The sequence below is a fragment of the Lysinibacillus sp. AR18-8 genome, assembly GCF_001705465.1.
In the GTDB taxonomy this organism is placed as follows: Bacteria; Bacillota; Bacilli; order Bacillales_A; family Planococcaceae; genus Lysinibacillus; species Lysinibacillus capsici.
Window position 1 is genome coordinate 115,344 of record NZ_MDGU01000014.1, and the last position, 51,906, is coordinate 167,249.

Consider the following 51,906-nt stretch of genomic DNA (forward strand, 5'->3'; position numbering starts at 1 on the left):
CCAAAAATAGCTGCATTATTTGATTCTGTACCACCTGAAGTAAATAGCACATTTTTTGCCTCTGTCTGCAAAATATCTGCTACTTGCTCACGCGCACGTATTAATAAATCATTTGCTTCAACACCCATAGCATGGATGGAAGCAGGGTTGGCATAATACTGCTCATTTACAACCATAAAAGCCTGCATAACCTCTTTTAAAGGCTTAGTTGTTGCACTATTATCCAAATAAATTGTATTAACCATAACTTTTCACACACTTTCAAAACGTTGATTTAACGGTATTTATCATAACGCAATCTTTGGCGATTGACCACTAACTTTAACAATTATTTAAATTTTAATTGATATCCTACATTTTTTTCACCATCGTGACAAACTCTGTTGGTGTTCTAAATTCAATTGCTTTAACAAAACCAAATTTTTCATAAAGATGGATTGCTCTCTTATTAAATAGTGCAACTGTTAAACGTAATGGCAGCTGATATTCTTCTTGAACTGTTTGAACAATAAACGAAAAAAATGCCGTTCCTAATCCTTGACCCGTTAGATTTGGCTTCAACCCAATTCCAATATCTATACAGTTTTCTTCATACGCCCCAAAACCTTGCCCTTTTGGCACTTGGGCTGCTTTACCTGTACAATAATAGCCAATTAGTTCACTATGATTATTAAAGATCGCAAAGTAAGGATTATCAAGCATTTCTTGTACATTTTCACCCGATAATTCATTATTGTAAAAATCGTAAGGTGCTACATATTGCCATTGTAAAATTTCACTTGCGAAATGTTCATTCATTTCTTTGATGGACAATTTCATACTGAATCACATCCTAATCTAAGCATAAATAGAAAGCTGTCTAAAAAGTAATCGCTATACTTTTTAGACAGCTCAAAATGTTATTTGAATTATTTTGCTATGAATTCTTCGGCAACCATTTCTTGAATACGCTTTAAGGCACCTGGCTCCATTTCTTCCACTGCTGTACCGGCTTCTTCTAAAGCCTTTGCATAACGGAATTGATGGAAAGCCTCTTCTGCTTCTCTTAAACGTCCGTTCAATTTTGGGTTCGATGCGCGATGGCGATTACCGTACTGAATAATACGCTCAATGAGCATCACATTTTCTATTAACTCATGTGCCTTTACTTTAACATCCTCTACACAGAGTGTTGCTGCATTTAGATTATTATGAACAGTACCCATATTAAGTGGTACTTCTTGCAAGCTTTGCATGACAACATAGATGTGCTCTGCTGCCTCATCAAGCCGTGCATCCATCTCCTCAGGAATTCCTGGAATATTTGCCTTGTTCAATAAACGATCAGTATCCTGTAATATTTTCTTTAAGTTTTCGACTTGAGCGCGTGCCTTATTTTCATCTATTCGAAGTTTCTTCATTGTATTCGATAGATGACCTTGTTCTTCGTGAATTCGTTCAAGCTCTTCACTAATTTCGATTAACTCTTCCTGTAAGCTAGAATAAGCTGATTTTTCTTCCCTAACTCGCATAGCTAATAGATCATAGCGACGTTGCAGTGCTTCCAATTGTTTTAAAGCGGCTTTTGGAATTTCGGCATCTTTTTCATTTAAATGATAACTTTGCTGTACATACGTTGCCTCGTCATTCACTAATTTTGTTGAAGAAATGACATTGGTAATAGAACTTAATAAACGATCACAATTTTGATCTACATAATTTTTAGCAATAACCTCTTTTTCAAGTAAATCATAAAAATGGTCGATTTCTTCATTTATTTCTGTCACACGCGGTTTAACAACTTTTAAATTCAGCTCTGCAAGTTCGAGTTTTAATGCCTCGAATTCTTTTTCATATTTATTAAGTGCATCTGTCAATTCTAAATGCTGTAAATAGTAAGATTGGTCTTCCATTTCACGCTGACCATTACGCAATTCCTGAACCGCACCTGGTAGCTTCACTTGAATTTCCGTTAAGATGGTTGGAACATCATTAATATATTCGAATGTCTGCTGCGATTCTTGATTTAAGCTAATGACAATTTCTCGCGCTTGCAAATAATTACCTTCATTCGTTAGGACATCGAACTCTTCAAATTTTTGAACAAATGTCTCTAGCTTCTTCTCTAATGCAGGTAATGCTACACCGAATGAATGCTGATGAGCCAGCAATGTCTTTCTTGCAGAGCGATAGTATTCTTTTAATTGTTCGATTTCAATTCGATTTTTTTCTTCGCTGCCAATTAATTCATTCAGTTCTTCTAAAATTTTATTTTTATCTTGGTCGCATTTCTCAATGTAATCTTCAATTTCACGTTCTATTAAAGTTGCCCTTTTAAAACGAAGTCGATTAATTTGATCCTCAGCATCAAATAGAAGAGAATCGATTTTAGTCATATGTACGTCGATGACTTCATCCCAAGTATTGCGCCATCGTTCAAACATTTCTTCCGTTTCACCGTTCATGTTTAAAGATTTTACTTTTGAAATTTCTTCATTTATAGGATTATGTTGTATTTGTAATTTTTCATTTTCTAGTTTTGCAATAATTGCAACATGTTTTCTTCGCATCATAAATCCTACTATGGCTAAAATTAATAGTAGGATAATCGGAATGATGATATACTCCATCGTAAGCCTCCTATTCTACAATAAACGAATTGGCTAGTTGTATTTATTATATACTATGTTTTCGCCTTTTGTACTAAAATTTAAGTGTTTTTCAGAAAACTGTATTTTCGCTATTGTGAAATATTTAAATAGCGTATCTATAGAGCTAAAGGAGTGTTAAATTATGAAACGTGATGGGCATATACATAGTCCTTTTTGTCCACATGGCACTACGGACTCATTCAAGCAATATATTGAAAAAGCAATTTCTCAACATTTCACAGATATAACATTTACAGAACACGCCCCATTGCCCAAAAGTTTTGTCGATCCAACCCCGCAACAAGATAGTGGCATGAATCCTGATGATCTCATGTCTTACATTGAAGAATTGCAACATCTACAACAACAGTATGCACAAGATATTCGTATCCGCATCGGACTAGAAGTTGACTACATCCAAGGCTACGAACAAGAAACTCGTCAATTCCTTGATACCTATGGACATCTTTTAGATGACGCTATTTTATCAGTCCATTTTTTAAAATGGCAAGATACCTTTGTATGTATCGACTTTTCTTCTGAATGCTTTATTGATTTTTCAAAAAAAGTTGGCTCTGTTGAACTGGTATATGATTTATATTATGATACTGTCCTACAATCGATTAGAGCAGATCTTGGACCATACAAACCAAAACGGATTGGACATCCATCACTTATTCATAAATTCCAACTAGCGCACAACGAAAAAATCAATGACACCCCACGTATCAAAGAAGTATTAGACAGCATGAAATTCGCGGGCTATGAATTAGATTTAAATAGTGCAGGTTTAAGTAAACAATATTGTCAGGAGCCTTATCCACCATTTGCCCTTATCAATTATAGTCAAACTATTAAACTACCATATGTATTTGGTTCAGATGCACATTGCGCAGAAGATTTACATCAACACTATAATGTTATATTACCAATTTAAATAACTTTTAAACGAGGTGCTTAGTATGTTTACACAAATTAATTACGAAGGATCAATTGCTGACCAGTATCTGACATTATCAAAACAATTAGATGCACTATTAGCTGGCGAAACCAATCAAATCGCCAATTTAAGTAATGCCTCTGCTCTGTTAAATCAATTTTTAACGAACATTAACTGGGTTGGTTTTTATCTCTTGCAGGATAATGAGCTTGTGTTAGGACCATTCCAGGGTCTTCCTGCCTGTGTTAGAATTCCTATTGGGCGTGGTGTTTGTGGTACAGCTGTGGCAACAAGAGAAACAGTTGTTGTAAAAGATGTACATGATTTTCCAGGGCATATTGCCTGTGATGCTGCATCGCAGTCTGAAATTGTTATACCGCTAATGAAGCAAGGTGAAATTATTGGTGTGTTAGATATCGATAGTCCTATCGTGAATCGCTTTTCAGAGGAAGATCGTAATGGCCTAGAGGAATTTGTTAAAACACTCCTTAACCATTTATAATACAATATTAAAAATTGCCCTGAAATGTTTTATATTGTCATTTCAGGGCGATTTATTTAAACAACCATTTACGTTTTGCTTTATAATCCTATGAATTCGTTTGGAACGATCCATTGTGAGTACAAAAGCGATTTTTCCCACTGTTTTTCGCCTCATACAAGGCTGTATCTGCATGTAAAAACACAGATTGGAATGCTGGTCGATCTCGCTCATCCCATGTTATAAGACCCGCAGAAATGGTTACTTGTGGATCTGTGGTACTTGGGATGACTTCCACAATGGTTGATGCTAATTCTAAAGCTTCTTTTTCATCGATGTTAGGGACATAGACAGACATTTCTTCTCCACCCCATCTTGCACAAATCCCACGACTTCCAATAGTCTCTTTTAATTGAACCGCAATCTGAACAAGAATCTTATCTCCAACTTGGTGACCATACGTATCATTAATGCGTTTAAAATTATCAATATCAATTAACAAAAACATACCAGATTGATCATATTCAAGTGATTTTTCTACAAACTGATCGAGGTAACTACGAGCATACAGTTTCGTTAAATGATCCAAATCGACCATTTCCTGAAGCTGTGTTCGTAAAATTGAGTTTGCAATGGCTAATGATGAATGGTGAATTAAAGATTGCATTAATTTGAAACTATCGAATGAAAAGAAATATGGCTCTTTATGTAAGACAATACTAAAACCATTAATCTTTTCCTCCATAAGTATAGGAATCGCCATAATAGAGCGATACTCAATTTGATTAGGAGTTAGACGGCTGAAATCGGCAACAAATAGTGGATCATTCGTTTGAGCAAAGTGCTGTTCAACATGTTTTATATAACTTTGACCGTTTTCTGAATGGAACAGGGAGGTACTTGCACCTGTTATTTCAAATGTATCGTGTTTTTTAAATGCGAAACATACTTCCATTGGCTGAAAGGATTTCAGTAACTGCTTTTGTAGGAAAAGTAACATTTCATGAATGTCAATTCGCATATTTAAACGATGCGAAGTTTCATTGATGAGTTGTAAATCACTTACGAGGCGATGCGATTGATGATATAACTTTGCATTTTCAAGAGCATTTCCTGAAGCTTGTGCCAGCATCCGTACAAAATCTTTTTCGGTTGTTGAAAAAAGATAAGTGGTGGGTGCACTTACTTGCAAGATGCCATAAATAGCTTGCCTACCCTTAATCGGTGCATTTAACAACCGACAATTTAAATCGCTCGCTAGCTCTGTCGTCAACTCTCCTGATACAAAGGCTTCAATTGTAGCAGGTCTTTCTGATAAATAATCAAAAAGCTTAATATCGATGGTCGTGTGTCGATCTTGATCATTCGATAAAATAAGCTCCACATTAAACTCAGGAAAATTATCCCGTATATTTTTTAATACATTTTCTAAAATTAAATCAATATCCATTGTTGAATGAAATAAGTCAGTCATGTTATATAGTTTTCTATATTGGTCTTCATTTATTTTGACATCTAAATTGTCTCTAATCATTTGAAGAACCTTTGAAAGTGTTTCTATACACTCTTCACCATACTCCGAGGTCATAAAGTCTGTCCAAGACTCTGTTGCCTCCACAAGTAATATACCAATGGGATTTTTGCCCTCTGCTTGGAAAAGCACCATATCTGTCATCATTGAATAGGCCTGTCTTGCTTTCAATATATAAGGAATTTTCACTACTTTTTGTTGATAAAAACTAGCTTCGATCATCAGCCATGACACAGCATTTAGCTTTGTTTCAATTGTTAATGAAGCCATCTCTTCGATTGGGATTAAGGAATTACCTTCAAAACTAAGAAAAGCAGCATTATCAATTTTCAAGCGCTTCTTTAGAAACTGTTTCAATGAACAAAAATACCCATTAAAACTAGTTTGTTCTTCATAAGAACTCACCCAAAAGCTCAAAACATCAGATTTTATATATTTTAGCGTTTGTAAATGGTCTGTCATGAAATCACCTTTTCTATATAACGTCCAAATCAATTACTATTAACTTATAATATATTATACATAATTTGTGTCATTTTGACTATGTAATTATCCCTTACTTTTACAATTTACATAACACAGCGTATCATTAACTATTCCCATATTATTTTAAATAGGTAGTGAGGAATTTCCTACTATGTTCTTTTATATTTTTTTACTAGCTAATAATTGACGTCCTTGTCCAAAGCAGTTACAATGGAGGTTGTGTAAAATAAACGCAGCAGTGGTATAAGCTTATGATTGTATTTTATTCCTCTATTTTCTGATGTACAACTACTTAGATGATCAGCAATGAAAATTAGATGGTGTATTGTGTAACCTAACGGCTGCATAGGCGAAAGTACATGAAAATAAAATGCGTGTAAGAATGGGTACTACTGGTTTTTGTTTTACAACAAAAAAACCAAATTTAAAGGAGGAGACAACAATATGTCTCGTTATACAGGTCCATCTTGGAAATTATCACGTCGTCTTGGTATCTCACTAAGCGGTACAGGTAAAGAAATCGAAAAACGTCCTTACGCACCAGGACAACACGGTCCAAACCAACGTAAAAAATTATCAGAATACGGTTTACAACTTCAAGAAAAACAAAAACTTCGTCATATGTATGGTATGAACGAACGTCAATTCCGTACTCTATTTAACCGCGCTGGTAAAATGAAAGGTGTTCACGGTGAAAACTTCATGATCCTTCTTGAAACTCGCCTTGACAACTTAGTTTACCGTTTAGGTTTAGCTCGTACTCGTCGTGGAGCTCGTCAATTAGTTAACCACGGTCACATCTTAGTAGATGGCAAACGCGTTGATATCCCATCATACAGCGTAAAACCAGGTCAAACGATTTCTCTTCGTGAAAAATCTCAAAACCTTGCTGTAGTAGTAGAAGCAATCGAAGTAAACAACTTCGTACCTGACTACTTAACATTCGATGCTGACAAAAAAGAAGGTACATTCACTCGCCTTCCAGAGCGTTCTGAATTATCAGCTGAAATCAACGAAGCATTCATCGTAGAGTTCTACTCTCGTTAATCAATTGATGCTAATAAAAGCCCTGAAATCCCTTGTATACCAAGGCTTCAGGGCTTTTTTTCTATGAACAATCAATTAGAACCTACGTTTTTTCCGCTTTTAATCATTAGCGCAAAAACTAATCCAGTACCGAGTATTGTAGCAAGTAGGAGGAAGGCTACAGTAAAGCTACCAAATTGTATGAAATAAGCAGATATGAACGGTGCAACACTTGTTCCAGCAAATAAAATTACTGTGTACATAGAAACTGCAATCCCTCCCATATTCCAACCTAACTGACTAACAAGCGTTACTAATGAAGGAACAGCAAGGGCAATCCCACCAACAAATAAAATACTACTGATGGTTAAACCAGCTATAGTTGAAATAAAGCTCATCGCGGTCAGTGCAATAATCGCGAGAGTTAAGGCCATTTTCAGTACAAACAGCACATTAAAACGCTTTGCTATTTTCCCCGCAAATGGTGACATAACCATCCCCACTACCCCAAAGATACGAATGTAGATAAGGTTCTGACTTTTCATACCAAAGAAATCACTCGTTAAATAAGCCCCTAAAATAATGTACATACTGACAAATGACATTAATAATGCAAACGCAATGATATAACTAAAGATCAAATTTCTATTGGTGAAAATAATACCAATTCTCTTCAGAGGAGCACATATATTTTTAGTTTCATTCTGAATTATTCCCTTCGGTAAGATCCACACGACTAACAAAGCAGTCATAACATACACTACAGCAAGTACATAAAAGATGACATGCCAATGACTATGGTCGCTTACATATCCACTAAACACCTGACCAACTATACCCGCTACAAGAAATCCCGTACTGATAAAACCTACTGCCCCAACTTTTCGATCATTTGGAAAAACCTCAAGAGTATAGGCAAGTGCTACTGGTGAAAATGTTGCTGCCGCAAGCCCCTGTAATCCTCTCAATAGAAGGATAAAAGAAAAGTCATTAACTAAACCTAGAAGTAACGTTATTACGCTTAATGAAAAAAGCCCAAATACAATGATATTTTTACGACCATATTTTTCTGATATCGCACCATAGAAAAAACACCCTAGTGCAAATCCAAGTGAAAAAACACTAGATGTAAAACCCGCTTTAGTCAATGAAATATGAAAATAATCACTGAATACACTAATCAGAGGTATTGTTAAATAGAGACTCGACATCACTACCATACCTGTCCAGGATAAAATAGTTGTCATTAAAGCATAATTTGCTCGATTTCCTGAAATTACAATGTTCATTTAAATACATCACCTTTTTAGTTCGATTAACTTATAGTTAGATAATCTAATTAAACGATTAAAAATTAAACTGTACCAACATAGCTACAGTTTAACGTTCCACCTTTAATTTTCTTTGTATAGATTTTAATAATTTACTCACTAGCTTTTCAAATACTTTTCGTTCATCAGGTTCCAAATCAATTAAATTAGAAGCACATGACGACCAATAAGTCGGTAACACTTTCGTTATAAAAGCACGACCTTCATCCGTTAAACTTACATAGACCTTCCTCCGATCTTCTTTACTATGATTCCGTACAACAAGATTTCTCTTTTCTAGCCAATCAAGCATTGACGTTGCTGATGCTCTCGTAATTCCTAATCGTTGAGCTAAAGCTGATGGAGTCGCTCGTCTATCTTCATGTAGAGTCAGCAATAGTAATAAGTCTAATTTACTTTCCGTAATGCCAAAAGGAGCTAACTCATTGTCTGCTACATCCAGCACATAATCACTTAACCATAACAACATTAATCCCAGCTTGGCATCTTCTCGATTTGTATCACTTGAAGAAGACGTTTGAATCAGTTCAAAATACGGCTCTACCCCTAATACAGGTAAATCATCTTCATGTGTGTACGATTTCTTACTTTTTGTCATTACAATCACCTTTTAATTAGATTATCTAACTATCAACTATTCTAACTATAAATTTAATCCAAAGCAAGAATTTTTATTTTCACTGATTTCTTCAAAATGATGCACTACTTTTTTAGAGCAGACGCATTGCCCAGATTATTATAACCAACAATAATTTTTTCTCTTATATTGTGGCAATTTTATGTACTTTAAAATAGCAATTACATAGTTTCAAAATAACATAATCACTACCTTTATAATAAAAACAAAATATCAGTTATTTACTATTCATTAGATCGTCAAAATAGAACTGTTTTCCAAAAAATATATTTTACTTTCATAGTAAAATATTTTTAAAACCTTTTTAAATTCAATATTCTACAACAAAACAACATTCCAATGCTCCTATCATCACCTTAACTTTTTTGTAAAATAATAACATGAAGAAATTTAACAATTTTAATAAAAATACGAGTTGAACTTTTACAAAAAATAGAATACGATGAATTGCGAAAGGTGGTTCACCATCATTCAAGCAATAATAATTTTTTAAAAGGGGTTGGAAATATGTCAGACGTTCTAAAGCAATTTGTTATGCCGAAAACAAACTTATTTGGACCTGGAGCAATTCAAGAAGTTGGTAAACGCTTAAATGATTTAGAAGTGAAAAAGACATTAATCGTAACAGATGAGGGTCTACACAAATTAGGTCTCTCAGAACAAATTGCAAACATCATTACAGCTGCTGGAATTGATGTAGCAATTTTCCCTAAAGCAGAACCAAATCCAACAGATCAAAACATAGAAGATGGCATTTCCGTGTATCATGCGGAAAACTGTGATTCTATTGTTTCTCTTGGAGGAGGCAGCGCACACGATGCAGCAAAAGGTATCGGACTTATTGCTTCGAATGGTGGACGCATTCATGATTATGAAGGCGTTGATAAATCACAAAATCCACTTGTGCCATTAATTGCAATTAATACAACTGCTGGTACTGCCAGTGAAATGACTCGTTTCACTATTATCACAGATACAGCACGCAAAGTAAAAATGGCCATTGTTGATAAGCATGTGACACCGTTACTTTCTATAAACGATCCTGAATTAATGATTGGTTTACCTCCTGCTCTTACGGCAGCTACTGGGGTTGATGCACTAACACATGCTATTGAATCATTCGTTTCTACGAATGCTACACCAATCACGGACGCATGTGCTGAAAAGGTCCTTCAGCTAATTCCTGAATATCTACCACGTGCCTATGCAAATGGAGCTGATATAGAAGCGCGTGAACAAATGGTATATGCACAATTTTTAGCGGGAATGGCCTTTAATAATGCATCACTTGGCTATGTTCATGCAATTGCTCATCAATTGGGCGGTTTCTATAACCTACCACATGGCGTGTGCAACGCTATTTTATTGCCACATGTTTGTCGATTTAATGTCACAGCACGTACAGAGCGCTTTGCTCGTATCGCTGAATTATTAGGAGAAAATGTAGAGGGTTTAAGTAAGCGAGATGCGGCTGAAAAGGCTATTACAGCTATTGAGAAGTTATCACAAGATTTAAATATTCCTAGCGGCTTCCGTGAATTAGGTGCAAAAGATGAGGATATTGAGATCTTAGCAAAAAATGCATTATTAGATGTGTGTGCTGAGACGAACCCTCGTAAAGCAACACTAGAGGATATCAAACAAATCATCACAAATGCAATGGGTCCTATTGTGAAAAAAGAAGAGTCACTCGAGGCAGTTGCCCTTTCTTAATCGACGGTTTCCTATAAGCCTATACAAAGGATGGAGAAAACAAATGTTTTCTCCACTTTTTTATGGACTCGATACACACACATTGTCTATCACGGGAACTCTCGCTATACTTCTCTTAAAAAGAATAGGAGAAAATAATATGCGTTTAATTTCAATTTGTCCTAGCAATACAGAATTAGTCGCCTATTTAGGGCTGACAGACCAGCTCGTTGGAGTTGATGATTATTCTGATTGGCCATCATCGGTTAAAGATCTACCACAGCTTGGGCCTGATTTATCAATTAACATGGATGCATTAGAGGCATTACAGCCTGATCTTGTTCTGGCTTCCTTGAGTGTACCTGGTATGGAAAAAAACATTGAGGCACTAAAAGAAAGAAATATCCCTCATATTATTTTTAATGCAAACTCATTAGAAGAAATTGCGCAAGATCTTCTGACACTCGGGAAAGCTTGTCAAGTGGAGGAACAAGCAAAGACAATTGCTGAAGAGTACATGCATTCCATCGAAAAAATGTATTCCATTGCACAAACAATTCCGAAGAAACCTACCCTGTATTGGGAATGGTGGCCGAACCCTATTTTCACTCCTGGGAAAATAAATTGGCTAACAGAAATTAGCGCTCTTGCTGGTGGCATTAATCTATTTCAAGATGTTGAGCTTGCTAGTGTTCAAACAGATTGGATAGATGTTGTTAAACGCCAGCCTGACTATATCATGATGGCTTGGGTTGGTGTCGCATTTGAGCGTATCCAACCTGCTAATTTATTAAAACGTCCATATGCCAAAGAGTTACATGCCATTCAATCGGAACAGCTCCATGTAATGGAAGAATGGCTGTATTGTCGCCCTTCTCCACGACTTATTGAAGGTGCTATAAAGCTTGGAAAAATACTGCATCCTAAAGAATATGAACAAATAAAACCTCCAAGTTTCTTATGATGAAAAAACCACATCCAGCGTTTTTTGGGATGTGGTTTTGCAAATAGAAATTAGATAAATTTCACCATATGATATTTTTTCTTACCTCGACGGACAATGCTAAATGCATCCTCTAAACGATCCTTCGCATCGACTACATATTCTAAATCTGTTACCTTTTCACCGTTTACACTAATAGCACCATTTGATACATCCTCACGTGCTTGACGTTTTGAAGAGGAAATGCCGGCCTCCACAAGTAGGTCCACAATGTTTTTATCCTCTTTAGCCATTTCAATAGAAGGAACGTCTTTAAAAGCGTCCTTCATTTCTTCGGCTGAAAGTGCTTTTAGATCTCCTGAGAATAAAGCAGCTGTAATACGGATGGCTTGCTCTAATGCCTCTTGACCATGTATTAAACGAGTCATTTCTTCAGCTAGCGCCTTTTGTGCCTTACGTAAATGTGGCTCCTCCTCTACAGATACGGCTAAAGCTTCAATTTCTTCACGAGATAGGAACGTGAAGATTTTTAAGTATTTTATGACATCTGCATCAGCTGCATTGATCCAGAATTGGTAGAATTCATATGGAGATGTTTTCTTACTATCTAGCCAAACAGCACCACCTGCGGTTTTACCAAACTTTGTACCATCTGCCTTTGTTACTAATGGAATCGTAATTCCAAAGGCTTTCGTTTCTTCCTCGTGTGCTTTACGAATAACCTCTAACCCTGTTGTAATATTACCCCATTGGTCAGAGCCACCTACTTGAATACGGCAATTGTAGTGATTGTATAAATGATTGTAATCAATACCTTGAATTAACGTATAGGCAAACTCTGTAAACGAGATTCCTGTGTCAAGACGAGAAGCAATCGTATCTTTTGCTAACATATAGTTTACGTTAATTAGTTTCCCGTAATCACGTAAAAATTCAATTGTGTTGATATTACCAATCCAGTCACGATTGTTCACAAGCTGAGCACCATTGCCATCTTCCGCAAATTCGAAAATACGTTCTAATTGACTACGGATTCCTTGAACGTTTTTATCGATTTGCTCTACTGTTTGTAATTGGCGCTCTTCTGAACGGCCAGATGGGTCACCGATCATCCCTGTCGCACCACCAACAAGTAAAATTGGACGGTGACCCGCTTTTTGGAATCGACGAAGCGTTAACAATGGAACAATATGTCCAATATGCATGGAGTCAGCTGTTGGATCTACCCCACAGTATAAAGATACAGATTGTTCATCTAATAATTTTGCCATGCCTTCCGCATCTGTTTGTTGGTATAGCAAACCACGCCATTCTAAATCTTGTAATAATTCGTTTGTCATGTTCATTCCTCCTAAAATGGTTAAATTCATTACGTGCATGGACATGTTTAAATAAAAAAAGTCCCTACACGCAAACAATTGCATGCAGGGACGTTAAGTTGCAAACTAACGCGGTACCACCCAGCTTGAAGATGTCATCCACCTTCCACTTCATTCAGCCGCCTTTATCGCAGGCGCGCACGTCTAAGCTCCAAGCACGTAATTCGTCTCTACAATATGACCAGTTTTCACCAACCACTGGCTCTCTAAACAGGGAATATAGACACTACTGCAAGCTCTTCATCACCAGAAAACTATAAACATAATTTTATACGATTCTTTTTCAAAGTCAATAACTATGTTCGTGCTAAAACAATATGTGCTATAATAGACAAGATTTTAGGAGGTCGATACATTGAAAGATTGGATTGAAAAAATCAATGCAAAGATCGATGAATTACTTGAACAAAAATGGATGAAGAAATTACGTATTTCAGGTAGTGTTACCTGGAACTTATTTTTACTATTTTTAGTCTTTGCATTGGTTGGCACTGTATTTGTCGGTTCAGTTGGAGCTGGTTATTTTGCTTCTCTTGTAAAAGAAGAACCGTTACGCTCAAAACAAGAGTTAAGGGATCAAATTTTTAGCTATGAAGAAACCAGTGAGATTTATTTTGCCAACGATATTTATATTGGGAAATTAAGGACAGATTTAGATCGACGTGAAACTTCGCTTAGCAATGTTGCACCAGAGGTCGTGAATGCTGTTCTGGCAACAGAAGATGAATATTTCCGAGAGCATAACGGAATTGTTCCTAAAGCAGTTATTCGTGGGTTATTACAAGATGTCACAAACTCTGCAACGCAGACAGGTGGTTCTACACTTACCCAGCAGCTTATTAAAAACCAAGTACTAACTAATGAAGTATCATACGAGCGTAAAGCTAAGGAAATTTTACTAGCGATGCGTTTAGAACATTTTATGACGAAGGAAGAAATATTAGAGGCTTATTTAAATATCATTCCCTATGGTCGTAACTCTTCAGGACGAAATATTGCAGGTGTTGAAACAGCTGCGGAAGGAATTTTTGGCGTAAAAGCAAAAGAATTGACTCTTCCTCAAGCTGCGTACATAGCTGGTATTCCACAGGCACCATTTGCTTATACACCATTTACAAATACAGGTGAACTGAAAAGTGAAGAAGCTTTGAAACCAGGTATTGATCGTATGAAAACAGTACTTTATCGTATGAAAGAAGCTGGTTATATTGATGATGCACAGTATAATGAAGCGTTAAACTATGATATTGCTGCCGATTTCCGTGGACCAGAAATGCGCGCGGAGGATCGTTATCCTTGGTTGACTTATGAGCTTGAAGCTCGTGCAAAAGATATTATTGCTGAAAAATTAGCAAAAGATGATGGGATTGACCCAGAGCGCTTAAAGTCAGAAAAAAAATTAAAGGATAAATATACGATTTTAGCAGATCGTGATGTTCGTTCAAAAGGCTATCGTATTTATTCAACCATTAATAAAGATATGTATGATGCGATGCAAAAAGCAGCAAAAGACTTCCAGTATTATGGTCATACGTATACTGGTAAAGGGAAAGATCCTGTTACTGGTGAAGAAATTGATATTGAGATGCCGGTACAAGTAGGTAGTATTTTAATAGAGAATACGACAGGTCGTATTTTAAGCTTTGTCGGTGGTCGAGACTTTAAAACCACTCAAGTAAACCATGCAACACAAGCTTATCGTTCTAACGGTTCTACAATGAAACCATTACTTGTTTATGGACCTGCCATTGAGTATGGAGTAATCGGTGCGGGTAGTCCATTAGTTGACGTGAAATTCTCAATCGGTTCTTGGAGTCCAAGTAACTATATTACGAGTGATGAGCGAGGTCTTATTCCAGCACGTGAAGCTTTAGCAGATTCTCAAAATATTTCAGCACTACGTTTATATAATGATATTATTAGTAGACGCCCTGCAGATTTGTTAGTAAAAATGGGATTCTCAAAATTACATCCAGATGATTTTACTAACCTAGCAACTGGGATCGGTGCTTTAAGCGAAGGAACTACTGTTGAAGAAAATACAAATGCATTCGCTACCTTTGCAAATGGTGGCCAATTCATTGACGCTTATATGATTGATCGAATTGAAGACCAAGAAGGAAATATTGTTTACCAACATGAAGTAGAACCTGTTCAAGTATTTAGCCCAGAAACATCTTATATCGTGACAGATATGCTACGTGATGTTCTCACTAAAGGAACAGGGACAATGGCACGAAATACATTAAAATTCTCTTCTGATTTCGCTGCAAAAACAGGGACTTCTCAAGAATATAAAGATGTTTGGTTAGTTGGTTATAACCCTAATGTATCTCTTGGTGTTTGGATGGGTTACGATCAACCTCGTACACTTTATGCATTTAACAACACCTATTTACAGCCAAGCGTTCGGGTGAATAAGCTATGGGGTACTTTAATGAATGCTGTTTACGATGCGGACCCTCAGCTAATTGACCCACCAACAAGTTTTAAGGCGCCTAAAAATGTTGTGACAGCGTCATTCTGTGGTATTTCCGGCATGGCCCCTTCTGCAGCTTGTGCTAGCGCAGGTCTTGTACGCTCAGATTTATTTAATGCGAAAGTATTTTTACCATCACAACCTGATGATAGCTTAGCCTCTTCAAGTGTTGTGACGATTAAAGGAAAAACTTATAATGCGTTGCCAAATACACCAGCAGAGTTTGTAAAAGCAGGTGGCGCAGGCATTAATCAAGACTTTATTAAACGAATGTTAGGTAGACTTGGCGGGAACCCTGCTAGTCTGTTACCAAAGAATTCTACATTGTCGAATTCATCTGTATCAGCAGTTGATTTCCCAGCGGATGGTAGCCCTCCAGGAGCTGTCTCAGCTTCAGTAAATGGCTCTACATTATCATGGTCAGAGTCATCGAATGATGTTGTTGGTTATCGTATCTACAACGTTACGAATGGCGGTAATACACTTGTAACGTCCGTACTAGAGTCAACACAAAACATTACGGTTGCTAGTGGACAAGCTTATGTAGTGGTCGCTGTAGATATTACAGGTTTAACATCACCACATTCCAATGTTGTGTCTACTGGCGGTAGTGAAAATGAACCTGACCCAGAGGAAAACGACCAAGAACCAATACCACCTACAACGCCACCTACTAATGGCAATGGTAATGGTAATGGTTCGGGTAGTAACGGCAATGGCTCCAATAATGGGAACGGGTCTGGTAATAACGGCAATGGCTCCAATAACGGGGATGGTTCTGGTAACAATGGCAATGGCTCCAATAACGGGGATGGCTCCGGAAGCAATGGCGATGGATCTGATAACCCCGGAGATGGCACAAACGGAGGAGACAATGGTAATACCACTACTCCAACTGAAACATCAAGGCGCTAATCCATTATGCCTTAGCAAAAGCATTTGTATTAGATAATCAATTAAACAGACTTACTGCATATTCCTTATGAATTGTAGTAAGTCTGTTTTTTTGTCATTATTAAGAGGACTACTATTTTGAAGGGGTGAAAATATATGAACATATTGATTTTAGGAGGCACACGTTTTTTTGGAAAAAAGCTAGTTGATCTTTGTATTCAAAATGGACATAATGTAACGATTTTAACACGTGGTCAAAGTGGCAATCCCTTTGGTACACATGTTAAGCAATTAGTAGTAAATCGTAATGATCGTGATGCTTTAGAACAGGCACTAGCCAATACAACATGGGACATTGTCTATGATAATATTTGCTATTCGCCCAACGAGGCACAAGCGATTTGCGAGATATTAAAAGGAAAAACGAAAAAGCTGGTCTTTACTTCTACTCTTTCAACATATGAGGTAGATGGTAAGATGAAAAAGGAAGAAGACTTTGATCCATACCAGTATCAAATTCGTATGGGACATCAAGAGGAATTTTCTTATGGAGAAGGAAAACGACAAGCGGAGGCAGTCTTATTCAAAGAAGCTTCATTCCCAGTCGTAGCTGTACGTTTTCCAATTGTGATGGGTGAAGATGATTATACTCGACGTTTACATTTCCACGTTGAACATATTTTACAGAATCAGCCGATTACTTTACCGAACATTGATGCAAAGATGAGTTATATTACAGATGAGGAAGCTGCTGAATTTTTATACTTTGCGGGCGTTACTCCTATTGAGGGACCATACAATGCTACCGCATCAGGGGCCATATCTCTCAAAGATCTAATTGCTCTAATTGAAGAAGCAAGTGGTCAGCGCGCAAAAATTTCCCTCATTGGTGGTGATGAGGAATCACAGTCTCCTTATGGGGTGCCTGCTGATTGGTATATGTCCAATGCAAAGGCTGAGAAGGCAGGATTTACGTTTAGTCAGCTTGAAGATTGGTTACCAAAATTAGTGACAACATTAGTAAAACAGCTACAATAGCATTTATAGCGCAAAGAATCTGCTCATATCTAGCAGATTCTTTGTTCATCCCTAATGTCTAGACATTTTTGCCGCTAATGCCTCACTTTCATTGCTGAACGAAAGTGTATTATCACGGTAATATGTTCTTTAAAATAGCTACTGCTTTGTCAATCTCTTCCTTCGTGACCGTTAATGGAGGCAAAAGACGAATAACTGTTGGCCCTGCCCCTACTAATAAAAGACCACTTTCTTCCGCTGCCGCGATATAAGGCGCAACTTCCGTGTCCCCACAGCCAATCCCTAACAAGAGACCCTGGCCTTGAACAGTATAGCTAGAAGATAAATGAGCCCTTAGTTGTGCCACAAAATAGGCAGATATTTCTCGTACCTGCTGTAAAAAATCTGGCTCAAACACATGATTTAAAACAGCTTGTGCCACATTCATCGCAAGAGGGTTTCCACCGAATGTTGTACCATGTGTTCCTGGACTAAATGTAGCATGAAGCTCAGCAGTTCCGAGCATTGCACCAACAGGGAAACCACCACCTAAGCCTTTTGCCAAAGTTACGATATGTGGCTTTAATACCGTTTGTTCAAATGCATAGCGTGTTCCTGTTCTTCCAATGCCCGTTTGCACTTCATCAACAATTAGTAGTACACCTTGCTCCTCACAGACTTTTGCAATAGCTGCGGCAAATTCTGCTGATACACTATTGACGCCACCCTCTCCCTGAATCATTTCTAGCATTATAGCTGCAACTGAATCATCAATGGTTGCTTCAAGTGTAGCAGCATCATTAAATGGCAAAATCGAAAATTTTTCTACGAGTGGTCCAAAGCCATTATGTACTTTGCCTTGACCTGTTGCAGACATTGCTCCAAAGGTACGACCGTGGAATGATTTTTCAAATGTAATAATATGATGTTTGCCTGTATGCTTACGAGCTAATTTAATGGCCGCTTCATTAGCCTCAGCCCCGCTATTACAAAAAAAGGCATGTGAAAAGTGTGTATTAGCAATTAATTTTTCTGCCACCTTTTCCTGACCTGGTATTTCAAAAAGATTTGAAATATGCCATAGCTTTTCGCTTTGCTCTTGAAGTGCCTGTACAACGGCTGGATGGGCATGACCAAGACTCACCACAGCAATGCCACTAGTAAAATCCAAGTATTGCTTCCCTGTTGAATCCTCAACAATTGTCCCCTGACCTTTGACAATTTGTGCACGACGCTTGCCGTAATTCTCAAATAAAACACTCATGTTATCATCTCCACTATCATTTAAAATAGTTTCTTTCAACAACTATACTTCTCAAGCTATCCTATTTAGAACACTAGGAAGAAAGAAGTTCACTTGTGGCTACAATTGTTGTACCAATTAAAGTTGCGCCTACGATTTGTACAGAAGGAATCCCTGCCCGTAAACAGTCAATCGCTCCTTGCACTTTTGGAATCATTCCACCGTAAATATGGCCCTGCTCTGTCCATTGATCTATAAGGCTAGGTGTAGCTATTGCTTGATATTCATCTTCAATACGGATACCACTCACATCTGTCACGAGTAGTAAGCTATCTGCTCCGATGGCTAAAGCAATTTCACTTGCTACCGTATCGCCATTAATATTAAGAGCCTGACCTGCTTCGGTCGTACCTACGCAGGCAATAACAGGTACAATCCCTACACCCATTAAAGCTTCCAATAAGGATGTATTGATATTTTTAATAGCTCCTACATACCCGTAAGTCTCTTGATCTAAAAAGTCTACGACTATCAACTGATTATCAAAGCCATTTAATCCGATGGCTGCTATACCAGCTGTTGTTAACTCATGAACTAATGCAGTGTTTACTTGCCCTATTAGGGTCGATTGGACAACTTTAATTGCAGCCTCGTTCGTGACACGTATTCCATTTAATGTATGTGATTGTAGGCCTTGAGCAGCTAGTTCTCGATTTATGGCTGGCCCACCCCCGTGGGTAATAATAAGCTCTACCCCACTCTCTTGTAATCTTTTAAAATTATCAAAGAAAGCCTCATTTAAACCTTCCAGTGTACTGCCCCCAAGCTTAATGACCACACGTTTATGAGCGGTATGATGCATTGATTTGGACATAGTCATATGTTAAGTCACATCCCCAAGCATGCCCCTTACCATCACCCACACCAAGGGACACATAGATTTTTACTTCATGCATTTTTAATATTTGAATTAACTCGTCCTCAGAAAAGGGAATTGGTTCACCGTTTTCTACCATAGTAGCACCACCGATTTGGATAGTAATTTTATCTGGATCAACTGTTGCGCCACTATACCCTACTGCTGCAATAATACGCCCCCAGTTGGCATCACAGCCGAAAACTGCAGTCTTTACAAGTGGTGAACCAACGACTGTTTTTGCAATTTTACGTGCCTCCTCGTCTGAAATTGCACCAACAACTTCCACTTCGATAAGCTTCGTTGCTCCTTCACCATCTTTGGCAATCATTTTTGCTAAATCTTCCGCTACTGTTTGCAAAGTGTTAAAGAAATTTTGCCAATCTGGATGCTCTGGAGTTAAAGAATTATTCCCTGCCAAGCCATTAGCCAATATTACCACTGTGTCATTAGTGGATGTATCCCCGTCAACTGTAATAGCGTTAAATGTTAAATTAGTAATAGTCGATAAAGCTGCTTGTAACACATCAGATTCAATGTTGGCATCTGTTGTAATAAAGCCTAGCATTGTTGCCATATTAGGTTCGATCATACCTGAACCTTTTGCTACACCAGCAATGATAACTTCCTTGCCATCCACAGTTGTACTATAGCTTGTGTTTTTCATGACGGTATCTGTTGTCAAAATAGCCTGCGCAAAGTCAATCGCACTTTCTAAATTGTCCTTTGGCTCTAACTGAAGAATACCATTTGCTACTGGCTCTAATTTCATCATTTCTCCAATAACACCTGTCGAGCAAACTCCCACCAAATTTGGTGCAATCCCTAATTTTTCAGCAGCTAGCGCTTGCATTGTTTGGGCATCTTTTACACCTTGTTTACCTGTACAAGCATTCGCATTGCCTGAATTGACGATCATCGCTTGCATTTTCTTAGTTGCATAAACAACTTCCTTCGTGACTTTTAATGGTGCTGCTTGCACAGCATTTGTAGTAAAAACACCCGCAACACTTGCTGGGACTTCACTTACTAAAAGGGCTAAATCCTTTTTCTTATGTTTTAAACCACAGTGTAATCCGGCTGCCTTAAAGCCTTTTGGTGAAACAATATTTTTACTTGATAATTTTTTCATTACATTCGTTGAAGTGGTAACTGTCATCCGAAATTCCTCCTTAGATTAATAAATAAGAGAAGCATACAGTTGCCTGCATGCTGTTAAATAAAGAACGGTACAACATCTAGCCCTGTCGTTTGTGGTAAGTCAAATTGCACATTCATATTTTGGATAGCTTGCCCTGCTGCTCCTTTGACAAGGTTATCAATTACACTAACAATTGTGGCGCGATTTGTACGGGAATCTACTTTCACTAGAATGTCACAATAATTTGATCCCTTGACACGATTTGTCCCTAAACTAGATGCATCCGTAACGATTCGAACAAATGGATGATTCTCATAGGTTGCCTGTAAGCAAGTGAACAATTTCGACTCTGTAATTCCCTGCATTACTGGTGCATAGGATGTCGCCAAAATTCCCCTGGTCATTGGAACCAGATGCGTATTAAAAGTAACCTTTGTATCTGCTTGAGCAAACATGGAAAGTGCCTGTTCAATTTCGGGAATATGTTGATGTGTATTTACTTTATAGATTGAAAAATTCTCATTTGTCTCACTAAAATGGGTAGTTTGTGAGGGCTTATTGCCTGCTCCTGAAATACCACTCTTTGCATCAATAACTAGAAAACTAGGATCAATTAAACGTTCTTTTACAAGTGGTAGTAAGGATAATAAAACTGCTGTTGGGTAGCAACCCGGATTAGCAACAAGTGTTGCTTGACGTATAAGCTCTTCATTCCATTCTGTTAAACCATATACACTTTGTTGAACACTATGGAACGGTGCAGCTTTTTTGCCATACCAGGTTTCATAGCTTGCTAGATCTTTTAACCGAAAATCACCAGATAAATCGATTAGCTTTGGTCCTTTCCCAACCAAAGGCGGTAATAGCTCACTTGTCACCCCAGATGGTGTACTCGTAAAAATAACATCGAATTTTTCTAAAGTGTCATACGCAATCTTTTGTAACGGTGTATCAGCTATCCTAACAAGATGGCCAAATTTAGAAGAAAATTGGACACCCTCTTCCGAAGAAGTAAATAAATCAATTCGTTCCACAGCTGGATGATTATGTAAAAATCGAATAAGTTCTAGACCGCCATATCCAGTTGCTCCAACAATACCTACTTTCACTGCACTCACCTCTGAAATAAGTTAAAAATAGTATACGTCTGCATATTTATTAAGTCAACTGAATTTTTATTTAATTCATTGTTTTTTTGAAATAGATAATATTTCACCTACTCTCACCTCTATACTATTGTAAATCCAGAAAAAAGAAGGCAAGAATCCTTTCGCCCATCGAATGAATCCTTACCTTCTTTTTATGCACATGTTGTATAAATATCAATTGATGTTTTAGATAATTAATTAATCTTCCATGGTTGATAAATCACCAGTCGGTAAATTTAATTCCCAAGCTTTCAAAACGCGACGCATAATTTTACCACTACGTGTTTTTGGCAATTTATCTTTAAATTCTATTTCACGTGGTGCTGCATGTGCAGATAAACCTTTTTTAACAAAATCACGTATATCTTCAATTAATGCATCAGAAGGTTCTACCCCTTCTCGTAAGGATACAAAGGCTTTAATGATCTCACCTCGCACCGGATCTGGTTTCCCGATAACACCCGCTTCAATTACATCTGGATGCTCAAGTAGCTTACTTTCTACTTCAAAAGGTCCTACACGTTCACCAGCCGTCATAATGACATCATCCACACGCCCCTGGAACCAGAAGTAACCTTCATCATCCATATAGGCTGAATCTCCAGACACGTACCATTCTCCCTTTAGGAAATAAGATTCATAGCGCTCTGGATTGCCCCAAATTTGGCGCATCATGGCAGGCCAACCACGACGAATAGCTAGATTCCCCATTGTAAATGGTGGAACCTCATTGCCTGCATCATCTACAATCGTCGCATGAATACCAGGAAGAGGTTTCCCCATTGAACCTGGCTTAATATCCATCGATGGATAATTACAAATCATATGCGCTCCCGTCTCTGTCATCCACCATGTATCATGTATACGATGACCTAGTTCCTCTACTCCCCAGCGAATAACTTCTGGATTCAAAGGCTCACCAACAGACAGCACATGGCGTAAAGATGTTAGATCATAGCTTTCAAGCAAGCCACTACCTGCACCCATCAGCATTCGGAACGCTGTTGGTGCACTATACCACACTGTCACACTATAATCTTCAATAGCCTGATACCATGCTTGTGGTGAAAATCTTCCTCCGACGATTAGCATTGTTATACCGTTTAACCACGGACCAAAAATGCCATAGGCTGTTCCTGTAACCCATCCAGGATCAGCTGTACACCAATAAATATCATCTTCACGTAAATCAAGTACCCATTGTGTCGATTGATATTGCTGAATCATAGCATTATGGACATGCAATACACCCTTTGGAGCACCTGTTGATCCAGAGGTATAGTGAAGAATCATCCCATCTTCTCTGTCTACCCACTCTATATCAAAATGAGCTGAAGCTTCTTTTAAATGTTTAGTAAAGTCTAGTATTTGAGCTGTTTCCTCAACGCCCTCCCCTACTAAAAAGATATGCTCCAATTTAGGTAATTTAGCTAAAGGTACACGTTCAAGTAAAGCAGGTGTCGTGACTAATACTTTCGCCTCACTATCAGCAAGTCGATCATACACAGCACCTTCCATAAAAGCTTCAAACAATGGTCCAACAATAACCCCCATTTTCAACGCACCTAATAATGAAAAATAAAGCTCAGGTGAACGAGGCATAAAAATAAATAAACGATCACCTTTCTGCAGATTAGTAGTCGCTTTAAAAACATTTGCTGCTTTGTTTGTTAACCTTTTCATTTCATTAAATGAATATGCCTCTTTCCGTTTACCATCATTAAAATACAATGCCACCTTATTTTTGCGATGTGTTTCTGTATGGCGATCAATAGCCTCATATGCCATATTCACTAAACCTGTTTCGCTCCAACTAAATGCCTTTTCCGTATCTGCCCAATTATGAGATTCTGCCACTTCTTCATAATTCGTTAAAAGGTGTTGACCAGGTAAAGCCATTAACTTCTCCTTCATTTTCATCCCCATGAAAATACCCCTTTCTTTGCTTTTGTTTTTGACTAAATTTCAACAATCCCCCCTGTTGAAATTCAGAGAATTTTCCAAAAGCAAAATTGATATGTAGCAATTGTTATATAACAGTTATCCATAGTATTAATGTTCGAATCCCTAATAGCACTACTTTTATCTGTTAAATAACAGAAGCAATATAATCTTATTTTACACGAATTCAGATAGATTGTCTCAATATTTTTATTTTTCCAAAAATACAGGTATATTTTGCAAAAATAAGCGTTTTTACGCAAGAAATCAGCTATAATGGAATTATTAAACTCAGGTGGTGTAATTATGGAACATAAAAAAACTTTTTTTTCTGTCACAAAGGAAACAAAGCATGGTACTGTGTATGTGGAAGGACCTGTGCCTCCAGAAAAATTAGCTACATATTCATTCCATGAAGGCTTGGTTGCCTTCAGACCTCCAAAACAGCAACAGCAGGCCATTATAGAAATTGCTGGACTACCCGAAGGCCGTATTATTATTATTCGAAACGAAGATATTATTGTAGGCTATGTTACCTATCTTTACCCTGATCCACTTGAACGATGGGCAGAAGATCGTATCGATGACATGATTGAATTAGGTGCCATTGAAGTCATTCCAGACTACCGTGGTACTGGTGCTGGGAAGGCACTACTAGCCGTTTCATTTATGGGGGATGAAATGGAAGATTATCTTGTGATTACTACCGAGTACTATTGGCATTGGGATTTAAAGGGAACTGGTTTAAATGTTTGGGATTACCGCAAAATGATGGAGAAAATGATGAGCTCTGCTGGTTTCGAATATTTTGCAACAGATGATCCTGAAATTACATCACATCCAGCCAATTGCCTGATGGCGCGCGAAGGAAAACGGGTGCCTCCTGAGACAATGGAAAGATTTGATAGACTTCGTTTTAGAAATCGTTTCATGTATTAAAACTAATACAAAGGGGATGCATATATGATTGTAGAAGAAATTATGAATGATAAGCCTTATACATTAGCTCCTACCAATACAGTGCAGGAGGCACTAAAGTTAATGCGTGAAAAGAAAGTTCGTCATTTACCAGTTGTAGATGATGAACACCACGTTTTAGGTGTAATTACTGAACGAGATATTAAAGAGGTCTTGCCCTCATCTTTGCAGGATGAACCAAACTCTCCTATTTTTAATGCAAAAGTAGAGGATATTATGGTGAAAGACCCCCTTATAGGTCATCCATTAGATTTTGTTGAAGAGGTGGCACTTACGTTTTACGAATCAAAAATAGGCTGTTTACCTATTGTCTCTGGTGGAAAATTGGTAGGCATTGTTACGACAACAGATTTACTCTATACATATATAGAGCTGACTGGTGCTACAGAGCCTGGGTCAAAAATCGAGATTCGGGTATCCGATACCCCGGGAGTTTTATTTGAAATTACAAAAATATTTCATCAACATCATGCCAATGTCCAAAGCGTCTTAGTTTATCCTGACTCTGAAAATACACAAAACAAAATTTTAAGCGTCCGAGTAAAAACACTAAATCCTTTAGCAATGATTGAAGATCTACGCAAAGAGGGCTTTGATGTCCTATGGCCAAATTTACCGGGTGTTTCGCTATAATGAAAAAGGCCGTATTCGTATACTCGCCAGAACAACTCGGATATAAATTTTCAGATACACATCCTTTCAATCATAAACGCTTGACGCTAACTATGGATCTACTAAAAAATATTAATGCACTCGATGATGTAGATATTGTACCAGCACGTGTTGCAACGGAAGAAGAGCTATTGCTTGCACATGATTCAAAATATATAGATATTGTAAAAAAAGCAGGACATGGTGAATTATCAGAAGCACAATGTGAAAGCTATGGGATTGGCACTGAAGATACCCCTATTTTTGAAAATATGCATGAAGCAAGTGCACAGCTAGTTGGTGGAACTTTAACCGCTGTTGATTATGTAATGGAAGGAAAAGCCGAACACGCCCTTAACCTTGGAGGAGGACTCCATCATGGTTTCCGTGGTCGTGCATCAGGTTTTTGTATTTACAATGATAGCACAGTGGCTATTCGTTACTTGCAGGAAAAGTACAACGCTCGTGTACTTTATGTAGATACAGATGCTCATCATGGGGATGGTGTCCAATGGAGCTTTTATGAGGATCCTAATGTTTGTACACTGTCCATACATGAAACTGGTCGTTATCTATTCCCTGGAACCGGAAATATTACTGAGCGCGGCAATGGGCAAGGCTATGGAACCTCCTTTAATTTTCCAATGGATGCGTTTACTGAGGATGAAAGTTTCCTAGAGATCTATGAACAGTCAATGCGAGAGATTTTTGAATTTTTCAAGCCAGATGTTGTATTAACACAAAATGGGGCAGATGCACATTATTTTGATCCATTAACACATTTACATGGAACAATGAATATTTATCGCGAAATTCCTAAGCTAGCTCATCAATTAGCACATGAGTATTGTGATGGTCGATGGATTGCAGTGGGGGGCGGTGGCTACGATATTTGGCGAGTGGTGCCCCGTGCCTGGTCCATGTTATGGTTGGAAATGACTGACCAAGCGTTACCAATGGGGCCACTCCCTCAAGCATGGCTGGATCGCTGGCAACCAGAAGCACCTGTTCCTTTTATTCCAACATGGGAGGATCCGATTCCTTTATATGAGCCAATTCCTCGTAAAGCGGAAATAGAGGAAAAGAATGCTCAAATGTTAGCCAAATCGCTACATATTATTCGGAATGAAAGACGGGATTAATTTCTTGGCCTCACGATATTCGTGGGGCTTTTTAAATTAGATGAATGCTTTTGGTGGTATATCCATCAATTCTTTTGTTCTATCCCTCACTTTTGAAACGCTATCCTCTATTTTTGACGTTCCATCCAGCAAATAAAAACACGCAAATCCTTCATAAGCGATTTACGTGTTAGTATCATTATTTACTTTTGACAGATTGTCGATGCTCAATACGGTGTGGTAAAATAACCGCTTCGTCCTCGACAGTTTCCTTGCTCATTAATTTTGTCAGCAGGCGCATTGCAACAGCTCCAATATCGTAAAGCGGTAGCGCGACACTTGTTAACTGTGGGCGAACCATTCGTGCTAACTTTGAGTTCTCAAAGCTGATAACTTCAATATCTTCTGGAACATTTTTGCCCGCATCTTGTGCGCCATGAATTAAACCGATGGCCAATTCATCACTTCCTGCAAAATAAGCTGTTGGTGGCTGTTCAAGAGCAGATAAAATCTCCCAAGCCTCTAAGCCCATATCATAGCTGGACTCTTCTGCAGCAATTAATGCTTCATCTATTGGTAAACCAGCATCCTGCAATGCTTTCTTATAGGCTGCTAGCTTGAATTTTCCGTTAATTGTATACGAAAGTGGGCCAGTTACAAAACCAATCCGTGTATGGCCATTTTGAATAAGTAATGAAATAGCTTCATAAGCCGCCTGGAAATAATCGATATTCACAGTTGCAATTGTTTGGGATTCATCCACAGAGCCTGCAAGTACAATTGGTACTGGCGAATGATCCATCGTTTGCTGCATCTTTTCTGTAACCTCATCACTCATCATGACAATACCATCAACCTGTTTTCCAAGCATTGTATCCAGTAGCTGTAACTCTTTATCTTCATGTTGATCTGAGTTGGCTAAAATAATATTGTAACGATACATTGTGGCAATATCCTCTACACCACGAGCCAGCTCCGCATAAACATTGTTTGCAATATCTGGGATAATCACGCCAACTGTTGTTGTTTTCTTACTTGCTAAACCTCGCGCTACTGCGTTTGGACGGTATTCTAATCGTTCAATTACTTCTAGTACTTTTTTTCGTGTTGCTGGTTTTACGTTTTGATTACCATTGACTACACGAGAGACCGTTGCCATGGAAACATTTGCTTCTCTTGCAACATCATAAATTGTAACAGTCATCGTACGTGCCTCCCTTTTTTCCTATTATAGCCTTATCATACGATAATTTTCATATTATTTTCAAGAAGAACTACGTAAAAACCAAGTACTAATAGTCCTATTCTAGACATTATTTTGTCACGATATAATAAACACCGCCTGCCGAAGTAAGCAAGCGGTGTTCGCTGTTAACAATTAAGCATGAATTTCATGGTTTTTCATGAATTTTTGTAGCGTTTCATAGAATGCGTCAAATGTTGGGATGTCCATTTGTTGTTGTGAGTCAGACAATGCCACAGATGGATCTGGATGCACCTCTGCCATGACGCCATCAGCACCAATTGCAATAGCTGCTTTTGCACAAGGTAATAATAAATCACGACGCCCTGTTGAATGTGTAACATCTACGAATACTGGCAAATGCGTTTCTTGTTTTAAAACTGGTACGGCTGAAATATCTAATGTATTACGAGTTGCTTTTTCATAAGTACGAATACCACGTTCACAAAGGATAATGTTTTCATTTCCTTTAGACATAATGTATTCTGCAGCATGAATGAATTCATCAATTGTTGCAGCTAAACCTCGTTTTAATAAGACAGGTTTATTTGTTGCACCTGCTGCTTTTAATAATTCAAAGTTCTGCATATTACGTGCACCAATTTGGATGACATCAATATAATCCAATGCTTCCTCTAAATGACCTGGTGTCACGATTTCTGTAATAACACCTAAACCATATTCCTCGGACACACGTTTTAAGATTTTCAGACCTTCTAATCCAAGACCTTGGAAGTCATAAGGAGAAGTACGTGGCTTATAAGCACCACCACGAATTAACTTTTCGCCTTTTGCTTTAATAGAAGCAGCAACTGCTGCTACTTGCTCATAAGACTCAACCGCACAAGGACCGAATACGAAAGATGGTTTTCCTTGCCCAATTAATTCACCATTGATATTAATAATTGTATCTTCTGACTTCTTCTTACGAGATACAAGCAACTCTTTCTTTTTATCAGCTTCAAGTTGTTTTAAAGCTGTTTTAAAGATTTGCTTAAATATATAATCAACCGTCATTTGGTTTAATGGACCTTGATTGTGTTCTTTAATAAGATCAAGCATGTGTCTTTCACGCAGCGGATCATAGCGATTCACACCTTGTTTTTCTTTAATTTTACCGATTTCATCAACTACAGCTGCACGTTCATTAATTAGACGAAGAATTTCTAAGTTTAAACCGTCTATTTGACTACGTAAGCTTTCTAAATCTTTTTGGCTCATGCTTTCTTGCTCCTCTCCTCATGACAGACACTTTCAGAACTCTGAAATGTATGTTACATTTTTAGATAATAGCATTATTATAATCAATGTTGTTCAGAATGTCACGCATTTTTAATTTAGCGCTTCAACTCGCTAAATTATTTTCGAGTATGACGCGAAAGGAAGCGATTACATTGAGTTCTAAACTATTCGCACTTGATATTGGCACTCGCTCAGTGGTCGGGATTATTCTCCAAGAAGAAAATGATCATTTTCATGTGGAAGATATTTTAGTAAAAGAGCATAAAGAACGTGCCATGGTAGATGGACAAATACATAATGTCATGTATGTGGCAGAATTAATTAATGAAATAAAACGTGAACTTGAAGAGAAACATGGGCCTCTCACAAAGGTAAGTGTCGCTGCAGCAGGTCGATCTTTGAAAACTGAACAAGCTAGTGTGACCATCAATATTCGTAATCGACCAATTTTTACTGAAGAAGATATTAGTCGCTTGGAACTTCAGGCTGTTCAACAAGCACAGCAGCAACTCTTGCAACAAAAAGAGGATACAAAAATTAGCCACTATTATTGTGTAGGTTACTCAGTCCTGTATTATCGCTTGGATGGCGAGGAGATCGGAAGCTTGTTGGATCAACAAGGGGATGAAGCCCAAATCGAAGTGATAGCAACGTTTCTACCTCGTGTAGTTGTGGAATCATTGATTGCCGCTCTTAAACGAGCTGATTTAGAGATGGAAGCATTGACGTTAGAACCGATTGCTGCCATTAATGTGCTGATTCCTCCAACGATGCGTCGCCTAAATGTGGCACTTGTTGATATAGGGGCAGGTACATCAGATATTGCCATTACGGATAAAAGTACAGTTGTAGCTTACGGCATGGTCCCTACAGCTGGCGATGAAATAACTGAAGCTTTAAGCGACCACTATTTGCTAGACTTCCCTGTAGCTGAACAGGCTAAACGTCAGCTACAAACCTCTGAAGAGATATTGATTCAAGATATTCTAGGCTTTGATCAGTTCTATCCAAAGGAAGAGGTTTTTTTAGCAATTGAGCCTGCAGTGAAACAGTTGGCGAAGTCTATCGGAGAAGAAATTCTACGACTCAATAATCGAGTAGCACCCAAAGCCGTTATGCTGGTTGGTGGCGGTAGTTTAACACCCAACCTTACTACAGAACTAGGTCAAGTTCTAGATTTACCAGCTAATCGTATTGCTGTTCGAGGCATTGATGCTATTCAAAACTTAACAAAAGAAGATCATATAAAAGCCTCACCTGAATTAGTCACACCTATTGGTATTGCCATTGCTGCTAAAAAAATGCCGATTCAATATATGAGTTTAACAGTCAATAACCAAGTGGTACGCCTTTTTGAACTAAAAGAAATGACTGTTGCAGATGCCTTTCTAGCTGCAAATATTCGTGCAAAGCAATTATATGGAAAACCAGGACATGGACTATCTATCAGTGTCAACGGACAGGACATATTTATACCAGGTGGACATGGTCAGCCTGCTGAAATATTGGTAAACGGGCAACAGGCATCAACAAAAAGCCTGATTAAAACTGGAGATGCCATTCAGTTAATAGAAGGCCAAGATGGGCAACAGGCGACGGCTACAGTAAGAGATCTTATAGATGATGCAGCAATAAAGACTGTGACAATCCAAAACACCAAATATGTGATTGAGCCCAAAATTTCTGTCAATAACTCTTCTGCATCACTCGATACCGTTTTAAATGATCGTGATATCGTCGTTTTTGATATTGCCGAAACAATTGAGGATGTATTCAAAATCACTAATAATTGGCATTTGTTAAAGCAATTTGAGTCCTATACGATTCAAGTAGATGGACAACCTTTATATTTACCAGAGTTCTCTTCTCAGCTAATGATTAATGGAAAAGTAGCCAAATTGAGCTATGCTGTACAAAATGGAGATGTGATAAGCTTCCAACAACCATCTCTACCAACAGTACAGCATATCGCAGACCAAATGAATCTTTTGCTAGAGGATAAAATCATTATTCATTTCCAACAGGAAGTTTTGGAACTAAAGAAGACTGCAAATGAAGCGATTGTTAATAAAATGGTTGTGTCACCACAATCCACTGTACCCAATGGAGCGACTTTAGTATTTAAAGAAAAGGATCGTAGTCGTTGGATTTATCAAGATGTTTTCCGATTCTCTAATTGGCAGCTGCCAAGTGCCTTTAAGGGGAATTTTACGATTTTAAGAAATGGTCAGCCAGCGAGCTTTGATACAGAGATATTTGGTGGTGATCAATTAGAAATAATATTAGAAGCTACACCTATCATTTAAAAAAAGGGATACGTTACAACTTTATCTTGTAACGTATCCCTTTATATTATGCATTATGCACGAACTTCTTCATTTGTTTCTTCTTTTTGATCTGCTTTTTCTGTCGTTTCTTCGGCTTTTGGTTCCTCACTTGGAATATAATCCTCTAATGGTTCTTCCCCTTCAAAGGAAACCGTACCATCATCAAAAACAGTTGGTGCTTTTGCTGTTTTTAGTGTTTTTACTTTCTCTACTAATTGTGTAGATTGCTCTTGAATTTGTTTAGAAAGTTGAACTGTTTTATCTTTTGCAGTTGTCGAGAAGTCTGCACTCTTATCTTTTAGCTGAACAGCTTGTACAGCCACATCACTGCGTAAATCTTTTCCTGATTTTGGAGCTAACAGTAGACCTGCAGCAGCCCCTACGATTCCACCAACTAATGCGCCAATCACAAAATCTTTCATGTTTACACGCTCCTCTTCATAAATCGAGTCTTGCGGATGATAAAGCTGAGGCAAAGAACTTTCAAGCTGCTGTTCCTTTACTTCGTTAAAATTTGGCTTTTGAGTTGTCATGCAACAATTCCTCCCCATCTAATTATCAAATTTGTCTAGACTGGTTGTCCATCTATTTTCACAGATGCATCTTCAACTTATATGTCTAAGACTTTATTTTTATTCAGCCAGCATAGAATACTCACTGAATAATTATCATTTTTTACGACCCCATTTTCTTTTTGGTGTTTCTTCTACTTGCACAGTTTCAAATGCATAGGCATCAGGTGATACCGTTTCCTGCTCGATGATTTTTCGCTTTTTCCATTTATCAGCAATACCCATCGCAACATTACTCCATTGTACAACTTGTGCAATTTTTTCTTCATTTTGTTCTACGCTTTTAGAGACAGAAGTAGTAATCTGCTGAACAGAATTATTTAAACCATTAACGGAGTCACCAATACCTTTAACAGCTTGAACAACTGAATTTAATTGTTCAGATTTATGTTGAATATCCTCTGCTAAGCTATTTGTTTTTGATAATAAAGAAGTTGTTTCGCGTGTAATGCCTTCCATTTGGCCTTCAATCCCAGATAATGTCCCTGCTAAGCTGTTTAGGATGGATTTAAGCGAGAATAATGTCATGCCCACGCTCACACATAAAATTAAAAAACCGATTGCAGCAATAATGGCTGCAATATACAAAATCACTTCCATAAGTTGACCTCCTGCTAGTAAATTGTCTTTACTATTACTTTCCCTATCTTCGACAAAAAAAACGGAATTCCTGCTTAAATTTGAGAAAAAACAGCTTAACCCCTACGGACTAAGCTGTTTCATTGTTTTTAAGCACGTCTTCAAAAGCATCTTGGAACTTGTGAACATCACCAGCGCCCATAAATAAAAATACTGCGCCATTATGTTTTGTTAATATATCAATTCCTTCAGTGGTAATCACTGCACTGCCTTCAATAAGTGACGCTAAATCATGAATAGAAAGCGCGCCTTGCGTTTCTCTCGCAGAGCCAAATATATCACATAAATAGGCTGTATCTGCAAGGCTCAAACTATCCGCAAAATCTTGTAAAAAAGCTTGTGTACGTGTAAATGTATGTGGTTGGAAAATCGCAACTAGCTCACGTTCAGGAAATTTTTGTCGTGCTGATTGAATTGTCGCGCGAATTTCCGTTGGATGGTGTGCATAGTCATCTATTAAAACATTATCCCCTATATCCGTCTCAGTAAAACGTCTTTTTACACCTTTATACGTGTGTAAACGCTCCTGAATAATATCTGGAGAAATGCCTTCATATTCACATAGCGTAATAACGGCCAATGTATTTAAAACAGCATGATCCCCAAATAATGGGATAAAGAAAGTGCTATAAAATTCATTACGTACAAAAACATCAAATTTTGTACCCTCAGTTGTTTTTTCAACATTACGAGCTTCAAAGTCATTTTCAGCACCAAATCCATAATACACAACTGGTACTTTTGCTTGAATACGTTGAAGCTGTTCATCATCACCACATGCTATAATTGCTTTTTTCACTTGTAATGCTAATGATTGAAATGCAGAATATACGTCCTCTATATTAGCGAAGTAATCTGGATGATCAAAATCGATGTTCGTCATCACAGCATAATCAGGATTATATGCTAAAAAGTGACGGCGGTATTCACACGCCTCCATTACAAAGAAATCAGCATTTTCATGACCTGCCCCAGTACCATCACCAATTAAATAAGATGTCGGTTTATAGCCACCTACCACATGTGCCATTAAACCAGTCGTAGATGTTTTACCATGTGCACCTGTGATGGCAATAGATGTATAGTTGCCAATATATTCACCTAAAAATTTATGGTAACGAATGACTTCTACACCTATTTCTCGAGCACGTACTAATTCAGGGTGATCATCAGAAAATGCATTACCTGCGATCACTGTCATACCTTCTTTAATATTATCTGCATTAAATGTAAAAATTGGAATATTACGTTCACGTAACGGTTGCTCCGTGAAGAAATATTTATCGACATCTGAGCCCTGTACTTGTTCACCAGCATCAAATAAGATTTGTGCAAGCGAACTCATGCCAGAACCTTTAATGCCTGTGAAATGAAAAACTGTCATTAATTAAACCCCCCGGGAATTTCAATATCCCATCTATCATCTATTAGGTGTATCGTATTATTTCACGAATGGTTAGGTATTAATACCTTCACAAGTGTTAAAAAATACGTACTATTCAACACATCTTGTCTATTATAGCACTTTTTATGCATAAGGATAGATGTGTAACTTTTCTAAAAAAACTAAATTCGACGTAAATTAGATAATCTAGACGAAAACAATGCAATTCTTATTCAAACATAGTAATTAAATCTTCTTCTGTAATGTAACTTTCACGTGGCTTACTTCCTCTTGCTTCCGAAACAAAACCATGTGATTCTAACATGTCAATTAAACGAGCAGCACGATTATAGCCAATATGATACTTTCGTTGAATCAATGAGGTAGAAGCGCCACCTTGCTCATAGACAAATCGACAAACATCTTCAAATAAATCGTCCTGTTCTGCGGACACCTCTGTTTTCTTTAATAATTCCTCTTGATCGAAAATATAATCAGGCTCACCCTGTTCACGAACATGCTCAATAATCGATTCAATTTCATCATCTGTAACAAAAGTTCCCTGTAAACGCACGGGCGCTGACATACCATTACCTAAATATAGCATATCCCCTCGACCAAGTAACCTTTCAGCTCCTTGCCCATCTAAAATGGTACGAGAATCAATTTGAGAGGAAACTGCAAAGGCAATACGTGTAGGGATATTTGATTTGATTAACCCTGTAATAACATCCACTGAAGGTCTTTGCGTTGCAACAATTAAATGAATACCACATGCACGTGCCTTTTGAGCAATACGGCAAATGGCCTCCTCTACATCTGCTGGAGACATCATCATTAAATCTGCTAACTCATCAATGACAATTAAAATGTAAGGCAACTTCAGGCTATGTTCATTATTTTTATCAGCTATGGCATTAAAACGTGTAATATCACGTGCACCTGCATGAGCGAATAGTTGATAGCGACGCTCCATTTCCTCAACTGCCCATTTTAGTGCAGCCGTTGCCGCCTTTACATCTGTAATGACAGGACTAACTAAATGCGGAATATGATTAAATGGCGCCAGCTCTACCATTTTAGGGTCGATCAGCATAAGTTTTAGCTCGTGTGGTGCAGCTTTATATAATAAACTAACCAAAATAGAATTAATACAAACGGATTTACCCGAACCCGTTGCACCAGCGATTAAGCCATGTGGCATTTTACGTAAATCTAACGTAACAGGTTTTCCAGTCAAATCAAGTCCTAATGCTGCCTCTAATGGTGAATCTGACTCAACGAAGGAGGCACTATTTGTTACCTCAGATAAGCGAACAGCTCGTGATACTCGATTTGGGATCTCAATACCGATCGAACTTTTCCCAGGAATTGGTGCTTGAATACGAATATCTTTTGCTGCTAGGGCAAGTTTTAAATCATCTGCTAAGTTTCGAATTTTACTCACCTTTGTACCATGGCTCACCGTTATTTCAAATTGAGTAACAGCAGGACCTTGCATAATCGATTCAATTTGAGCAGAAACTTGGAAATAAGATAGTGCTTCGACTAATGTGTCGCCCTGTTGCTCCATCCAATCCGTATCCTGTGTTTTTTCCTCTGGTGGCTCTAGATATTCATCCGTTGGCTTTTGATAGACGTGTACAGGCTTTGCTGGTATCTCAGCTTCTACTTCTACTTCTTGTGGTGCTACTTGATTCTCAACAGATTCTACCGGAGCATACTCTACAATTTCTGAAACTACTTCAGGTTCGATAGCTAGTTCTGGTTCTGACACTTGGTCCCGTTCTGAAGATAGTTCAAGTTCTGGTTCTAACTCAAGCTCTGGCTCAATAGTTGCAGAAATTTCATCAGCAGCTGCTTTTTCAATTTCTATTCTTTCATTTGTTGAGATACTTGACATTGATGTAACAGGAGCCATTGTAATTACAGCAATAGGCTCTTCAGCACTACTTTTTGTAGGGACACTTTCTACTTCATCTTTTACCTCAAGTTGCACTGGACCATCTACTTGCAATTGAACAGTCTCTGACATATGGAAATCGTTGTCATCTTCTGGTGGTGAAACGGACATTTCATTTGTTGTCATGCTGTCTAAGGACGATGATTTTTCTGGCATCACATCCACTAGTTTGTTTTTCTCTGTTTGTGGCATGCTCTCTACACGTATAGGCTGCTGAGCCATCTTCAATTGCTGTTGGATTCTCCATTTTTCTTTATCTGTTTTTAACATTAGTACATTAAATGGAATTCGACTTTTTTCTTCCCTCGATGCAGTATCAGGAGATTGGTCATCCATGGACGGTTGAACGACAGTAACTTCTCCAATATGGATCGTAGAATTTTCTATTTGTACTTGTTCCACAATCATTTCTTTGACATGGATTTCCGATTGATCTGCTGAAAGTTGTTGAACTGTTTGATCTTGAACAACAGCTTCCTTCTCTTGCCCTTCAAAATCCATAGCAAAAGAAGTCGTTTGAGGCACAGCTACATTTGATGACAAATTTTCCTTATCATCGTTCTCTTCAACCAACAGTTCTTCCTCAAAAATAATTGGTTCACTTACTGTCGAAAGTTCTTTCGATTGAATAATCTCATGGTGTTCCGTTAAAACCGTTTGGTTTGTGCTAGCCGGCTCTTTTTCTTCTAGTATATTTTCATTGACCTCATTTGTTGTCGCTTCTTTTAAAGGCTTTGCAACAGTAACCCTTTCAACTGCCTGTACATCGGTTTCTTGCTTCTCATATTCCTCTTTTCTTTTATCTAATAAATCTTTGATGGGACTTGGTTTTGCAAAACCATAGACAGGTGAAGGCACATCTGTTGGAACAAATCGTTTGCGATTCTCAGGCATAATATTTTCAACTTTTTGTTCTTTTCGCTGACTCTTTTCTTTTGGTGCAGGTGCAGTCATAGGACTTATAGTAGCTGTTTCATTTTGTGCATCTCGAAACACTAAGCTTGCTCTTGAACGAAATTCTTGTTCTGAAGGCTGACTTTTCATCATTGTTTTTCTACCTGTACGTTTAGAGCGATTTGCTAGTAAATCTCGAATTCCTGAAACCTCAACATCATAAACACTAGAATCGACAATATGATGATTTAAATGTTTTGGTAACGATAAATCCCCAATTTGTCCATAATCATCATCTTCCATTTGATCAAACATTTCTTTTGAGTGCGTATAGGATGCTTCACCTTCATCATCGTCAATCAAAGGGAAACGGAAAGTCTTTTGCTTAGCGATTGGTGGTTCTTTTTGTGTATGTAATTGCTCCGACTGAACTTCTCCATAATCCTCATAATATTCTTCATACTCATAGTCTTCATCTTCTTTATTAATAAATTTACTAATTTGTTTTTTAAACCAGTTCACTTCGTTTCACTCATTTCTCTTACACTTCATTTATAGCATTGTCTAGTTTTAAATTTATCAATAGCTCAATGTCTACATCAAAAAGCATACCATAAAAACGGTCTTGAAACTTGCATTTAGAGGCTCATTCTAAACAAAAAAATCGTTATGCTACTAGCATATTAGTAACATAACGATTTAGGGCATTTCACCTTGACACAAGGAATAATATCATGATAAAACATTTAAATTTTAATAATTTCTTTTTTAAATAGGGGAATTTTTATTTAGTTGGTGATTCAAAAGCACTACCAACTATAGCATCCTCTGGTAATACTAAAATTCCTTTTTCAGATGGTGCATTAGGAATCGCTAATTCACGCGCTGAACAAAGCATGCCGTAAGACTCAACACCACGTAAATTTCCTTCTTTAATAAGCATTCCCGAAGGCATTACGGCACCAATTTTCGCAACAACTACCTTCTGACCTGCTTCTACATTAGGAGCTCCACATACAATTTGTAGTATCTCATCTCCTACATTGACTGAACAGATACTCAATTTGTCAGCATTTGGATGCTTGTCCTTTGTTTCTACATAACCAACCACAAATTTTGGTGAAAAATCAACATCAAGATTAATATTAGCTCCATTTTTTTCGATTGCCACCGCTAGCTGTGCTACTAATTCTGGTGTCACTTCTACTAAGCCTTTAGCATCTGTTTGGATGTAACTGCTCGCATTAAATAAATTAAAGGCTTTAATTTCTCCCGTTTGAGCTTCCCTTAAAATAGCAATATCACCAGCACGTTCTACTTCTGTTTTCACAATAGCCTCCGTTGCTAGTTGAACTAGTAAGACATCTCCTACATGCTCTTTGTTGTAAAATACGTTCATTGTTATTCTTGCTCCTTTTTCACTCTGTTTTTTGCTAAGATAAAGATTGGTTCTAGTTCCCCATCTTCATAAATAAAAGATAATGACGTAATCGGTACAGTACCGACTGCAAAGAAATGCATCGTCATCTGTGCTAATACATCATACCCTGTTTCATTACGAATATCACCTATAATTAATACATCTTGATGAGGCACGGATAATGTCATATCGCCCTCCACTTGTGCCTGCATTTCTTTTAAAAAGCTCTCATTTAAAATACGGCTAGCATCATAGCCATCATTCACATTGACAAAATAAAAAATATTACCTGCTACCTCATCTTTTTTATAGGCGGTTGGTAGTTGTTTCACCGAAAAGCGTGCCATTTCTCGAATTTGTTCTACCGTTAATTGTAAGGCTTCTAGCATGGATTCATCAATAAAGCGATAGGTTTTACCTAAATCGAGTGCATAAAAAACGCGCGTTTCAGCTGTATGCTCAGTTGTAATAAAGGCATGCCCTTCTTTCGATGCCTGTGGATAAGAAGTGGCACGAATCACGGGATAAATCTGTGTAGTCGTTTGGAAACCCTGTTCTTTTTCTTGTACCATTGCATTAAAGGTTTGCTCAATTGTATATATAACTTCTTCAATCGCTGACTCTTGCTTGTCATTATATTTTGCTAAGATCCCAGGTAAGGAGAGCTCCATCCCTTTTTCAATTGTCTTATGATTCAAGCGTAATTTATCGTACTTTTTATCAAAATGAAATTCATATTTCTCTTCAGTTAATTGCTTTTTTAATAGCTCGACTAGTTGTTCAGACTTCATTCTCTTCATCTTTTTCACATCCTAACTTCAAAATGAAACGGCTCACATGTTTGTGAACCGTTCTGTTCATTCCTTCTATTTACTTCATCTTAACCGAATGAACGATTTTCGTCATCTCACGCAAATTATTTTCAATTTGTTTTGCTTTTGAAATGGTTGTCATCTTCACACCACCACTACTAACAATGAGCTCCATTTCATTTTCTTCGTCCGTTTTTAGAACCGCTGTGAAGCCAAATCGACCATCCTTATCAAAAGTCGATTCCTCGATAATTTTGTCCGCTTCATTTTCTTTTAAAAGATTATAATAAAGTTTACTGTCTTGTGCTTCACGATCATTGATAAAAAGAATGTAGCTTTCTTTGCCTTTTGAAATCACAATATTATAAGCATCTGAACTGTCTTCAATTTTAAAGTTTGAAGGTAAGTATAATTTGATATCCCCAATTTCTACTGTATGTTCTTCTGGCTCTTCAGCAAAAACCTTCTCCGTTAATTGGAGCCCATTAGCAATTTGATCATCAATAGATTGATTGCAGCCAGAAAGGACAAGAAGTATAAGCATTAGGCCAATTGCTCTTAGCCATGAAAATAACATGTCTCTCTTCCTTTCACTACTAACTTTTTTCTATTTTAAAAAAATTAATCATAAGATGCAACCTAACTATCCTCTCACCACTAATTCTTTTTAACTATTTTTGTGAAAATGTGAACAAATATTGACCAACTAAAAGCGAGACAATATGCTCAAACATCATCTGTCTACTAACTAAACCTTGCGTAAAAATACCTACAGCACCTGCGCCTTGACGAATATCTCGACGCTTTGTATATTGCTCCATAATCGGTCCAAGTTCTCCACCGGTTCTTATTTCCTGGGCAATTTCTTTTGGCAGAATAATTTGTGCGCCAGCAGCTGTAAACATTGTTCCGTCTGACACAGTTAATGCACCCCAGTTACAAACATACATGTCATCATCGATTTCAGTTACGCCACCTTCTAAGCCAAATGATAATTCTGCATCCGTTAAAATCAAGGCGTTTTTAGCACGATTCATTGCCCCTAATCTAGTTTCTTCATTACTTATCGGTTGATCTGATACTTCAGAAGCAGCTTTGACATGAGTAAAGAGAGAATCCTCAAAGTATTTGCGAACAATTACTTCAACTGCTTCTGTTTTGGCCTTATTGGTTGTGCCAATTGCTATTTTCATTTAATCCCCACTTTCTTTCCATAGAAAAAGATGCCTCTAAAAGGCATCTTCCTAGCTTCTTATACATTAGCGTGAATTGACTCTAATGTCGAACGATCTGCTTTTTTCACTAATTCAACAATTAAAGCTTTGGCAGCTGCATAATCATCAATGTGAATAATTGACGCTGATGTATGAATATAACGTGAGCATACACCAATAACTGCACTTGGAACGCCATCGTTTGCTGTATGCACTCGACCAGCATCTGTTCCACCTTGGGAGACAAAGTATTGATAAGGGATATGATTGGATTCGGCCGTATCTAAAATGAATTCACGCATACCACGATGTGTTACCATTGTACGATCTAAAATACGAAGTAAAGTACCTTTGCCGAGCTGCCCAAATTGACTTTTTTCACCTGACATATCATTGGCAGGAGAAGCATCTAGTGCAAAGAATAAATCTGGTTTAATCATGTTGGCTGATACTTGTGCACCGCGCAAGCCAACTTCCTCCATTACATTTGCACCTGAGTATAAATGTGAACCTAATTTTTCGTGCTGTACTTCTTTCATTAATTCAATCGCTAGACCACAGCCATAGCGGTTATCCCAAGCTTTAGCCATAATTTTCTTCGGATTAGCCATTGGTGTGAATGGACAAATTGGTATGATGGATTGTCCAGGACGAACACCCATAGACATAGCATCTTCTTTATTATCAGCACCAACATCGATAAGCATATTTTTTATATCCATTGGCTTCGCTCGTTCTGCATCTGTTAATAAATGAGGTGGGATGGATGAAACTACACCAGGAATTGCCCCATTTTTCGTATATACTTCTACACGCTGTGCAAGCATAACTTGGTTCCACCAGCCGCCCAATGTTTGAAAACGGATCATTCCATTATCTGTGATAGAAGTAACCATAAATGCAACCTCATCCATATGACCAGCAACTAATATTTTCGGTGCATCCTTAACATCACTGTGCTTAACACCAAAAATACCCCCCAAATTATCTTGAACGATTTCATCCGAGTACTTTTCTAACTCAGAACGCATGAACGCGCGTACTGCGTGTTCATTACCCGGAGCGCCTGGTAATTCTGTTAATGTTTTAAATAATTGTAATGTTTCCTCATTCATGATGACTCTCTCCCCACGAAGTAGAATATTCTTCCTTGCCTATTGTAACACAATTATTTCCGAATTCGAAATATTGATACATTTCCTCAATCCGCTTAATTGTGAACGTGCATTCACTCTATAGGCTATGCTAAAATAAAGGTATAGAAAAAGGAGGAAAAAAGTATGAAATTACGTGATTTTTTAATTGGTGTCGCAACTGGCTTAGCTGCCGCAGTCATTATTAAAGAAGCTAGTGAAAAAGTTTCTCCGTTCGTACCTGCAGGACAAGTACTTGAAAACATAAAAAGAGAATTTAAAAAGGATTCACCGATTGATGGTTCTTGGATTTTTATGAAAACTGAAGATTTTACAAACGGTATTATTACCATCCCAGTATATCGTGGGGGGATCTCGCGTATGCATGAAGGTGAGATGCAGACATTCGAATTTGCTGCCGATGCACGCTCTGGTGTTGTCGTGGAACTAACAGAAGTTTAATTATGTATATACAATAGAAGCCATCTCATAAATTGAAGATGGCTTCTTATAATGTTAAAAAACAAAACATTTTTGTGAAAGGTGAAAAGAGATTTCCAATGCGCTCACCTTGCTAAAGGGCCTTTTCTGCTACTCATAATATCTAATTCAACAACATAAGAAGCCATCTCATAAAATGAAGATGGCTTCTCTATGTTATTCGGATAAACCTTTATTATTAAAGTACTTTTTATACTTACGGTAATAATTTAAATTATTGAGTGTTAGTTTCACCCAACGCTTCGCATTCATATCCTCGTTAAAGTAAAGAGAATTTGTGTATTTACCCTCACTAATTAATTTTTTTGCTTCTAGTTTGAGCTTTTCATTCGATGCATATTTGAATAATACACCTTTAGGAATAATCATCCATAAATGCTTGTCCTGCACATATGTGACTTCTTGCTCGATATTTAACATATGGTCATCCGCAACATATTTCATTAAATTATGCCCACTTGCTGTTACATAATAGCTAGAACGCCCATTACGTAAATTGATTTCAAAAAGTTTATATTGCTTGTCTCGAATATCATATTTCATATCAAAATTCGCAAAACCTGTATAGCCAATGTCCTCTAGGAAGAAACGTACTTGATCCATTAATTCTTTATCATAGGTTGTCACGATGGCTGCATAACTTCCGATTCCTTCAGGAGAGTGTTCTTCTAGAATAGGATTACCTAGACACATCAGCTTCACTTTTCCATCCTTTCCTACATAGGCATTTAACACACGCATATAGGAATCGTCCCCAGGAATAAATTCTTGAATAATCATTGTATCCTGATAAGTAGAGCTATAAATAGCTTTTAATATAGCCGTTTTTTCCGCTTCATCATGTGCAACAAATACTTTTTTCTTCCCAGGGAATTTACAAGCCCAATATTCTACAGAGTTGGAAGCCTTTAAAATGATAGGGTAAGCAAATGGTGGTGTAAAGTTTTCATAGTTGTCAGCTGTCACCGTTGTTGTACCTGGATATTTAAAATTATATTGATCACACATTTTATAGAAATTTTCTTTCAATAAAATTTCATCCATCAACGATTCGTCGATATAAGGTACGGTAAAATGCTCTTGTAATGCTGGCTTATTTTTGATGATCAGCTTGGCATAATCGTCCCCACATGCTAAAAGTAATAGTTTTTTATCAGCATATTTTTTTGCAACTTCTGCAAGGGCAGGTGCAAAAACATCTTGTTCATTTAAACGGTCTATTTCTTGAAATTGTAGGATATGGCTATCTTGTGTTGCTGTTAAATGAGAACGTCCTAAAACAAGTGGTTTAATACCATATGCTTCATAAAACGCACGTGCCATACCATATGCATTCATATCTGATCCAAGTAAAACGGGTAAAAATGGTTGTTCAGTTGCCATGTTTATTTCAACTCTCTTTTGTATTTTAGTATCGTGTTAAGTGTATCATATTTTCTATCCTGTTCACGAACAAAAACGCGAGGTATTGACATTTTATATGCCAAATACCTCGCCTTTGCTTGCTCGATTAAAATGTAATAACAGCTTGTCTACTACGCTCTAGTTTATCCACAATCTCTTTGCCTGACTCATCCCATCGAATCATACGGTAATAAGCATCGTGATAGAAAATAAAGCCATAGTTATTTGCAAGGGCTTCTTTCATCAGTCGCTCTTTTGCAAATACACTTGTCATTGGATAATCGTCATAGGCTAATACCCATAATGGATTTTGATGAGCATGAGTCGGCATAATATCTGCCATATGCAATAACACTTCATCATTTTGCGTTAGCTTGATGACAGCATGTCCCTCACTATGACCACCAGTATGAAGCATTTCGATTCCAGGTACTACTTCCAATGACTCTTCGTAGGTTTCAACTAAATGCTGAACTGGCTCCCAATTTTCTTTCCAATAAGTATTTTTAGAACGGATATTGGGGTTACGCATTTCATCCCATTCAATTTTCGTTACAAAAATCTTGGCATTTGGGAAAGTTGGTACAAGTACATCCCCTTCCCACTGCGTTAACCCCCCAGCGTGATCAAAATGTAAATGCGTCATTAACACTGCATCAATATCTGCTGTCGTTAATCCTAACTCTTGTAAGCTATCAGCTAACGAAGATTCTTCTGTTACACCAAAGTTTCGTAGCTGCTTTTCATTTAATTTGTTAAAGCCAACCCCCGTATCAATAAGGTAGTTTTTGCCCCCAAATTGAATAAGGATAGGTTCTGTTGGTAATTCAATTTGGTTTTTTTCATTGACTGGATATTTGCGGGACCAAAGAGGCTTTGGTACAACACCAAACATCGCACCACCATCTAGGCACGTAACACCCCCGTTTAGCCATGATAATGACATATTGTGAAACTGTAACTGATCCATCCATATTCCCCCTACAATTTAGTGATAAATTGCGATTCTAAGCGATAAATCGGCTGCCCCTTCGCAGAAAACTTCTCTTCATATTCTGTCATCACATTATCCTCTGGCATATTTGCATGCAGGTCGAGAGATACATACTTTAATAACATCCCATATTCAGACATACTGATTAAAGAATACTCGAAAAGACCTCGGTTATCCGTTTTAAAATGGACTTCCCCATTATCCACTAAAATCGACTCATATAATTTCAAAAAATCCCCGTGCGTTAAACGTCTTTTTGCATGTCGTGTTTTTGGCCAAGGATCTGAGAAATTCAGGTATACACGTGATACATCGTTTTTGTCAAAGAATTTATATAAATCTGCGCCATTTACTTTTAGTAAACGTAAATTCGCTGGAGATTTTGCCTCTAGCACTTTTTCTAGTGCACAAACAATCACACTATCGTAAAGTTCAATGCCAATATAATTGATTGTTGGATTTTGCAAAGCCATACCGGTCACAAATTGTCCTTTTCCAGACCCTACTTCAATATGAATAGGGTTGTCATTGCCGAAAACAGCCTGCCAATTTCCTTTAAAGTCTTCAGGATTTGGAATAATCACCTCTGGGTGATCTGTAATCATTTCCTCTGCCCAAGGCTTATTTCTTAATCTCAATGTTGTTCCTCATTTCTTTCTTGTGAAATTATTGATTTTTTTATAGTATAACGTATTCCCTTATAATTCGCATGAAATTATTGCACAATGATATTTTTATGAATCCTTAACAATAACCTGCCAAGCATTTTGTTGTATTGTACAGTGGATATTGGTCTCTTGATTGACAATGCCAATATAATTACCATCCGTATGGCAGTCAACCTTATCTGCTACGATAAGATCAAAGACCTGCCCCTGTAAAAAAGTAACTTCCTTAAATTTTGTATGTTTTTCAAAAAACACAGTGACAAATACCAGTAATAATTTGATACGAGAAATACCATGTACAATTGTGATATCCACTTGCCCATCATCTGCTTTTGCGGCAGGTGATATTTTCATGCCGCCTCCAAAATAAGGTTGATTACTCATCGCCACAAACCACGTCTGCTGAAATTGCCATTCCTGTCCCTCTGAACGTATCGTTATGTCAAAGCGTTCAAAGCGAAATAACCCTCTAATTACAGCGACAGCATACGAAAGTTTCCCTAGTCCAATTTTATTGAGATAAAACTTAAGACGAGAAGTGTTAATTGATTTTGTCACAAAGGCATCGAAGCCTATGCCAGCATTATTAACAAATATTTCTTTTCGTTGATTACCAATTTGAACGATCCCTGCATCCATTCTTACATTAGCCAAGGTAGTCTTTACATAATCCTCGATTTGCTGGGCATTGGAAAAGGTATGAAAATAACGTGCAAAGTCATTACCAGAGCCAGCACGAACTACACCAATTATGATGTATTTATTATGTATAACACCACTAACTACTTCATGAATGGTGCCATCACCGCCAACAACGACAAGCAATTTCTTCTCTTGTTGCTGGTGTGCCCATTGTTGAGCGATTTCCTGTCCATGTCCTGCATATTCAGTAAAAGCCACTTGATAGGAAATCGTTAGTTGCTCTTGAAGTTGGAGCCAGACTTTTTTTCCTTTTCCATTCCCAGCGGCCTCATTGACAATAAATAGAACGTTCATACATCATTCCTCTTTTGGCTGAGATGCTTGCTGCCATATATCTCGGTTAAAGGAGGTAGTTTGGACCGTATTTAAAATTGTCTGTGCAGCTCGGATTTGCATATGCTTCATAGGAGAGGAAACTTTTCTTAAATGCTCTATCCATTCATGGTAATTTCGACGATCAACAAAGCGTACCCCAAATGGTGAACCAGGATAATCAAAATACCCATTACGAGATAGCACAACCTTACGGATGGGCATATCAATATCCTCTTGTTTAAATAATTGCGACAGGACCGATTCCATCCGCCCTAAGTTAATCGTTGGATTCAAAACTTTAGAATCCTTCGTCCCTACTTTTTTAATCCAGAAGCGATCACTGCCACCTACATATACAGCTTGATTTTCAGCCTCTAAGACCGTAATACAAATACACTCTGTCGGCGACATTAACACTACATCTAGCTCTATAGGTGCTTTTCTAATTTGTAGTATTGGATAATAAAACAATAGATAATTATCTGGCAATGTTTGCAATAGCATACGGAGCAATGAGTCACGCATGAAGCGAGGATCTACATATGATTTTTCCCGTAATGTTGAACTAGCCCATTTCATTTGAAAATGAAAGAACTGATCAATAAACATTCGTTTCAACTCATGGATGGATTGTGGTGCATACACAATTTTAGGTTCAAATGTGAGTGTCGTTTCTTCTTCAGGAATTATATCCTCATCGCTGACAAGCTCATTTGATATTTCTACTTCTTCAACATCATCTGTTGTTTCCTTTTGCCGCCCAGCAAACCATTTTTTTATGAAGGTAAAACGTTCTTTTTCCTCGTAAGCCTCCGCTTCCACCTCATTGTCGACATGTTGCCACTCGCTAATATCTTCTCCCAATTCCCACTGTCGCTTAATGCGCTCCCATTGGTTTTTCTTCAAGCGCACAAATTGTGTTGGGTATCTCGCTAAATCAATTTGATAGCGTGAAATGTAATCTTGTAATTTCACCAATTGTGCCATGTAAAGGTCACTCCATTCTTACTCACCATATCTATAGTTCTCTTTTTATCTAGATTGCTTTGGTAGAAAAGAGGCATTGTATTCAATACATCGACAATTATTCTACAAATTTCAATCTGTAAAATTATTCATTACTATCCTTTTTATTTTACATGACGATACCAAACATTACATCCATAAAAAAGAGAACTACCCTTATCGATAGTTCTCTTAAACGGTTCTTTTATTTTGTATTCAAAGAAAGTGGTAATTTCGCCTCAAAAGCTTGTTGCAATTTACGCGTCCATTCACCTGGCACACCAGTACCGATTTGGTTTCCATCCACATCAATAACAGGAGTAACTTCTGAAGATACAGAAGATACAATAATTTCATCCATTGTTAATAAATCAGCTTTTGTCATTGGTTCTTCAACTACAGGTAAACTAATCTCCTCTGCACATTTTAAAATGACTTGACGAGTAATACCGTTTAAAATGAAGTTATTTGCTGGGTGTGTATAAAGCTTACCGTCTTTAATCCCATAAACATTTGCTGATGAACATTCTGTTACGATATCCCCGCGATGTAAAATTGCTTCGTAGCAGCCCTTTTCAGCTGCCTCTTGTTTTGCTAATACTGCACCAAGTAAGTTTAAAGATTTGATATCACAGCGCAACCAACGAATATCCTCTACAAACGTAGCCTTAACCCCTTTTTCAAAGTTTTCATATGCACGTTCACCAGCTTTCACATTACCCGTTAATACAGCTGGAACACTTGCATCTGGGAAAACGTGATTACGTGAATTGGCACCACGTGTAATTTGGAAATAAACATGCCCTGTATCAAGATTATTTTTTTCAATCAGCTCATGTAATAATTTGTGTAAAACGTCTTTTGTATAAGGAATAACAAGACGAATTTTTTCGGCGCTTGCATAGAAACGATCAATATGCTCTTGTGCTGTAAACATATTTCCGTTATAAACTTTGATTACTTCATAAATACCGTCACCAAATTGATAGCCTCTATCTTCTGGTGATACTGCAATGGATCCTTCTTCAACAATTTGATCATTCCATAATGAATATGCCATGTTTTGCTCATCCTTTTCGTCTTTGAGTTATTTTTTTCCTGCAAGTTCAACAATTGCTTCAGCATAAATTGCCGCTGCTTTTACAAGGTTTTCAACGACAACAAACTCATCCGCTCGATGCGCTACATCTGGCTCCCCTGGGAAGAGCATGCCAAATGCCACGCCTTTTTTCATCACACGTGCATACGTCCCACCACCAGTTGATAATAAAGGTGTTTCTGTATCTCCCGTTTGACGTCTATAGATAGCTGCTAATGTCTGGATGAATGGATCATCTTCGCTGACATAATGTGGCTTGGAGTCGTCTTGTATGTCTAGAGAAAACCCTTTTTCTACCGTTAAGCGTTGTGCTGCTGTTATTTTTTCATCGAATGGATAGGAAACTGAATAGCGCATACTAATTACTAAACTGCCGCCTTTATGGACATCATAGCTTACGATCCCTGGATTTAATGTTGTTTGTCCTGACATTGTATCCTCAAACTGCAGATCGAGCTGACTACCATAATGATTCTGATAAAAAACATCTGCAATAAAGTCGACAAATTGTTTACTTGCTTCTGTCGTCAACTCTTGTTGTAAAAATGCTGCAAGATAAACAGCTGCATTGATACCTTTATCTGGTTCCATTGCATGGGCTGCTTTACCTTTGATAGTTATTATATAGCGAGACTCCTCCATTAATAAAGAGCCTTCTAGCTGATTTTTACTTAAAAATGTTTGAAAATTCTGTTCGAATGATGCTGTTACGTGCTGAATTATTGCTTTTGCAAAATCAGGTACCATATTTGGGCGCTTTCCTGCATTAAATAGTAGTAGTTGTTCTTTCGTTGCATCACCCACTTTATTTTGAGAGAACACAAGCTCTGCAATGCCTTTTTCTGCATTGATGAGCGGGAAATCCGCATCTGGTGCAAAACCAATTGTCGGCATTTCCTCCTGTTTAAAATAGTGGTCGACACAGCGGAATCCTGTTTCTTCGTCTGTACCAATAATCATTCGTACTCTTTTTTCTAACGGAATACCTGCATCTTTCACAAGTTTCATGGCCATCCATGCCGCAATCGTAGGCCCTTTATCGTCAATCGCACCACGTGCAAATAATTTACCATCAGCTACTGTGCCGCTGAAAGGAGGGTAAGTCCAATCTGCTTCTTCTCCAATTGGGACAACATCAACATGACATAAAATACCAAGTAAATCTTCACCAGTTCCCATTTCAATATGTCCAGCATAATTATTAACATTTTTCGTGAGCAGGCCTTCACTTTGACCTTTTGCTAGTAACCATTCAAGCGCTTGAAGTGGACCATCTCCAAAAGGTACTTCAGTAGTTATTGTATCCTCATCGAGCACACTATTTATTTGCACAAGCTCCTGTAACTCTTGTATTAATTCGTCTTGCCTTTCTTTTGCAGCTTGTAACCAATCCATACCATGTACCTCCTTCAAAGTATTAACATTATTCTACACCTTACAACATATATGACAATCAGCTTTCTGACAACTATTTTCAGTAACTTCTACTGTCACTACCATATATAGCACGTTTTTCACGTATTCCCACAAAATACAGTATAAATTTTATATATTAATTGTAAATTTCTCTTGCATTCACTAGAAAATTAAGTAGTTTTTCTATATAATAAAGTTATCAGAATAATTGTTCTGACTATAAAATTAGAAAAGGGGATGTCTAAGGCAGCTACTTATTAGCCTAAGTGCACTCCGCACATATTGTCGTCCGCTAGTCTTTGCCAAGAGAATTAAGATGAAGGAGTGGTTCATTTAATGAAACCAACTACTGATCGAATGCTTAATCGTATTAAAGACGTGTACATGTTTATTTTAGACAAAGGAACCGTGTCTACACAGGATTTAGTCGAAGAGTTTAGTATCACTCCTCGCACCGTTCAAAGAGATTTGAACGTGTTAGCCTTTAACGATTTGGTGACGAGTCCAAGTCGAGGCAGATGGACAACGACGAAGAAAAAAGTAAAATTAACGTCTTAGTTTTACGTTTTGTACGTAAAGCATTGTGTATGGAAAAAGAATGACCTTTCGTCGGGGTCATTCTTTTTTGTCGTTAGAAGATTTTTAGATTTTTTTCCCACTTTGCTTACTGACTTCTCCAGCTTGCTTTCTGTGTAAAGTAATTATTTACATCACTTTTTTAGTCATCTATCTATGCAAAGCAATGATTTTTATCTTACTTCCATTCATCTATATAAAACGATTATTTACATTGCTCCTTTACCCTTCAATCTAAGCTTCACATCTTAGCATAGCAACATAAATCTGCGCGCCATTATCTGCTCTGTGCTCTTTCAAGATTATTTTAACTATTTACAGTTGCTTAACAATCCGTTAAACTCGAAACATTCTAAATGTTGAGAGGAGGATTTTATATGACTTTGTCAAAGTTGTTTCATCCATTAGTTTGGATTATTTTAGGTGGAACAATTTTTACACGTATTGCAAGCTTTATGGCAATGCCTTTTTTAGCAATTTATTTACATAATGAAATTCAAGCCTCTCCCTTACAAATTGGATTGACAATTGGTATCGCGCCGCTCATTTCCACAGTAGGTGGATTTTTCGGGGGTTATTTAACAGATCGCTTTGGTAGAAAAAGCGTTATTCTATTAACAATTATCGTTTGGAGTCTTGTGTTCTTTGGCTTCGCAACAGTTCATGCTGTTTGGCTTTTTATCCTATTCAATGCTTTGAATGGACTTTGTCGATCATTTTTTGAACCTTCCACACAGGCATTGATGATTGATTTTACACCTGCCGATAAAAGAAAAAGACTATTTTCCTTACGTTATACAGCCATTAATATTGCAGCGGTTATTGGTCCAATTATTGGCGTGTATATCTCACAGCTCTCCAGTCCAAGTATCCCTTTTATGCTGACAGGGATGATGTATATTATTTACGCAGTCTTTTTATTTTTTGTGTTAAATCGCTATCAAATGCAGCAGCCCAAAGCGGTTACACAAACAAAAATACTCAGTACATTCACGATTCTTTTGACAAATCGTGTGCTGCTTAGCTTCATATTGGGTGCCATTTTAATCAATATTGGTTACTCGCAATTTGACTCAACGCTACCACAAATTATCGAATTAAAAATTGATGAAGGTGCGAAACTTTATTCGTTATTAATCTCTCTCAATGCAGCAGTTGTGTTATTACTACAATTACCTATTAGTATAGTATCAGAGCGCTTTTCATCTACAGCAACATTATTAGTAGGTGTACTGTTCTTTGCTATTGGATTATGTATGTTTGGATTCTCCAATAATTATACGCTCTATATCATTGCCATGATTATTTTTACCATAGGTGAAATCTTTGCCTTCCCTACAATGAATGTCATGATTGATGAAATTGCGCCAGATACTCAAAAGGCAACCTATTTAGGTGCTGCACAATTTAAAAATTTAGGTGGCTTTGTTGGCCCAATAATAGGCGGTTGGCTCTTGACTCATTATATGAACGCTATGTTTCCAGTCATCGCTGTTCTTGTATTATGTAGTTGTATCTTTTATAGAACAAAAATAGCTGCTCATTAATAAACGCCCCATTGCTATCAAAATAGCTAATGAAGTGACCCCTATAAGTTAGACACGGTTATTTCGTTTAGGCAGCTTGGGTAAACTGAGTTCGGTATTCTACCGGACTCAGTTTTAATTTTGCCTTTAAACGTCTCGTGTTGTAATACGTTATATACTTTTCAAGTTCCTTTTTAAAATGCTCGACACTATCAAATTCCTTTAAATCTGTCTCTTATACACATCTGACGC

At 37.6% G+C, this 51,906-nt stretch carries 44 protein-coding genes, 1 pseudogene and 1 other annotated feature (1 of these 46 cut by a window edge); of the genes and pseudogenes, 14 read left to right on the forward strand and 31 right to left on the reverse strand.

The features are described from left to right. The 3 genes from BFM98_RS12615 to ezrA all read right to left on the reverse strand — a co-directional run. On the reverse strand, positions 1-245 hold the start of the coding sequence (locus tag BFM98_RS12615) for a cysteine desulfurase family protein (protein ID WP_066037557.1). 907 nt of this gene lie to the left of the window's left edge; 245 of the gene's 1,152 nt are visible here — the first part of the coding sequence; the start codon lies at positions 243-245; the stop codon falls past the left edge of the window. A gap of 106 nt (positions 246-351) precedes the next feature. Next, a complete protein-coding gene (locus BFM98_RS12620; protein ID WP_066037558.1) occupies positions 352-819 on the reverse strand; it encodes a GNAT family N-acetyltransferase in 468 nt (155 codons plus the stop codon). Between the two features lie 89 nt (positions 820-908). After that, positions 909-2,609: a septation ring formation regulator EzrA gene (gene ezrA / locus BFM98_RS12625; protein ID WP_054549944.1), complete on the reverse strand. Its 1,701-nt coding sequence runs from the start codon at positions 2,607-2,609 to the stop codon at positions 909-911. A gap of 163 nt (positions 2,610-2,772) precedes the next feature. On the opposite strand from ezrA, the gene hisJ reads away from it, so the two are divergent. Then, a complete protein-coding gene (gene hisJ / locus BFM98_RS12630; protein ID WP_066037559.1) occupies positions 2,773-3,567 on the forward strand; it encodes a histidinol-phosphatase HisJ in 795 nt (264 codons plus the stop codon). A 25-nt stretch (positions 3,568-3,592) separates the two neighbouring features. Further along, the gene (locus BFM98_RS12635; RefSeq protein ID WP_066037560.1) at positions 3,593-4,072 is read left to right on the forward strand and encodes a GAF domain-containing protein; all 480 of its coding nucleotides are present in this window, start codon (positions 3,593-3,595) and stop codon (positions 4,070-4,072) included. 88 nt (positions 4,073-4,160) lie between these two features. Here BFM98_RS12635 and BFM98_RS12640 read toward each other — a convergent pair whose 3' ends face one another. After that, on the reverse strand, positions 4,161-5,939 hold the full coding sequence (locus BFM98_RS12640; protein ID WP_231595662.1) for a sensor domain-containing diguanylate cyclase: 1,779 nt from the start codon (positions 5,937-5,939) through the stop codon (positions 4,161-4,163). A 573-nt stretch (positions 5,940-6,512) separates the two neighbouring features. Between BFM98_RS12640 and rpsD the strand changes: the two genes are divergently transcribed. After that, on the forward strand, positions 6,513-7,115 hold the full coding sequence (gene rpsD / locus BFM98_RS12645) for a 30S ribosomal protein S4 (RefSeq protein WP_016991579.1): 603 nt from the start codon (positions 6,513-6,515) through the stop codon (positions 7,113-7,115). A 71-nt stretch (positions 7,116-7,186) separates the two neighbouring features. Here the strand turns inward: rpsD and BFM98_RS12650 are convergent, their stop codons facing one another. Both BFM98_RS12650 and BFM98_RS12655 read right to left on the reverse strand, forming a co-directional pair. Then, positions 7,187-8,383: an MFS transporter gene (locus BFM98_RS12650; RefSeq protein ID WP_066037561.1), complete on the reverse strand. Its 1,197-nt coding sequence runs from the start codon at positions 8,381-8,383 to the stop codon at positions 7,187-7,189. Between the two features lie 91 nt (positions 8,384-8,474). After that, positions 8,475-9,023, reverse strand: a complete 549-nt coding sequence (locus BFM98_RS12655) for a MarR family winged helix-turn-helix transcriptional regulator (RefSeq protein ID WP_054549941.1) — start codon at positions 9,021-9,023, stop codon at positions 8,475-8,477. A gap of 546 nt (positions 9,024-9,569) precedes the next feature. Here BFM98_RS12655 and BFM98_RS12660 point away from each other — a divergent pair. Both BFM98_RS12660 and BFM98_RS12665 read left to right on the forward strand, forming a co-directional pair. Continuing rightward, positions 9,570-10,775 (forward strand): iron-containing alcohol dehydrogenase, encoded by a 1,206-nt coding sequence (locus tag BFM98_RS12660; RefSeq protein WP_004226138.1) that lies wholly within the window; start codon positions 9,570-9,572, stop codon positions 10,773-10,775. A gap of 139 nt (positions 10,776-10,914) precedes the next feature. Further along, complete coding sequence (locus BFM98_RS12665) at positions 10,915-11,718, forward strand: cobalamin-binding protein (RefSeq protein ID WP_054549940.1); 804 nt, start codon at positions 10,915-10,917, stop codon at positions 11,716-11,718. Positions 11,719-11,768: 50 nt separating this feature from the next. On the opposite strand, the gene tyrS is transcribed toward BFM98_RS12665, so the two are convergent. Beyond that, positions 11,769-13,037: a tyrosine--tRNA ligase gene (tyrS, locus tag BFM98_RS12670; protein WP_066037562.1), complete on the reverse strand. Its 1,269-nt coding sequence runs from the start codon at positions 13,035-13,037 to the stop codon at positions 11,769-11,771. 83 nt (positions 13,038-13,120) lie between these two features. Then, positions 13,121-13,329: a binding site (T-box leader), on the reverse strand. Positions 13,330-13,431: 102 nt separating this feature from the next. On the opposite strand from tyrS, the gene BFM98_RS12675 reads away from it, so the two are divergent. Further along, positions 13,432-16,470, forward strand: coding sequence for a transglycosylase domain-containing protein (locus tag BFM98_RS12675; RefSeq protein ID WP_066037563.1), 3,039 nt, complete (start codon positions 13,432-13,434; stop codon positions 16,468-16,470). 135 nt (positions 16,471-16,605) lie between these two features. Beyond that, positions 16,606-17,487 carry an NAD-dependent epimerase/dehydratase family protein gene (locus BFM98_RS12680; protein WP_066037564.1) on the forward strand — a complete coding sequence of 294 codons (882 nt, stop codon included), beginning with the start codon at positions 16,606-16,608 and terminating at the stop codon, positions 17,485-17,487. Between the two features lie 112 nt (positions 17,488-17,599). Here the strand turns inward: BFM98_RS12680 and BFM98_RS12685 are convergent, their stop codons facing one another. The 5 genes from BFM98_RS12685 to acsA all read right to left on the reverse strand — a co-directional run bounded on the left by BFM98_RS12685 (position 17,600) and on the right by acsA (position 23,840). Continuing rightward, on the reverse strand, positions 17,600-18,730 hold the full coding sequence (locus tag BFM98_RS12685; RefSeq protein ID WP_066037575.1) for an acetylornithine transaminase: 1,131 nt from the start codon (positions 18,728-18,730) through the stop codon (positions 17,600-17,602). 73 nt (positions 18,731-18,803) lie between these two features. Continuing rightward, a complete protein-coding gene (gene argB / locus BFM98_RS12690) occupies positions 18,804-19,589 on the reverse strand; it encodes an acetylglutamate kinase (RefSeq protein ID WP_066037565.1) in 786 nt (261 codons plus the stop codon). Then, positions 19,552-20,784, reverse strand: coding sequence for a bifunctional glutamate N-acetyltransferase/amino-acid acetyltransferase ArgJ (gene argJ, locus BFM98_RS12695; protein WP_048393513.1), 1,233 nt, complete (start codon positions 20,782-20,784; stop codon positions 19,552-19,554). Before argJ ends, argB begins: the two co-directional genes overlap by 38 nt. Before the next feature lie 56 nt (positions 20,785-20,840). Next, entirely contained in the window at positions 20,841-21,875 is a 1,035-nt protein-coding gene (gene argC / locus BFM98_RS12700) for an N-acetyl-gamma-glutamyl-phosphate reductase (RefSeq protein WP_066037566.1), read from the reverse strand. Positions 21,876-22,112: 237 nt separating this feature from the next. Continuing rightward, positions 22,113-23,840, reverse strand: coding sequence for an acetate--CoA ligase (acsA, locus tag BFM98_RS12705; RefSeq protein ID WP_483306197.1), 1,728 nt, complete (start codon positions 23,838-23,840; stop codon positions 22,113-22,115). 321 nt (positions 23,841-24,161) lie between these two features. Here acsA and BFM98_RS12710 point away from each other — a divergent pair, with 321 nt between their 5' ends. From BFM98_RS12710 to BFM98_RS12720, 3 genes are read left to right on the forward strand one after another with little or no spacing between them, the layout of a single operon-like run. After that, complete coding sequence (locus BFM98_RS12710; RefSeq protein ID WP_036078398.1) at positions 24,162-24,794, forward strand: GNAT family N-acetyltransferase; 633 nt, start codon at positions 24,162-24,164, stop codon at positions 24,792-24,794. A 24-nt stretch (positions 24,795-24,818) separates the two neighbouring features. Further along, positions 24,819-25,466, forward strand: a complete 648-nt coding sequence (locus BFM98_RS12715) for an acetoin utilization AcuB family protein (protein ID WP_048393508.1) — start codon at positions 24,819-24,821, stop codon at positions 25,464-25,466. Then, entirely contained in the window at positions 25,466-26,626 is a 1,161-nt protein-coding gene (locus BFM98_RS12720) for an acetoin utilization protein AcuC (RefSeq protein WP_048393507.1), read from the forward strand. The genes BFM98_RS12715 and BFM98_RS12720 overlap by 1 nt, the downstream gene beginning before the upstream one ends. Before the next feature lie 178 nt (positions 26,627-26,804). On the opposite strand, the gene ccpA is transcribed toward BFM98_RS12720, so the two are convergent. Both ccpA and BFM98_RS12730 read right to left on the reverse strand, forming a co-directional pair. Beyond that, on the reverse strand, positions 26,805-27,809 hold the full coding sequence (gene ccpA, locus BFM98_RS12725; protein WP_048393506.1) for a catabolite control protein A: 1,005 nt from the start codon (positions 27,807-27,809) through the stop codon (positions 26,805-26,807). A 174-nt stretch (positions 27,810-27,983) separates the two neighbouring features. Next, positions 27,984-29,069: a bifunctional 3-deoxy-7-phosphoheptulonate synthase/chorismate mutase gene (locus tag BFM98_RS12730; protein WP_004226108.1), complete on the reverse strand. Its 1,086-nt coding sequence runs from the start codon at positions 29,067-29,069 to the stop codon at positions 27,984-27,986. Positions 29,070-29,242: 173 nt separating this feature from the next. Here BFM98_RS12730 and pilM point away from each other — a divergent pair, with 173 nt between their 5' ends. Beyond that, positions 29,243-31,396 (forward strand): pilus assembly protein PilM, encoded by a 2,154-nt coding sequence (gene pilM / locus BFM98_RS12735; protein ID WP_066037567.1) that lies wholly within the window; start codon positions 29,243-29,245, stop codon positions 31,394-31,396. 53 nt (positions 31,397-31,449) lie between these two features. On the opposite strand, the gene BFM98_RS12740 is transcribed toward pilM, so the two are convergent. The 9 genes from BFM98_RS12740 to BFM98_RS12780 form a co-directional block, all read right to left on the reverse strand. Then, on the reverse strand, positions 31,450-31,950 hold the full coding sequence (locus BFM98_RS12740; protein ID WP_004226105.1) for a YtxH domain-containing protein: 501 nt from the start codon (positions 31,948-31,950) through the stop codon (positions 31,450-31,452). 135 nt (positions 31,951-32,085) lie between these two features. Further along, positions 32,086-32,589 (reverse strand): DUF948 domain-containing protein, encoded by a 504-nt coding sequence (locus BFM98_RS12745; RefSeq protein ID WP_048393503.1) that lies wholly within the window; start codon positions 32,587-32,589, stop codon positions 32,086-32,088. Positions 32,590-32,698: 109 nt separating this feature from the next. Continuing rightward, positions 32,699-34,012 (reverse strand): UDP-N-acetylmuramate--L-alanine ligase, encoded by a 1,314-nt coding sequence (gene murC, locus BFM98_RS12750; RefSeq protein WP_004226102.1) that lies wholly within the window; start codon positions 34,010-34,012, stop codon positions 32,699-32,701. A gap of 229 nt (positions 34,013-34,241) precedes the next feature. Then, positions 34,242-37,391, reverse strand: a complete 3,150-nt coding sequence (locus BFM98_RS12755) for a DNA translocase FtsK (protein ID WP_066037568.1) — start codon at positions 37,389-37,391, stop codon at positions 34,242-34,244. Positions 37,392-37,653: 262 nt separating this feature from the next. After that, complete coding sequence (gene ytpR / locus BFM98_RS12760; RefSeq protein ID WP_048393499.1) at positions 37,654-38,268, reverse strand: YtpR family tRNA-binding protein; 615 nt, start codon at positions 38,266-38,268, stop codon at positions 37,654-37,656. Between the two features lie 2 nt (positions 38,269-38,270). After that, positions 38,271-39,089 (reverse strand): DUF1444 domain-containing protein, encoded by an 819-nt coding sequence (locus BFM98_RS12765; RefSeq protein WP_081011002.1) that lies wholly within the window; start codon positions 39,087-39,089, stop codon positions 38,271-38,273. 70 nt (positions 39,090-39,159) lie between these two features. Further along, complete coding sequence (locus tag BFM98_RS12770; RefSeq protein WP_048393497.1) at positions 39,160-39,678, reverse strand: hypothetical protein; 519 nt, start codon at positions 39,676-39,678, stop codon at positions 39,160-39,162. Positions 39,679-39,772: 94 nt separating this feature from the next. Beyond that, a complete protein-coding gene (locus BFM98_RS12775; protein WP_054549934.1) occupies positions 39,773-40,294 on the reverse strand; it encodes a DUF84 family protein in 522 nt (173 codons plus the stop codon). 59 nt (positions 40,295-40,353) lie between these two features. Next, positions 40,354-41,430 (reverse strand): M42 family metallopeptidase, encoded by a 1,077-nt coding sequence (locus BFM98_RS12780; protein WP_066037569.1) that lies wholly within the window; start codon positions 41,428-41,430, stop codon positions 40,354-40,356. Positions 41,431-41,595: 165 nt separating this feature from the next. Between BFM98_RS12780 and BFM98_RS12785 the strand changes: the two genes are divergently transcribed. Further along, entirely contained in the window at positions 41,596-41,910 is a 315-nt protein-coding gene (locus tag BFM98_RS12785; RefSeq protein WP_004226089.1) for a hypothetical protein, read from the forward strand. Between the two features lie 195 nt (positions 41,911-42,105). On the opposite strand, the gene BFM98_RS12790 is transcribed toward BFM98_RS12785, so the two are convergent. The 7 genes from BFM98_RS12790 to pepV all read right to left on the reverse strand — a co-directional run bounded on the left by BFM98_RS12790 (position 42,106) and on the right by pepV (position 49,531). Continuing rightward, a complete protein-coding gene (locus BFM98_RS12790) occupies positions 42,106-43,332 on the reverse strand; it encodes a carboxylate--amine ligase (protein ID WP_066037570.1) in 1,227 nt (408 codons plus the stop codon). A 127-nt stretch (positions 43,333-43,459) separates the two neighbouring features. After that, positions 43,460-44,323 carry a YtnP family quorum-quenching lactonase gene (locus BFM98_RS12795; RefSeq protein ID WP_048393489.1) on the reverse strand — a complete coding sequence of 288 codons (864 nt, stop codon included), beginning with the start codon at positions 44,321-44,323 and terminating at the stop codon, positions 43,460-43,462. Positions 44,324-44,334: 11 nt separating this feature from the next. After that, positions 44,335-44,985 carry a tRNA (guanosine(46)-N7)-methyltransferase TrmB gene (gene trmB, locus BFM98_RS12800; RefSeq protein WP_016991781.1) on the reverse strand — a complete coding sequence of 217 codons (651 nt, stop codon included), beginning with the start codon at positions 44,983-44,985 and terminating at the stop codon, positions 44,335-44,337. Positions 44,986-45,081: 96 nt separating this feature from the next. After that, entirely contained in the window at positions 45,082-46,011 is a 930-nt protein-coding gene (locus BFM98_RS12805; RefSeq protein ID WP_066037571.1) for a diacylglycerol/lipid kinase family protein, read from the reverse strand. 3 nt (positions 46,012-46,014) lie between these two features. Further along, complete coding sequence (locus BFM98_RS12810; RefSeq protein ID WP_066037572.1) at positions 46,015-47,019, reverse strand: nuclease-related domain-containing protein; 1,005 nt, start codon at positions 47,017-47,019, stop codon at positions 46,015-46,017. Positions 47,020-47,242: 223 nt separating this feature from the next. Next, complete coding sequence (gene dat / locus BFM98_RS12815) at positions 47,243-48,097, reverse strand: D-amino-acid transaminase (protein ID WP_048393484.1); 855 nt, start codon at positions 48,095-48,097, stop codon at positions 47,243-47,245. Between the two features lie 27 nt (positions 48,098-48,124). Further along, the gene (gene pepV, locus BFM98_RS12820) at positions 48,125-49,531 is read right to left on the reverse strand and encodes a dipeptidase PepV (protein ID WP_066037573.1); all 1,407 of its coding nucleotides are present in this window, start codon (positions 49,529-49,531) and stop codon (positions 48,125-48,127) included. Between the two features lie 357 nt (positions 49,532-49,888). On the opposite strand from pepV, the gene BFM98_RS12825 reads away from it, so the two are divergent. After that, the gene (locus tag BFM98_RS12825; RefSeq protein WP_004226074.1) at positions 49,889-50,110 is read left to right on the forward strand and encodes a DeoR family transcriptional regulator; all 222 of its coding nucleotides are present in this window, start codon (positions 49,889-49,891) and stop codon (positions 50,108-50,110) included. A 395-nt stretch (positions 50,111-50,505) separates the two neighbouring features. After that, on the forward strand, positions 50,506-51,675 hold the full coding sequence (locus tag BFM98_RS12830; protein ID WP_048393481.1) for an MDR family MFS transporter: 1,170 nt from the start codon (positions 50,506-50,508) through the stop codon (positions 51,673-51,675). 67 nt (positions 51,676-51,742) lie between these two features. On the opposite strand, the pseudogene BFM98_RS23465 reads toward BFM98_RS12830, so the two are convergent. After that, positions 51,743-51,880 (reverse strand): annotated as a pseudogene (locus tag BFM98_RS23465) (IS3 family transposase); the annotation flags it as partial. Between the last annotated feature and the right edge of the window lie 26 nt (positions 51,881-51,906).

Coding starts and splice junctions, on each gene's coding strand:
- BFM98_RS12785 (WP_004226089.1), top strand. CDS start 41,596: ATGAAATTACGTGATTTTTTAATTGGTGTCGCAACTGGCTTAGCTGCC.
- argJ (WP_048393513.1), bottom strand. CDS start 20,784: ATGACAGTTACCACTTCAACGAATGTAATGAAAAAATTATCAAGTAAA.
- BFM98_RS12635 (WP_066037560.1), top strand. CDS start 3,593: ATGTTTACACAAATTAATTACGAAGGATCAATTGCTGACCAGTATCTG.
- BFM98_RS12825 (WP_004226074.1), top strand. CDS start 49,889: ATGAAACCAACTACTGATCGAATGCTTAATCGTATTAAAGACGTGTAC.
- argB (WP_066037565.1), bottom strand. CDS start 19,589: ATGACTATGTCCAAATCAATGCATCATACCGCTCATAAACGTGTGGTC.
- BFM98_RS12650 (WP_066037561.1), bottom strand. CDS start 8,383: ATGAACATTGTAATTTCAGGAAATCGAGCAAATTATGCTTTAATGACA.
- BFM98_RS12765 (WP_081011002.1), bottom strand. CDS start 39,089: ATGAAGAGAATGAAGTCTGAACAACTAGTCGAGCTATTAAAAAAGCAA.
- BFM98_RS12680 (WP_066037564.1), top strand. CDS start 16,606: ATGAACATATTGATTTTAGGAGGCACACGTTTTTTTGGAAAAAAGCTA.
- BFM98_RS12660 (WP_004226138.1), top strand. CDS start 9,570: ATGTCAGACGTTCTAAAGCAATTTGTTATGCCGAAAACAAACTTATTT.
- rpsD (WP_016991579.1), top strand. CDS start 6,513: ATGTCTCGTTATACAGGTCCATCTTGGAAATTATCACGTCGTCTTGGT.
- tyrS (WP_066037562.1), bottom strand. CDS start 13,037: ATGACAAACGAATTATTACAAGATTTAGAATGGCGTGGTTTGCTATAC.
- BFM98_RS12710 (WP_036078398.1), top strand. CDS start 24,162: ATGGAACATAAAAAAACTTTTTTTTCTGTCACAAAGGAAACAAAGCAT.
- ccpA (WP_048393506.1), bottom strand. CDS start 27,809: ATGACTGTTACAATTTATGATGTTGCAAGAGAAGCAAATGTTTCCATG.
- ezrA (WP_054549944.1), bottom strand. CDS start 2,609: ATGGAGTATATCATCATTCCGATTATCCTACTATTAATTTTAGCCATA.
- BFM98_RS12665 (WP_054549940.1), top strand. CDS start 10,915: ATGCGTTTAATTTCAATTTGTCCTAGCAATACAGAATTAGTCGCCTAT.
- BFM98_RS12740 (WP_004226105.1), bottom strand. CDS start 31,950: ATGACAACTCAAAAGCCAAATTTTAACGAAGTAAAGGAACAGCAGCTT.
- BFM98_RS12720 (WP_048393507.1), top strand. CDS start 25,466: ATGAAAAAGGCCGTATTCGTATACTCGCCAGAACAACTCGGATATAAA.
- BFM98_RS12655 (WP_054549941.1), bottom strand. CDS start 9,023: ATGACAAAAAGTAAGAAATCGTACACACATGAAGATGATTTACCTGTA.
- hisJ (WP_066037559.1), top strand. CDS start 2,773: ATGAAACGTGATGGGCATATACATAGTCCTTTTTGTCCACATGGCACT.
- murC (WP_004226102.1), bottom strand. CDS start 34,012: ATGACAGTTTTTCATTTCACAGGCATTAAAGGTTCTGGCATGAGTTCG.
- BFM98_RS12795 (WP_048393489.1), bottom strand. CDS start 44,323: ATGGATCAGTTACAGTTTCACAATATGTCATTATCATGGCTAAACGGG.
- ytpR (WP_048393499.1), bottom strand. CDS start 38,268: ATGAACGTATTTTACAACAAAGAGCATGTAGGAGATGTCTTACTAGTT.
- BFM98_RS12685 (WP_066037575.1), bottom strand. CDS start 18,730: ATGAGTGTTTTATTTGAGAATTACGGCAAGCGTCGTGCACAAATTGTC.
- acsA (WP_483306197.1), bottom strand. CDS start 23,840: ATGGGGATGAAAATGAAGGAGAAGTTAATGGCTTTACCTGGTCAACAC.
- BFM98_RS12810 (WP_066037572.1), bottom strand. CDS start 47,019: ATGGCACAATTGGTGAAATTACAAGATTACATTTCACGCTATCAAATT.
- BFM98_RS12730 (WP_004226108.1), bottom strand. CDS start 29,069: ATGAGCCAAAAAGATTTAGAAAGCTTACGTAGTCAAATAGACGGTTTA.
- BFM98_RS12745 (WP_048393503.1), bottom strand. CDS start 32,589: ATGGAAGTGATTTTGTATATTGCAGCCATTATTGCTGCAATCGGTTTT.
- BFM98_RS12790 (WP_066037570.1), bottom strand. CDS start 43,332: ATGGCAACTGAACAACCATTTTTACCCGTTTTACTTGGATCAGATATG.
- BFM98_RS12780 (WP_066037569.1), bottom strand. CDS start 41,430: ATGAATGAGGAAACATTACAATTATTTAAAACATTAACAGAATTACCA.
- BFM98_RS12770 (WP_048393497.1), bottom strand. CDS start 39,678: ATGTTATTTTCATGGCTAAGAGCAATTGGCCTAATGCTTATACTTCTT.
- BFM98_RS12715 (WP_048393508.1), top strand. CDS start 24,819: ATGATTGTAGAAGAAATTATGAATGATAAGCCTTATACATTAGCTCCT.
- BFM98_RS12805 (WP_066037571.1), bottom strand. CDS start 46,011: ATGAACGTTCTATTTATTGTCAATGAGGCCGCTGGGAATGGAAAAGGA.
- dat (WP_048393484.1), bottom strand. CDS start 48,097: ATGGCATATTCATTATGGAATGATCAAATTGTTGAAGAAGGATCCATT.
- pepV (WP_066037573.1), bottom strand. CDS start 49,531: ATGGATTGGTTACAAGCTGCAAAAGAAAGGCAAGACGAATTAATACAA.
- BFM98_RS12620 (WP_066037558.1), bottom strand. CDS start 819: ATGAAATTGTCCATCAAAGAAATGAATGAACATTTCGCAAGTGAAATT.
- BFM98_RS12775 (WP_054549934.1), bottom strand. CDS start 40,294: ATGAAAATAGCAATTGGCACAACCAATAAGGCCAAAACAGAAGCAGTT.
- BFM98_RS12830 (WP_048393481.1), top strand. CDS start 50,506: ATGACTTTGTCAAAGTTGTTTCATCCATTAGTTTGGATTATTTTAGGT.